48 protein-coding genes and 1 other RNA gene (1 of these 49 running past the window's edge) are annotated in these 57,671 nt (G+C 67.3%); 23 read left to right on the top strand and 26 right to left on the bottom strand.

The window, feature by feature from the left end:
• Positions 1-596, bottom strand: partial view of an aldolase gene (locus tag DRB17_RS13610; RefSeq protein ID WP_206607888.1) — the 5' portion only. Its footprint begins 139 nt before the window's first position; 596 of the gene's 735 nt are visible here — the first part of the coding sequence; its start codon is at positions 594-596; the stop codon falls past the left edge of the window.
• Positions 597-791: 195 nt separating this feature from the next.
• On the opposite strand from DRB17_RS13610, the gene DRB17_RS13605 reads away from it, so the two are divergent.
• From DRB17_RS13605 to DRB17_RS13565, 9 genes are all read left to right on the top strand, one after another.
• Positions 792-1,670, top strand: a complete 879-nt coding sequence (locus DRB17_RS13605; RefSeq protein ID WP_241503839.1) for an outer membrane protein assembly factor BamD — start codon at positions 792-794, stop codon at positions 1,668-1,670.
• A gap of 9 nt (positions 1,671-1,679) precedes the next feature.
• The gene (gene recN, locus DRB17_RS13600) at positions 1,680-3,356 is read left to right on the top strand and encodes a DNA repair protein RecN (protein WP_114582767.1); all 1,677 of its coding nucleotides are present in this window, start codon (positions 1,680-1,682) and stop codon (positions 3,354-3,356) included.
• 2 nt (positions 3,357-3,358) lie between these two features.
• Entirely contained in the window at positions 3,359-5,518 is a 2,160-nt protein-coding gene (ligA, locus tag DRB17_RS13595) for an NAD-dependent DNA ligase LigA (protein WP_114582766.1), read from the top strand.
• 289 nt (positions 5,519-5,807) lie between these two features.
• Positions 5,808-6,455, top strand: a complete 648-nt coding sequence (locus DRB17_RS13590) for an ABC transporter permease (protein ID WP_114582765.1) — start codon at positions 5,808-5,810, stop codon at positions 6,453-6,455.
• 24 nt (positions 6,456-6,479) lie between these two features.
• Positions 6,480-7,610, top strand: a complete 1,131-nt coding sequence (locus DRB17_RS13585; protein ID WP_114582764.1) for an ABC transporter ATP-binding protein — start codon at positions 6,480-6,482, stop codon at positions 7,608-7,610.
• A complete protein-coding gene (locus DRB17_RS13580) occupies positions 7,610-8,338 on the top strand; it encodes an ABC transporter permease (protein ID WP_114582763.1) in 729 nt (242 codons plus the stop codon). The genes DRB17_RS13585 and DRB17_RS13580 overlap by 1 nt, the downstream gene beginning before the upstream one ends.
• Before the next feature lie 70 nt (positions 8,339-8,408).
• Positions 8,409-9,305, top strand: coding sequence for a glycine betaine ABC transporter substrate-binding protein (locus DRB17_RS13575; protein WP_114582762.1), 897 nt, complete (start codon positions 8,409-8,411; stop codon positions 9,303-9,305).
• Between the two features lie 119 nt (positions 9,306-9,424).
• Entirely contained in the window at positions 9,425-10,420 is a 996-nt protein-coding gene (locus tag DRB17_RS13570; protein ID WP_114582761.1) for an amidoligase family protein, read from the top strand.
• Positions 10,417-11,082 (top strand): gamma-glutamyl-gamma-aminobutyrate hydrolase family protein, encoded by a 666-nt coding sequence (locus DRB17_RS13565; RefSeq protein ID WP_114582760.1) that lies wholly within the window; start codon positions 10,417-10,419, stop codon positions 11,080-11,082. The genes DRB17_RS13570 and DRB17_RS13565 overlap by 4 nt, the downstream gene beginning before the upstream one ends.
• Before the next feature lie 25 nt (positions 11,083-11,107).
• Here DRB17_RS13565 and lpxC read toward each other — a convergent pair whose 3' ends face one another.
• The 22 genes from lpxC to DRB17_RS13455 form a co-directional block, all read right to left on the bottom strand.
• The gene (gene lpxC, locus DRB17_RS13560; protein ID WP_114582813.1) at positions 11,108-12,124 is read right to left on the bottom strand and encodes a UDP-3-O-acyl-N-acetylglucosamine deacetylase; all 1,017 of its coding nucleotides are present in this window, start codon (positions 12,122-12,124) and stop codon (positions 11,108-11,110) included.
• 381 nt (positions 12,125-12,505) lie between these two features.
• Entirely contained in the window at positions 12,506-14,245 is a 1,740-nt protein-coding gene (gene ftsZ / locus DRB17_RS13555) for a cell division protein FtsZ (RefSeq protein WP_114582759.1), read from the bottom strand.
• A gap of 112 nt (positions 14,246-14,357) precedes the next feature.
• On the bottom strand, positions 14,358-15,629 hold the full coding sequence (ftsA, locus tag DRB17_RS13550; protein WP_114582758.1) for a cell division protein FtsA: 1,272 nt from the start codon (positions 15,627-15,629) through the stop codon (positions 14,358-14,360).
• 38 nt (positions 15,630-15,667) lie between these two features.
• Positions 15,668-16,537, bottom strand: a complete 870-nt coding sequence (locus tag DRB17_RS13545) for a cell division protein FtsQ/DivIB (RefSeq protein ID WP_114582757.1) — start codon at positions 16,535-16,537, stop codon at positions 15,668-15,670.
• A complete protein-coding gene (locus DRB17_RS13540) occupies positions 16,525-17,445 on the bottom strand; it encodes a D-alanine--D-alanine ligase (protein ID WP_114582756.1) in 921 nt (306 codons plus the stop codon). Before DRB17_RS13540 ends, DRB17_RS13545 begins: the two co-directional genes overlap by 13 nt.
• Positions 17,442-18,392 carry a UDP-N-acetylmuramate dehydrogenase gene (murB, locus tag DRB17_RS13535; RefSeq protein ID WP_421778843.1) on the bottom strand — a complete coding sequence of 317 codons (951 nt, stop codon included), beginning with the start codon at positions 18,390-18,392 and terminating at the stop codon, positions 17,442-17,444. The genes DRB17_RS13540 and murB overlap by 4 nt, the downstream gene beginning before the upstream one ends.
• On the bottom strand, positions 18,392-19,837 hold the full coding sequence (murC, locus tag DRB17_RS13530) for a UDP-N-acetylmuramate--L-alanine ligase (protein ID WP_114582754.1): 1,446 nt from the start codon (positions 19,835-19,837) through the stop codon (positions 18,392-18,394). Before murC ends, murB begins: the two co-directional genes overlap by 1 nt.
• The gene (murG, locus tag DRB17_RS13525; RefSeq protein ID WP_114582753.1) at positions 19,834-21,006 is read right to left on the bottom strand and encodes an undecaprenyldiphospho-muramoylpentapeptide beta-N-acetylglucosaminyltransferase; all 1,173 of its coding nucleotides are present in this window, start codon (positions 21,004-21,006) and stop codon (positions 19,834-19,836) included. The genes murC and murG overlap by 4 nt, the downstream gene beginning before the upstream one ends.
• A complete protein-coding gene (locus tag DRB17_RS13520; protein ID WP_114582752.1) occupies positions 21,003-22,127 on the bottom strand; it encodes an FtsW/RodA/SpoVE family cell cycle protein in 1,125 nt (374 codons plus the stop codon). The genes murG and DRB17_RS13520 overlap by 4 nt, the downstream gene beginning before the upstream one ends.
• Complete coding sequence (gene murD / locus DRB17_RS13515; RefSeq protein WP_114582751.1) at positions 22,124-23,539, bottom strand: UDP-N-acetylmuramoyl-L-alanine--D-glutamate ligase; 1,416 nt, start codon at positions 23,537-23,539, stop codon at positions 22,124-22,126. Before murD ends, DRB17_RS13520 begins: the two co-directional genes overlap by 4 nt.
• A 7-nt stretch (positions 23,540-23,546) precedes the next feature.
• Complete coding sequence (gene mraY / locus DRB17_RS13510) at positions 23,547-24,635, bottom strand: phospho-N-acetylmuramoyl-pentapeptide-transferase (RefSeq protein WP_114582750.1); 1,089 nt, start codon at positions 24,633-24,635, stop codon at positions 23,547-23,549.
• A 10-nt stretch (positions 24,636-24,645) separates the two neighbouring features.
• Positions 24,646-26,073, bottom strand: a complete 1,428-nt coding sequence (locus tag DRB17_RS13505; RefSeq protein WP_114582749.1) for a UDP-N-acetylmuramoylalanyl-D-glutamyl-2,6-diaminopimelate--D-alanyl-D-alanine ligase — start codon at positions 26,071-26,073, stop codon at positions 24,646-24,648.
• Entirely contained in the window at positions 26,070-27,515 is a 1,446-nt protein-coding gene (locus DRB17_RS13500; protein ID WP_241503838.1) for a UDP-N-acetylmuramoyl-L-alanyl-D-glutamate--2,6-diaminopimelate ligase, read from the bottom strand. Before DRB17_RS13500 ends, DRB17_RS13505 begins: the two co-directional genes overlap by 4 nt.
• A gap of 25 nt (positions 27,516-27,540) precedes the next feature.
• On the bottom strand, positions 27,541-29,310 hold the full coding sequence (locus DRB17_RS13495; RefSeq protein WP_114582747.1) for a peptidoglycan D,D-transpeptidase FtsI family protein: 1,770 nt from the start codon (positions 29,308-29,310) through the stop codon (positions 27,541-27,543).
• Positions 29,307-29,720, bottom strand: coding sequence for a cell division protein FtsL (gene ftsL / locus DRB17_RS13490; RefSeq protein ID WP_114582746.1), 414 nt, complete (start codon positions 29,718-29,720; stop codon positions 29,307-29,309). Before ftsL ends, DRB17_RS13495 begins: the two co-directional genes overlap by 4 nt.
• Complete coding sequence (gene rsmH / locus DRB17_RS13485) at positions 29,717-30,721, bottom strand: 16S rRNA (cytosine(1402)-N(4))-methyltransferase RsmH (protein WP_114582745.1); 1,005 nt, start codon at positions 30,719-30,721, stop codon at positions 29,717-29,719. Before rsmH ends, ftsL begins: the two co-directional genes overlap by 4 nt.
• Complete coding sequence (mraZ, locus tag DRB17_RS13480; protein ID WP_114582744.1) at positions 30,721-31,188, bottom strand: division/cell wall cluster transcriptional repressor MraZ; 468 nt, start codon at positions 31,186-31,188, stop codon at positions 30,721-30,723. The genes rsmH and mraZ overlap by 1 nt, the downstream gene beginning before the upstream one ends.
• Before the next feature lie 502 nt (positions 31,189-31,690).
• Positions 31,691-32,107, bottom strand: an RNA gene (gene rnpB / locus DRB17_RS13475) — RNase P RNA component class A.
• Positions 32,108-32,118: 11 nt separating this feature from the next.
• Complete coding sequence (locus tag DRB17_RS13470) at positions 32,119-32,841, bottom strand: N-acetylmuramoyl-L-alanine amidase (RefSeq protein ID WP_114582743.1); 723 nt, start codon at positions 32,839-32,841, stop codon at positions 32,119-32,121.
• A complete protein-coding gene (locus DRB17_RS13465) occupies positions 32,841-33,728 on the bottom strand; it encodes a DMT family transporter (RefSeq protein WP_114582742.1) in 888 nt (295 codons plus the stop codon). Before DRB17_RS13465 ends, DRB17_RS13470 begins: the two co-directional genes overlap by 1 nt.
• A complete protein-coding gene (locus DRB17_RS13460) occupies positions 33,728-35,581 on the bottom strand; it encodes an ATP-binding cassette domain-containing protein (RefSeq protein WP_114582741.1) in 1,854 nt (617 codons plus the stop codon). Before DRB17_RS13460 ends, DRB17_RS13465 begins: the two co-directional genes overlap by 1 nt.
• A 28-nt stretch (positions 35,582-35,609) precedes the next feature.
• Positions 35,610-36,386 carry a molecular chaperone DjiA gene (locus tag DRB17_RS13455; RefSeq protein ID WP_114582740.1) on the bottom strand — a complete coding sequence of 259 codons (777 nt, stop codon included), beginning with the start codon at positions 36,384-36,386 and terminating at the stop codon, positions 35,610-35,612.
• Between the two features lie 367 nt (positions 36,387-36,753).
• Here DRB17_RS13455 and DRB17_RS13450 point away from each other — a divergent pair, with 367 nt between their 5' ends.
• The 6 genes from DRB17_RS13450 to DRB17_RS13425 all read left to right on the top strand — a co-directional run bounded on the left by DRB17_RS13450 (position 36,754) and on the right by DRB17_RS13425 (position 47,333).
• A complete protein-coding gene (locus DRB17_RS13450) occupies positions 36,754-37,236 on the top strand; it encodes a GNAT family N-acetyltransferase (RefSeq protein WP_147274915.1) in 483 nt (160 codons plus the stop codon).
• Positions 37,237-37,327: 91 nt separating this feature from the next.
• Positions 37,328-40,990 carry a hydantoinase B/oxoprolinase family protein gene (locus DRB17_RS13445; RefSeq protein ID WP_114582738.1) on the top strand — a complete coding sequence of 1,221 codons (3,663 nt, stop codon included), beginning with the start codon at positions 37,328-37,330 and terminating at the stop codon, positions 40,988-40,990.
• A 154-nt stretch (positions 40,991-41,144) separates the two neighbouring features.
• Positions 41,145-42,512 (top strand): alanine/glycine:cation symporter family protein, encoded by a 1,368-nt coding sequence (locus DRB17_RS13440; RefSeq protein WP_114582737.1) that lies wholly within the window; start codon positions 41,145-41,147, stop codon positions 42,510-42,512.
• A gap of 131 nt (positions 42,513-42,643) precedes the next feature.
• Entirely contained in the window at positions 42,644-43,852 is a 1,209-nt protein-coding gene (locus DRB17_RS13435; RefSeq protein WP_114582736.1) for a pyridoxal phosphate-dependent aminotransferase, read from the top strand.
• A 263-nt stretch (positions 43,853-44,115) separates the two neighbouring features.
• Positions 44,116-45,033: a ketopantoate reductase family protein gene (locus DRB17_RS13430; protein WP_114582735.1), complete on the top strand. Its 918-nt coding sequence runs from the start codon at positions 44,116-44,118 to the stop codon at positions 45,031-45,033.
• A 251-nt stretch (positions 45,034-45,284) separates the two neighbouring features.
• Positions 45,285-47,333, top strand: coding sequence for an elongation factor G (locus DRB17_RS13425; RefSeq protein WP_114582734.1), 2,049 nt, complete (start codon positions 45,285-45,287; stop codon positions 47,331-47,333).
• Positions 47,334-47,342: 9 nt separating this feature from the next.
• Here the strand turns inward: DRB17_RS13425 and DRB17_RS13420 are convergent, their stop codons facing one another.
• On the bottom strand, positions 47,343-47,804 hold the full coding sequence (locus tag DRB17_RS13420; RefSeq protein ID WP_114582733.1) for a VOC family protein: 462 nt from the start codon (positions 47,802-47,804) through the stop codon (positions 47,343-47,345).
• A 264-nt stretch (positions 47,805-48,068) separates the two neighbouring features.
• Here DRB17_RS13420 and DRB17_RS13415 point away from each other — a divergent pair, with 264 nt between their 5' ends.
• From DRB17_RS13415 to DRB17_RS13380, 8 genes are all read left to right on the top strand, one after another.
• Positions 48,069-48,539, top strand: coding sequence for a Dps family protein (locus DRB17_RS13415; protein WP_114582732.1), 471 nt, complete (start codon positions 48,069-48,071; stop codon positions 48,537-48,539).
• Positions 48,540-48,622: 83 nt separating this feature from the next.
• Positions 48,623-49,396, top strand: a complete 774-nt coding sequence (locus DRB17_RS13410; RefSeq protein ID WP_206607886.1) for a response regulator transcription factor — start codon at positions 48,623-48,625, stop codon at positions 49,394-49,396.
• An 11-nt stretch (positions 49,397-49,407) separates the two neighbouring features.
• Positions 49,408-50,505, top strand: coding sequence for a sensor histidine kinase (locus DRB17_RS13405; RefSeq protein WP_114582730.1), 1,098 nt, complete (start codon positions 49,408-49,410; stop codon positions 50,503-50,505).
• 532 nt (positions 50,506-51,037) lie between these two features.
• Positions 51,038-51,466: a hypothetical protein gene (locus DRB17_RS13395; protein WP_114582729.1), complete on the top strand. Its 429-nt coding sequence runs from the start codon at positions 51,038-51,040 to the stop codon at positions 51,464-51,466.
• 5 nt (positions 51,467-51,471) lie between these two features.
• Complete coding sequence (locus tag DRB17_RS20345; protein WP_161958818.1) at positions 51,472-52,017, top strand: hypothetical protein; 546 nt, start codon at positions 51,472-51,474, stop codon at positions 52,015-52,017.
• An 8-nt stretch (positions 52,018-52,025) separates the two neighbouring features.
• On the top strand, positions 52,026-52,685 hold the full coding sequence (locus DRB17_RS13390; protein ID WP_161958817.1) for an SCO family protein: 660 nt from the start codon (positions 52,026-52,028) through the stop codon (positions 52,683-52,685).
• A 12-nt stretch (positions 52,686-52,697) separates the two neighbouring features.
• Positions 52,698-53,711, top strand: a complete 1,014-nt coding sequence (gene msrP, locus DRB17_RS13385; protein WP_114582727.1) for a protein-methionine-sulfoxide reductase catalytic subunit MsrP — start codon at positions 52,698-52,700, stop codon at positions 53,709-53,711.
• A 204-nt stretch (positions 53,712-53,915) separates the two neighbouring features.
• Positions 53,916-54,779, top strand: a complete 864-nt coding sequence (locus DRB17_RS13380; RefSeq protein WP_147274913.1) for a hypothetical protein — start codon at positions 53,916-53,918, stop codon at positions 54,777-54,779.
• A gap of 8 nt (positions 54,780-54,787) precedes the next feature.
• Here the strand turns inward: DRB17_RS13380 and DRB17_RS13375 are convergent, their stop codons facing one another.
• The gene (locus tag DRB17_RS13375) at positions 54,788-55,780 is read right to left on the bottom strand and encodes a glutathione S-transferase family protein (protein ID WP_114582725.1); all 993 of its coding nucleotides are present in this window, start codon (positions 55,778-55,780) and stop codon (positions 54,788-54,790) included.
• Between the two features lie 52 nt (positions 55,781-55,832).
• Complete coding sequence (locus DRB17_RS13370) at positions 55,833-57,404, bottom strand: gamma-glutamyltransferase family protein (RefSeq protein ID WP_114582724.1); 1,572 nt, start codon at positions 57,402-57,404, stop codon at positions 55,833-55,835.
• Between the last annotated feature and the right edge of the window lie 267 nt (positions 57,405-57,671).

The following is a 57,671-nucleotide window of genomic DNA, read 5'->3' as shown; positions in this document are numbered from 1 at the left end:
GTCTCCGCGAGAATCTGGTGCTGACAGGCGCGCTCCAGGTAGTAAAGGTCGTCGAAAGCCTCGGCGACGGTGGGTCCGACCGCCACGACGCCGTGATTGGCCAGGAAGGCGACGTCGGCGTTCGACAGGGCACTGCCGATGTGCCGGCCTTCGTCGGAATCGAGCGCCAGCCCGCCATACGCCGTTTCGTAGCCGACCCGGCCATAAAAGCGCAGGGCGTTCTGGCTGGCCATCTTCAGGCGCATGTCCTTGCGCAGGCAGAGCGCCGTGGCGTACGGCATGTGCGTGTGCAGCGCGCAGGTGGCGTGCGGGACGAGGCGGTGGATTTCCCGGTGAATGTGGAACGCTGTCGCTTCCACTCCCTCGGGAACGCCGGCGTCTTCGCGGTCCAGCTCGCACAGGGCCAGGGCGTCCGGTGTCATCTCCAGCCAATGCACGCCTTCCGGGTTGATCAGGAATTGGCGCGCGTTGCGGCCTTCGCCGTCCGGCACCACGACGGAGAAGTGGTTGCAGATCCCCTCGTGAAAGCCGAGGTGCGCCGCCTGGCGCAGCGCCGCGGCGAGATCCCGGCGGAGTTCCTGCTCGTTTTCGTGCATCGCCATGCTCCCGTAGGCGTGGTGGGCCGGGCCGCCTGCGGAGTCGTTCCGCCGACGGCGCGGCACATCATATGGCAGGCGCGACCCCGAGGTGGCAATGCCTGCCCATCCCGCTTGAGGGCGGCAGGGGTTGTCTGTAATGTCGCATGGAATTTCAGGTTGCCCAGCAGATGGGGCGGCCTGTCGCCTTGCGCGATGAAACGACAGCGGAAGATGATGACGCCCTCGATCCCCCCGCCGCATGGAAACCGTACCGGTGGCCGGCGCCGCGCCGGCTTCGGAGTCCTCCTCGCCGCCGCGCTTGGCTTGGCCATCGCGGGCTGCAGCAGCAGCGACGAGGACGAGTATATCGAACGCTCGGTCAGCGAGCTCTACAACAACGCGATGGACGAGCTGGCGCAGGAGAACTACGTCGACGCCGCCAAGCTGTTCGACGAAGTGGAGCGCCAGCACCCCTATTCCGTCTGGGCGTCGAAGGCGCAGCTCATGGCGGCCTTCTCCTACTACCAGGACAACAAGTATGACGAGGCGATCAACGCGCTCGACCGCTTCATTGAGCTGCATCCGGGCAACCGCGATGTCGCCTATGCCTATTATCTGAAGGGGCTCAGCTACTACGAGCGCATCTCCGACGTCCGCCGCGACCAGAAGATGACGGTGAACGCGCGCCAATCGCTGGAGGAGGTGGTGCAACGCTTCCCCGACAGCAAGTATGCCCGCGACGCGCGCCTGAAGCTCGACCTCACCACGGATCACCTGGCCGGCAAGGAGATGGCGGTCGGCCGCTTCTACTTGGAGCGCGGCCACTATCTTGCGGCGATCAACCGCTTCCGCACGGTGATCGAGGAGTACCAGACCACCAGCCACACGCCGGAGGCGCTGCATCGCCTTGTCGAGGCCTACCTGGCGCTTGGCATCGAGGATGAGGCCAAGGCCACGGCGGCGGTGCTGGGCCACAACTTTCCGGGCAGCGAGTGGTACATCGACAGCTACGAGCTGCTAACGGGGCGCGACATCCGGCCCGAGGCCGACGAGGATAGCTGGATCGGCCGCGTCTGGAACTCGCTGACCTAAGGGCTGCGCATGCTGCTCAGCCTTGCGATCCGCGATGTCGTCCTGATCGAACGCCTGCAGATCGATTTCACGGCTGGGCTGTGCGCGCTGACCGGCGAGACCGGCGCCGGCAAGTCGATCCTGCTGGACGCGCTGGGGCTGGCGCTCGGCAACAGGGCGGACAGCGGGCTTCTGCGCAAGGGGGCGAAGCAGGCCTCGGTCACGGCATCCTTCGACCTGCCGGGCGGGCATCCGGCCTGGGACATCCTGCAAGAACACGACATCGAGCCGGAGGACGACCAGCTTGTCCTGCGCCGTGTCCTGGGGCAGGACGGGCGAGGGCGGGCCTACGTCAACGACCAGCCGGTCTCGGTAACGCTGCTGCGCCGGCTGAGCGACGCCCTGGTGGAAGTGCAGGGTCAGTTCGAGCAACGTGGCCTTCTCGACTCCGGAACCCATCGCGCCCTTCTGGACGCTTACGGCGGCCTGGGGGAGCAGGTGCGGGCCGTGGGCGAGCGGTATCGCGCCTGGAAGGACGCGATCGACGCCCGACGCGAGGCGGAGGAACAGCTTGAACAAGCGCGCCAGGACGAGTCCTTCCTGCGTCACGCGGTGGAGGAGTTGGATACCCTGGACCCGAAAACGGGCGAGGAGGCGCAGCTTGCAGAGCAGCGCAGCCTGCTGATGAACGCCGAGAAGGTGGTCGCCGCCGTAAATGCCGCCGAGGCCGAGCTGACCGGCGGCGAGAACGGGCGCGGCGCGGAGGACGCCCTGGCGGCCGCCCGGCGCGCCCTCGACCGCGCCGGTGAGCAGTTCGGGGAGCATTTGAGCCCTGTCATGGACGCACTCGACCGGGCGATGGCCGACTGCGAGGACGCGCTGGGCCGGCTCCACTCGCTGACGAGCGAGATCGAACTGGACGCCGGCCAGCAGGAGCAGATCGAGGAGCGCTTCTTCGCACTCAAGGACATGGCGCGAAAGCACGGCGTGGAGCCGGACGAACTGCTTGCCCTGCGCGAGGAGCTTGCCGGCCGGCTGGCGACCATCGACAGCGGCAGCGAGCGGCTGACGGAACTGGCACAAGCGGCCCAGGCCGCGCGCGATGCCTACGTCGCCGCCGCCGAGGAGCTGTCGCGGGCAAGGGCGGAGGCGGCAGAGCGTCTGGACGCGGCGGTGAACGCCGAATTGCCGCCGCTGCGCCTCGACAAGGCCAGGTTCGAGACGCGCCTGGAACGCCTGGACGAGGCTGATTGGGGCGCGAACGGCCTGGAGCGCGCTGTCTTCGAGGTGGCGACGAACCCCGGTTCCTCGCCGGGCCCGCTGGCGAAGATCGCGTCCGGCGGCGAGCTTTCGCGTTTCCTGCTGGCGCTGAAGGTGGTGCTGGCGCAGGTCGGGCCCCGGCGCGCGCTGGTGTTCGACGAGGTCGACAGCGGCATCGGCGGTGCCACCGCGCATGCCGTGGGCGAACGGCTGGCAAAGCTGGCCGATGGCAGGCAGATTCTGGTGGTGACGCACTCGCCGCAAGTGGCCGCGCGTGCCAACCACCATTGGCGAGTCGCCAAGACGGAGCAGGGCGAGGCGGTCGTCACCGACGTGTCCGCGCTGAGCCACGAACAACGGCAGGAGGAGATTGCCCGCATGCTAGCCGGGGCCGAGGTGACGGAGGAGGCGCGCGCCGCCGCCGCCAAGCTGATGGGAGCGGCCTGACCATGGCGGCCCGCGAATCCGAAGAGCGTCCGGCCGGCTGTCCAGACGTTCCGGTCGAGGAACTCGACGACGCCAAGGCCCGGGCGGAGCTGGGGCGCCTGGCGGTGGAGATCGCCCATCACGACCGGCTGTACTACCAGGAAGACGCGCCGGAGATCTCCGACGCCGACTACGACGCCCTGCGCCTGCGCAACGAGCGGATCGAGCGGCGCTTCCCGCACTTGGTCCGCGCCGACAGTCCCTCGCGCAAGGTGGGGGCGGCGCCCGCGGCCGGCTTCGCCAAGGTGCGGCATCGTGTGCCGATGCTGTCGCTGTCGAACGCCTTCGAAGCGGAGGAGGTGTCCGACTTCGTCGCCCGCGTCCGCCGCTTCCTGGGCCTTGGCGACGACGATCCCGTGGAGATCGTGGCCGAACCGAAGATCGACGGGCTGTCCTGCGCGCTGCGCTACGAGAACGGCCGGCTGGTGCAGGCGGCGACGCGCGGCGACGGCACCGAGGGCGAGGACATCACGCGCAATGTGCTGACCATCGAGGACGTGCCCGACCGCCTGCCGGACGGCGACTGGCCGGACACGCTGGAGGTGCGCGGCGAGGTCTACATGGACCGCAAGGCGTTCGCCGAATTGAACGAGCGCCAGCGCGAGGCCGGCAAGCAGCTTTTCGCCAATCCCCGCAACGCCGCCGCGGGTTCGGTGCGCCAGCTTGACCCCCGCGTCACGGCGCGCCGTCCCATACACTTCCTGGCCTATGCCTGGGGCGAGATTTCGGGACCGATCGCGGCCACCATGTGGGACGTGCGCCGGCGCTTCGCCGATTGGGGATTCCGCCTGAACGAGCCGGCGCGGCTGTGCACCAGCGTCGAGGATCTGCTGGCCTACTACCGGCACATGGAGGGGGAGCGGGCGAGCCTGTCCTACGAGATCGACGGGCTGGTCTACAAAGTGAACGACATCGCGCTGCAGGAACGATTGGGCTATGTCTCGCGCGCGCCGCGATGGGCTATTGCGCACAAGTTCCCGCCCGAGCAGGCGCAAACCGTGCTGAACCGGATCACGATCCAGGTGGGGCGCACGGGTGCCTTGACGCCGGTCGCAAACCTGGAGCCGATCTCGGTCGGCGGCGTCGTCGTCTCGCGCGCCACCCTGCATAACCCGGACGAGATCGCCCGCAAGGACGTCCGCGAAGGCGATACCGTGGTCGTCCAGCGTGCGGGCGACGTGATCCCCCAGATTACCGGCGTGGTGAAGGACAAGCGGCCCGAGGGTACCGAGCCCTTTGTCTTTCCCACCGTGTGCCCGTGCGAGCTGGAGACCCCGGTGGCGCATATCGAGGGCGAGGTCGTGCCGCGCTGCACCGGCGAGCTTGCATGCCCCTATCAGCAGGTGGAGCGCCTGAAGCACTTCGTCAGCCGCGAGGCGTTCGATATCGAGGGGCTGGGCAGCAAGCACATCGAGGCGTTCTGGCGCGACGGCTTGTTAAAGACGCCCGCCGACATCTTCCGCCTGCGTGATCACAAGCGTGACCTGCAGAAGCGCGAGGGTTGGGGCGCCCAGTCGGTGAAGAACCTGCTGGATGCCATTGACGAGCGGCGGACCATCGGCCTGGACAGATTCATCTACGCGCTGGGCATCCGCGAGGTGGGAGAGACCACGGCCCGGCTGCTGGCCCGCAACTACGGCACGCTGGACGCCTGGCAGAAGGCGATGAAGCAGGCCGCCGACGAACGGGCGAAGAACCCGGACGAGGCCAAGAAGCCAGAGAACGTCGGCGAATTCTACGCGGACCTCTGCGCCATCCATTCCATCGGCATGAAGATGGCCGATGCCATCTGCGACTTCTTCCACGAGCCGCACAACCTCCACGTCATCGAGGACCTGGAGGCGCAGCTCGAAGAGATCGAACCGTTCGTCGACGCCCGGGCGGGCGATTCCCCGGTCAGTGGCAAGACCGTCGTCTTTACCGGCAGCCTGGAGCGGATGACCCGCAGCGAGGCGAAGGCGCGGGCCGAGTCGCTGGGCGCCAAGGTGGCGGGTTCCGTGTCCAAGAAGACCGATTACGTCGTCGTCGGGGCGGATGCCGGCTCCAAGGCACGCAAGGCGCAGGAACTGGGCGTGACCACGCTGTCCGAGGAGGCGTGGCTGGAGCTGATCGGGCAGGCCTGAGGCGCACAAGTTTGGGGGCTGAGTTCGGGGTGATTCGGCCGATGTTTTGTGCAACCCAGGCGAAGTCTGCGTCTCTAATTGGCCTTCATGCGACCCCGGTAGTCGAAACGTGTACAGCAAGTGTCGAATTTGCGACAGCCTGACGCGGACACGAAACACACGTTAGCTCTCGGCCGTCGGAACCGGCGGCCGAGAGGGGGCGTTCACCTTTAAAGATAACGCAATAAGCGATGCCGCGGCGCGGTGACGTAAGTGGGCCGCAACTCGGACCGGGGAGCAAAAGGGCGACGTGGAGACGATCCAATTCATCTTCGCCAACCTGGACCTGCTCTGGGAACGGACGCTGGAGCATCTGTCGGTGGTTGGCGTCGCCGTCAGCTTCGCGATTGCCACCGGCGTACCCATCGGAATCGTGATCACCCAGAACCGGCGCGTCGCCGACGCCGTGCTCTACGTGGCGGGCATCATCATGACGATCCCGTCGATCGCGTTGTTCGGCGTCATGATCCCGATCCTGTCGGTGGTCGGTCACGGCATCGGCTGGCTGCCAGCGGTGGTGGCGGTGTTCCTGTACTCGCAGCTTCCGATTATTCGTAACACCTACACGGCCATTGACAACGTCGATCCGTCGCTGCGGGAGGCCGCGCGCGGCATGGGGATGACGCCGTTCCAGCGCCTGCGGGACGTGGAAATTCCGCTGGCGGTTCCGGTCATCCTGGCCGGTGTGCGCACGGCGGTCGTCATCAATATCGGCATTACGGCCATCGCTGCTTACATCGGCGCCGGCGGGCTGGGTACCTTCATCTCGCGCGGGATCTCGCAATCCGATCCCCGTCAATTGATCACCGGCGCGCTTGCGGTTTCGATCCTTGCCGTCATTGCCGACTACGGCTTGCTTTGGGTGCAGAACCGCCTGACGCCCGCGGGCCTCAAATAGCGGCTGTTCAGCGGAGCCTGACGAATGATTCGCGTGGAAGACCTGCAGAAGACCTTCCAGACCGAGCGGGGCGAAGTCCGCGCCGTGCAGGATGTCAATTTCGAGGTGCCGGAAGGCGAGCTCTGCATCCTGCTGGGGCCGTCGGGCTGCGGGAAAACCACCACGCTGAAGATGGTGAACCGCCTGATCCCGCGTACCTCGGGCAAGATATACATCAACGAGCGCGACACGGACGAGTACGACATCGTCGAGCTGCGCCGGCATATCGGCTATGTGATCCAGCAGATCGGCCTCTTCCCGAATATGACGGTGGAGGAGAACATCTGCGTGGTGCCGAAAATGCTCGGTTGGTCGAAAAAGCAGCAGCACGAGCGCGCGGCCGATCTCGTCAACATGGTGGCGCTGGATCAAAGCGTCCTCAGCCGCTATCCGAAAGAACTGTCAGGCGGCCAGCAGCAGCGCGTGGGCTTGTGTCGCGGACTGGCCGGCGATCCTCCGGTGCTGTTGATGGACGAGCCCTTCGGCGCCATCGACCCCATCAACCGCGAGATCATTCAGGACGAATTCCTGAAGATGCAAGCGGACCTCAAGAAAACAATCCTCTTCGTCAGCCACGACATCGACGAAGCCGTAAAGATGGGAGACAAGATCGCCATCTTCCGCGACGGAAAGCTGGTGCAGTTCGGCACGCCGGACAACTTGTTGGCCCATCCGGTGAACGACTTCGTCGCCGATTTCGTGGGTGGCGACCGCGAATTGAAGCGCATGCGCCTCATAAAGATCTCCGAGGCGCTGAAGCGTGAGGTGCCCACCGTGTCCGCAACCGACACGCTGGACACTGCCGCGAAGAAGGTGGAGCAGGCGGGCGCCAATCATATCGTGGTCCTCGATGACGACGGCCGGCCGGAAGGTGTCCTGACGCAGGGCGATCTCGACAGCAAGGGCAGTTGCGGGGACAGCGCCCATCCCTTGCGTACCACGGTGCAGTCCATCAAGGACCTGCGCACGGCCGTGTCGCGCATGTTCACCTACAACACAGACTGGTTGGCGGTGGTGGATGATGACGGCAAATTCGTAGGCGAGATCAGCTATCGCAGCATTACCGAGATGCTGCACGCCTCCCGCAAGCGCGGCGAGAAGAAGGGGGCGGCGTAATGGCGCTGCCGGCGACCGGGAGAGTGGGGAGGATTGCCTTCTACGGCGGGCTCTTCGCCCTGGGCGCGCTGGCGCAGGGCAGCGGCCTGCTGCCGGAGATCGCCTACTACTGGCCGGATATCGAGTACCTTGGCCGGGAGCACCTGTTCCTGGTCGGCGTTTCCGCCGGGCTTGCCATTGGTGTCGGGGTGCCGCTCGGCGTATTCCTGACGCGGCCGTTCATGCGCGGGACGGCAGAGAGCGTCATGCAGGTGGTGAACCTGGGGCAGACAATTCCCACATTGGCGGTGCTGGCGCTCTCGATGAGCGTGCTTGGTATCGGCGTGGTGCCGGCGATCTTCGCACTCTGGGTCTATTCGCTCTTGCCGATCGTTCGCAACACCTATGCCGGCATCCTGAACGTCCCGCCCGCCATTCACGAGGCGGCGCGCGGCATGGGAATGACGAACAACCAGATCCTTTGGCGGATCGAGCTGCCGAACGCGCTTTATGTGATGATCGCCGGCATCCGCACGGCCGTCGTCATCAACATCGGCACCGCGCCGCTGGCGTTCCTGATCGGCGGCGGGGGCCTGGGGCAGCTTATTTTCACAGGCATCGATCTTTTCAACACCGGCATGATGCTGGCAGGCGCGATCCCGACCGCGCTGATGGCCGTGGTGGTCGATTTTCTGCTGGGGTTGATAGCGTTCTACTTCATTCCACGCGGGGTGAACCCGCTGAGGTAAGGTATCGCCGGCCGGGCAACGGGCCAGTCGGCGGCTGGCGCATAACAAACTCACTAGGGAGGAACGGACCATGTGGAAACGCAGCATTGCCGCTCTTGCAGTGGCTGCCGTTGGCGCTTTCGGCCTCGCGGCCGGCGCGGCGAAGGCGGAGGTTACCGTCGGCGGCAAGAACTTCACCGAGCAGCTTTTGCTGGCCGAGATGACCGGCATCTATCTCGAGGACCAGGGCTATGACGTCTCCAAGCGCGACGGCATGGGCTCCACCGTGTTGCGCCGCGCGCAGGAGAACGGCCAGGTCGATGTCTACTGGGAGTACGTGGGCACCTCGCTGATCGTCTATAACAAGGTCGAGGGCGGGGCCAGCATGTCCCCAGACAAGGCGTATGCGAAGGTTAAGGAACTGGACGCCGAAAAGGGCCTGGTCTGGCTCGAGCCGTCGAATGCCAACAACACTTACGCCCTGGCGATGCGCGAAAAGCAGGCCAACGATCTGGGCATTGAGTCGATCAGCGACATGATCGAGCGCATCGAGAACGAGGGCGATCTCACGCTGGCCGTGAACAGCGAGTTCGCCGGCCGGCCCGATGGCTTGCCCGGCCTGCAGAAGCATTACGACTTCCGTTGGCCGCGCGAGAACCTGAAGCGTATGCAGAGCGGCCTGATCTATCAGGCGCTGAAGGAAGGTCAGGTGGACATCGGCCTTGTCTTCGCCACCGACGGCCGGATCGCCGCCTTCGACTTCATCACCCTGGACGACAACAAGAACTTCTTCCCGAACTATGCCCTGACGCCGGTCGTGCGGAAGGACACCTTGGAAGAGAACCCGGATCTTCGCGAGCAGCTCAACGCGCTGTCCGCGAAGCTGAACGACCAGGTGATGCGGAAGCTTAACCAGCGCGTCGACGTCGACAAGGAGACCGTCGAGGACGTCGCCCGCAGCTTCCTGGAAAGCGAGGGGCTGATCTAAGCCTTCGACTGCATAACTGATACGCCGTAGGGGCCGCTTTTCGAGCGGCCCCTTTTTTATCCAACTGTCGCGGTTTGACGATTAACTCTGGGGGCGGTCGTCACTATCTCATAGACGTTATGCCCGATCCTGTTCTGCCCCACTTCGCCACGACATCCGATGGCAGTGCGCGTCGGGTGGGTGTGGAGATCGAGTTCGGCGGCCTGGCGTGCGGCGAGGCCGCCGACGTCGTTGCAGCGGTATTCGGCGGTGAGGTACGGGAGATCGACCAGTACCGCTACATCGTCGAGAGCGAGGCGTTCGGCCCCTTCACCGTCGAGTTGGACACCCAATACGTCCATGCCGGGGAGGCGAAGACCCCGCAGCAGCGGGTGAAGCTGGAGTCCGAGCGCCTGGGCGAAGCGCTGGAGGAGGGGCTTCGCACCGCCATCGGCGAGGTCACGCGCTTCTACCTCCCCACCGAGATCGTGTGCCCGCCGATTGCCATCGCCGAGCTGCCGCATCTGGACGAGCTGGCCCGCCGACTGCGCGCGGCCGGCGCCGAAGGCAGCCGCGATTCGCTGATCTATGCATTCGGCCTGCAGTTGAACCCCGACCTGCCGGCCTTCGATGCGGGGACTGTGCTGTCCTATCTGCGCGCCTATCTGGTATCCGCGGACTGGCTGCGGCGGGAGATCGGTATCGACCTGACGCGGCGGGTGCTGCCGTTCATTCAACCTTATCCGCGCGCCTACCTGCGCCATGTCCTGCGGCGCGAATACGAGCCGGATCTGAAGACGCTGATCGGCGATTACCTGTTCTACAATCCCACCCGGAACCGCGATCTCGACATGCTGCCGCTGTTCCTCTGGCTTGCACCACAGCAGGTTCGGGCGAAGGTGGAAGATCCGCGCCTGAAGGCCCGGCCCGCGCTTCACTACCGCCTGCCGGACTGCCGCATCGACGAGCCTGGCTGGACAATCGTCGGCGAGTGGAATCGCTGGGCGGAGACGGTGGAGCGCTTGGCGGCCGACCCGACCCGCCTTCGCGATACCTGCGACGCCTACCTGCGGCATATCGAGCAGGGCTGGCTCGCCGACTGGGCGCAAGAGGCGATGGGCTGGCTGCGCCCATGAGCGAACGACGGCCGCTTGTCGGCATCACGGCGTCCGCGCGCGGCGGACGGGCGATGTGGCTGTTCAACCGCTGTGCCGTCTGGCGGGCAGGCGGACGGGCGATTCGGCTCGTCGCGGGCGACGCGGTCCCGGCGGATCGCCTGGACGCCTTGATCGTCGGCGGCGGGGACGATATCGACGCGCGCCTATATGATCAGGACCTGCACCTCGACGTGCGCATCGATAGCGAGCGGGACGAGCTTGAGCTGCGCTACCTGGAGGCAGCCACGCGCCGGGGTATGCCGATCCTGGGCGTCTGCCGAGGGGTGCAGATGCTGAACGTCTTCCGCGGCGGCACGCTGCATGCCGATATCCATAAGGTCTATCCGAAACTGCCCAGGCGGCGAACGCCGCTACCGCGCCTTCGGGTGGACATCGTTCCGGGCACGCGTCTGCATGAGATCCTGGGGCTTGAGAGGTGCCGTGTGAACGCACTGCACCACCAGTCGGTGGATCGCACGGGGGAGGGGCTGAAGATTGCCGCCACCGATGGCGACGGTATCGTGCAGGGTCTGGATTGCGAGTCGGGGCCGCTTTGCATCGGCGTGCAGTGGCACCCGGAGTTCCTGGTCCTGGACCGGCGGCAGCAGAACCTTTTTCGCGCTGTCGTTCAGGCAGTTTGAAACTGCCGCCGGGTTCGGGAGGCTCTCAGACGGATGCCGCCACGGCGCGGCTGGGAATAGCGGCGCCGCCGCTTTCGACAACGCCCAGATCGGCCTGGCTCATCTCCGTCCAGCTCCAGGCCGAGGGATCGGAAAGCAGTGCCGCAACCAGACGCAGGTTCAGCGCATGGCCGGACTGGGCGCCCTGAAAGCGGCCGATAATCGGCGCACCGGCCAGATAGAGGTCGCCCACGGCGTCCAGGACCTTGTGGCGGACAAACTCGTCATCATAGCGCAGGCCGCCTTCGTTCAGGATTCCGTCCTGCGAGATGACCACCGCGTTGTCGAGCGAACCGCCCCGCGCCAGGCCGGATTCACGCAGCTTGTCGACCTCGTGCAGGAAGCCGAATGTACGGGCCCTGGCAATATCGCGCTTGTAGACGGTGCGCGAAAGCTGCACCGACCAGTCCTGGCGTGCGACGGCGGGACTGTCGAAGTCGATCTCGAAATCGATGCCAAGGCCGCGTGCGGCCGGCAGCAGGCGGGCGGAGCGATGTGTCTCTTCGATAGCGACGGTACGATGGACGCGGATGGCCATGCGCGGCGCGGACAGTTCGGCGATGCCGGCGCATTCGATGAGGAAGACGAACGGGGCGGCGCTGCCGTCCATGATCGGCACTTCCGGGCCATCAAGCTCGACCAGCACGTTATCGATACCTACGCCGGCCAGCGCCGACATCAGGTGCTCGACCGTCGCAACCCGGACCTCGCCGCGCACCAGCGTGGTGCACAAGGGCGTTTCGACGGCGTTTTCCCAGGTGGCCGCAATCTCCGGCGCGCCGGCAAGGTCGCTGCGACGGAATGCAATCCCCGCTCCCGCTTCGCGGGGGTGCAGGGTCATCGATACCTTGGCGCCACTATGCAGCCCGATACCCGAACAGTGAATTGGGTTCTTCAGTGTCTGCTGGCGGAGTGTCAGGCCGCTAGCCTTGCGCGCGGCGCCACTCGCCTGGCGGTGTTCTTCGCTTGCGGTTGTGCGTTGCGCGTTCTGCGTTGCACGCATCAAGATCCCCCGTGTCATTCGGCGTTCCGCCGCCGTCCTGGCGAGTGTTGCCCAGACGCCCGCCAGATGCGCTCGCCCCCTCTGACCTTGGTCCTTTTTCTACGGCTCGTTCTTCTGCAAGCCTTGTCGTGCCCTTGGTTCCGGTTGTGCTCGACACCCGCACCGGTTGGTAAGGGCCTGATTGCATAGTGGCCATTTTACAAGTCGAAAACCACAACGCGAATCGGGCAATTGCCGGGTCAAAATGTAGTCGCGCCTCCCGGTCGGCTCAAATCACTCTTTGTTACGGATTATTTCAAAAAAGAATCAGAAGAATCAGGGCATTGGTGGCCGGCCGTGAAGCCGGCCGGCCACCAATGTTACGGCACCCGCGTGACGGGCCTAATTCGCCTGACGTCGCAGGAAAGCTGGGATGTCGAGTTGGTCCTCCTCCATCCCACGACTATCGTAGCCGTCGGCCGGATCCAGGCCGGTCAGCCGCTGTTGCGCGGTGGGCTCGCGCCGGGCCGTGGGCTGCTGGGGCTGCGGCTTCGCCTCCGGCGCGGGGCGTTCCGCGGCAGGGCGTGACAGACGCGGCTCTTCCGCGCGGCGCGGAGCTTCCTGCGGCTTCTCCCGCTCTCCCTGGATGCCGCGCGCGGCTCCCGTCACGCGCGCGAACAGGCTGCTGGCGCGACCACGGGCGCCCGGCGCTTTTGCGCGGCTTTCGGTCTGCTGGCCGCCGCTGGCGTTGGAGACGGCCGCCGCCTGGAAGGGGTCGGGCCGCTGCTCGCTCCCCGGCGCCGTGCCGGCAACCGCTTCCGGCTTGCGTGGCGCGGTGACGGGCGAGGGTGCGATGAAGGCGTCCTCGCGCTCTTCCGCGGCCGGCTGGGACTCCGGTGCCGCTTCCTGTGCCGGGGCCGGTGCGGACGCGGCCGACGCCGTGCCAACCGTTGCGCCGCCCATTTCCTGCGCCACCCCGTCAGTGCCGGTTGCGGCCATTGTGGTTTCCGCCATCTCCCTCATGCCGTGGGACGCGGCCCCGACCGCCACCGAGGCCGGCGTCGGCTCGGGCTGATGCGCGGTCTCGGCCGCGGGCTGCGCCGCCTCGGGTTGCTGGCGCGTCTTCTCGCCACGCACCAGCGACAACGTTACCGGCTTCGGCTTGCGGGCCTCCTCGGCGTCGATGCCGGTGGAGACCACGGAGATCCGCATGACGCCTTCCAGCGTCGGATCGAAGGTGGAGCCGAAGATGATGTTGGCGTCCTGATCGACCTCATCGCGGATGCGATTGGCGGCCTCGTCGACCTCGAACAGCGTCAGGTCAAGCCCACCGGTGATGTTGATCAGCACGCCGCGCGCGCCCTTCATCGAGACATCGTCCAGCAGCGGGTTGGAGATCGCCGCCTCGGCCGCGGCGATGGCCCGGTTCTCGCCCGACGCCTCGCCGGTGCCCATCATCGCCTTGCCCATCTCCGTCATCACCGAGCGGATGTCGGCGAAGTCCAGGTTGATGAGGCCCGGCTTGACGACCAGGTCGGTCACCCCGCGCACGCCGGAATAAAGCACCTCGTCGGCCATCCGGAAGGCATCGGCGAAGGTGGTTTTCTCGTTGGCCACGCGGAACAGGTTCTGGTTGGGGATGATGATGAGGGTATCGACCTCGTTCTCAAGCTCGTTGATACCCTGCTCGGCCACCTTCATCCGGTGCACGCCCTCGAAGTGGAAGGGCTTGGTCACCACGGCGACGGTCAGGATGCCCTTCTCGCGCGCCGCGCGGGCGATCACCGGGGCCGCGCCGGTGCCGGTCGCGCCGCCCATGCCGGCGGCGATGAACAGCATGTCGCTGTTGGTCGTCAACTCGCTGATCTCGTCGATGGTCTCTTCCGCCGCCGCGCGGCCCACGTCGGGGCGGGAGCCGCCGCCCAGGCCGCGCGTCAGTTCGCGGCCGAGCTGCAGGCGGTTCTCGCAGACGGACTGCTGAAGCGCCTGGGCGTCGGTGTTGCACACCAGAAACTCGACGCCTTCCAGGTTGGACTGGATCATGTTGCTGACGGCATTGCCGCCGGCGCCGCCCACACCAACGACGGTGATGCGCGGCTGGAGCTGCTCCTCTGTCTCCGGAGCGTGCAGGTTCAAGGTCATATCAGCCTCCGTTGGCCCTTGCGCTGTTGCCGTGGGCCGGTCGTCGCCGGCCTCCTCGATGGTCCCATGCGGCCGGGAAGTCCGGTCGCTCGTTCGCTCTGTCCCGGTCGTCTCAGAAGTGTTCACGGATCCAATGACCGAGCCGCCCGATGACGTTGCCCGGCTCCCTCGTTTCCGGCCGCGGTGGGCGCGGCGCGGCCGTCTCAGCCTCGGCTGCATAGGTGAGGAGCCCGGCGCAGGTCGCGTACGCCGGGCCGTTGGTGGCTTCGGCCAGACCGCCGATATGGACGGGCTTGCCGACGCGCACCTGCTTGTCCAGCACCAGGGCGGCGAGCTCGCGCATCCCCGGAAGCTGGCTGGCACCGCCGGTCAGGACGACGCGCCTGCCGGCGATCCTGTCGGCGCCGCTCGCCTCCATGCGCGAGCGCACCAGTTCGAATGTCTCCTCCAAACGCGGTTGGATGATTCCCGTCAGCAGCGAGCGCGAGACCTGCTGCGTCACGCCCTCGCTCTCCTCGCCGACGCGGGGCACCTCGATGGTGCCGCGCTCGTCCGCCTCGCTGGCGCGGGCGTGGCCGTAGAGCGTCTTCATGCGCTCGGCGTCCGCGCGCGATGTGGAGAGGCCGCGGGCGATGTCGTTGGTGACGTGCTGGCCGCCGACGGGCACGACATCGGTGTAGAGAACCTGCCCCTCGGCGAAGACGGCGATGGAGGTCGTGCCGCCGCCCATGTCCACCACTGTCACGCCAAGTTCCGTCTCGTCCTCGACCAGCGCCGCCAGGCCGGCGGCATAGGGCGAGACGACGACGGCGCCGATGTCCAGATGGCAGCGCTCGACACAGTGCAGCAGGTTGCGCATCGGGCCGGCGGCGGCCGTGACCACATGCATGTTCACGCCCAGCCGATCGCCGTACATGCCGCGCGGATCCCGGATGCCGCGCGTGCCGTCGATGGCATAGCCGGTGGCAATGGAGTGCACGATCTCGCGCCCGGGGCCGGCGTGGCCGTTCAGCGCCTCGGTGACCCGGTGCGGCTCCAGCGCCCGGCGCAGGTCCGCATCGTCCACGGCGTGACCGGCGATGGAAACCTCGATGCCCAGCGCGGCGGACAGTGGCTGGCCGCCCGAAAGGCTGACGATGACCTGATCGATGGTCTCCTCGGCCATGCGTTCGGCGGCGTCGACGGCGTTGCGGATCGCCATTTCCGCCGCGTCCATATCGACCACCGCGCCGGATTTCACGCCCTTGCTGGCCTGCTGGCCAATACCCACGACGCGGGGACGGCCGTCATCGTCGGGCCGGGCGATGAAACAGCACACCTTGCTCGACCCGATGTCGAGCGCGGCCAGGATGCCGGGCTTGCTGCTGGCGAGAACGCGTCTCATGGCGATTGTTCGGACCCCCCTTTGCCCTGTTCCCGGCCTCAGGCGCTTTCGCCCCGGCCGGGCGTGTCCTCGGACGGTTTCGCACCGGGTGCCATCCGCACCACCATGCGGTCCGGCAGGCGCAGGTCGATCACCCGCACGTCGCGCTGGAGCACGCGGTGGCGCCGCTCCAGGCGGGCAAGCTGCGACCAGGCGCCCGTGATATTCTCTTCCGGCAACTGGACATCGACGCCGTTCTTCAGGCGGATATTCCAGCGCCGCTCGCCGACCCGCACGGCGGCTTCGACCCGCGGCGCCATTTCCGGCTCGGCGCGCAGGGCCGCCAGCAGGCGCCGTGTGTGTTCCGGGGCGCCCGGGCCGACGACCAGCGGAAGGTGCGAGAAGCGGCCCGGCTCGGCCCCACGGATCGCCATGCCGTCACGGCCGATCACTTGCAGACGCCCACGCAGTTGCCAGATCGCCATCGGCTCCCGCTCGGCCAGGCGCACATAGACGATGTCCGGCAGCCGGCGCTCGACAACGGCGGAGCCGACCCAGGGCAGGGCCTCCAGGCGATCCCGCGCGTCCGCCGCGTCCAGCGCCAGGATCGGCGTGCCGCGCCCGACGCCCAGCGCGGCCAGCACGTCGGCGCGGCCGGTGCGGTTGCGTCCCTCGACCAGTACGTCGCCGACCGCAAGGCCGAGGTCGGCGGTGGCCGAATGCACACCGTGCAGCAGGCGCTCGCCCTGCCGGCCGAGCCAGCCGCTTTGCAGCGCCCATAGCCCGGCGCCCGTGACGACGCCCAGCGCCAGCACCGGCACGCCGACACGCCACGCCCAGCGACGGAGCAGCGCGCGTTTCTGCTGTCGGCGGCGTGGGTTCGCCCTTGCCGCCCTGGCGGACCGCAGGATGGGGATCAGCCGTTGCATGCCGCCTCCTGCACCATCCACTCGACCAGTTCGCCGAAGTCGATGCCGGCATGGTTTGCCTGCTCAGGCACCAGCGACAGGTCGGTCATGCCCGGCTGGGTGTTGACCTCCAGCAAGTAGAGCACGCCCGGTTCGCCGCCGGTGTCGTCATAGCGGAAGTCGGCCCGGCTGACGCCGCGGCAGCCCAGCGCGCGGTGCGCCTTGACGGATAGGCGCATCGCCTCGTCATAGATCTGCGGGTCGACGCGGGCGGGGATGATGTGGTCGGTGACGCCGCCGGTGTACTTGTGCTTGTAGTCGTAGAAGCCGCCCTTGGGCGCGATCTCGGTCACGGCCAGCGCGCGGTCCTCCATCACTGCGACGGTTAGTTCGCGTCCCGGGACGAAGCGCTCGACCATGACCTCGTCGCCGAACGGCCAGTCCTCCTCGGCGAAGGGCAGGGTGTTTGCGCCTTCCTCCACGATGCACACGCCGACCGAGCTGCCCTCGGCCACCGGCTTGACCACGTAGGGCCGGGGCATCGGATCGCCCGTCGCCAGAATCGCCTCGCGGGTCATCACCATGCCCTCGACGGTGCGGATGCCGGCCTGGGCGAAGACCTTCTTCGCCATCGCCTTGTCCATCGCCAGCGCCGAGGCCAGCAGGCCCGAATGCGTGTACTTGATACCCATCAGGTCGAGCACGCCCTGCACCGTGCCGTCCTCGCCGAACCGGCCGTGCAGCGCGTTGAACACCACGTCCGGCGGCGGCGTCAGTTCCTTCACCAGCTCGCCCACGTCGCGGCCCACGTCGATCAGCTGGACGTCGAAGCCGCGCTCGTAGAGCGCCGCCGCGCAGGCCTTGCCGGACTTCAACGAGACATCCCGCTCCGCCGAGGCGCCGCCGTAGAGGACCGCGACACGGGTCATGCCGCACCTCCCTCGGCCGGAACGTGCCCGGTCGGAATGCCGATGCGGCGGATTTCCCATTCAAGCGCGATGCCCGAGGTCTCCCGCACGCGCCGGCGCACTTCCTCGCCAAGCGCCTCGATGTCGGCGGCCGTCGCCTCGCCGGTGTTGATCAGGAAGTTGCAGTGCTTCTCCGACACCTGAGCGCCGCCGACGCGCAGGCCCCGGCAGCCGGCCGCGTCGATGAGCTGCCAGGCCTTTTCGCCTGGCGGGTTCTTGAAGGTGGAGCCGCCAGTGCGGGTCTTGATCGGCTGGCTGTCGCCGCGCTGGCGCTGCACCTCGGCGATACGCGCGGCGATGGCCTCCGGCGCGTCCCGCTCGCCCCGCAGGCGGGCACCCAGGAAGATCCAGTCCGCTCCCAGGTCGCAGTGGCGGTAGCTGTAGCCCAGCTCGTCCACCGTGAAGCTTTGCGGCGTGCCGTCCAGGCGGACTGCGTCCGCGCGCAGCAGGACATCCTTGATCTCGCGGCCATAGGCGCCGGCGTTCATCCGCAGCGCCCCGCCGATGGTGCCGGGCACGCCGCTCAGGAACTCCAGTCCGCCGATGCCGGCAAGCTGCGCGGTCTTGGCGACGTTCAGGTCCAGGGCGCCGGCACCGGCCTCGACCGCCTCGTCGTCCGGCTCGATATCGACAAAGCCGCGGGTCAGGCGGATTACCACGCCCGGCACGCCGCCGTCGCGCACCAGCAGGTTGGATGCGACGCCCAGGACGGTGACCGGCACATCCGCCGGCTTCTCTTTCAGGAAAGTGATCAGGTCGTCCCGGTCGGCCGGGCGGAACAGCACCTCGGCCGGGCCGCCGACGCGGAACCAGGTTACCTTCGCCAGGTCGGCGTTCGCCGTCAGTCGCCCGCGCACCGGCGGCAGGCGGTCGATCAGCGGGGTGTCGTTCACGCGCTCGGCCGCCATCATCGGCCCGCCTCCTTGGCCGCCGGGGCGGGATCGCCGCCGCTGAGCCGCCGCAACTCGTCCGGCAGGGACTGCGCCCAGTTGGTGATGCTGCCCGCGCCCAGGCAGATGACGAAGTCGTCGGGCCGCGCGGTGTCGTGCACGATGGCGGCCAGATCCTCCGGCTTGTCCAGCGGCGTGACATGGCGATGGCCCCTGGCGCGCAGGCCCGCGACCAGGGCATCGCGGTTGACGCCTTCGATCGGCGGCTCGCCGGCGGGGTAGACATCTGCCACGATCACCTCGTCGGCGTCGTTGAAGCAGCTACAGAAGTCCTCGAACAGGCTGTACAGGCGCGAGTAGCGGTGCGGTTGCACCACGGCGATCACGCGCCCCTTGCAACCGGCCCGCGCCGCGCCGAGCACCGCGGAGATCTCCACCGGGTGATGGCCATAGTCGTCGACGATGGTGACGCCGCCCACCTCGCCGGTACGGGTGAAGCGGCGCTTGACGCCGGTGAAGCCGGTCAGGGCGTCGCGAAGCTGTGCCTCGCTCATGCCCATCTCGGTGGCGACCGCGATGGCGGCAAGCGCGTTCATGACGTTGTGCTGGCCCAGCATCGGCAGGTGCAGGTCGGCGATGCGCCGGACACTGCCGTCGAAGCGATCGGTGATCTCCACAGTGAAGCGCGAGCCGTCGGGCGCCTGCCGGATGTCGCGTGCGCGGACGTCAGCCTGCGGGCTAACACCGTAGGTGATCATGCGCCGGTCGATGATGCGCCCGATAAGAGCCTGCACCGAGGGATGGTCGATGCACAGCACCGCGAAGCCGTAGAAGGGAATGTTCTCGACGAAGTCCTCGAACGCCTGATGCAGCCCCTCGACGGAGCCGTAGAAGTCCAGGTGCTCGGGGTCGATGTTGGTGACGACGGCAATGGTCGCCGGCAGCTTGACGAAGGTGCCGTCGCTCTCGTCCGCCTCCACCACCATCCATTCGCCCGCGCCCAGGCGTGCGTTCGTGCCATAGGCGTTGATGATGCCGCCGTTGATCACCGTCGGGTCGAAGCCGGCGCCGTCCAGCAACGAGGCGACCATCGAGGTGGTCGTCGTCTTGCCGTGCGTGCCGCCGACGGCAACCGACCACTTCAGGCGCATCAGCTCGCCCAGCATCTCCGCCCGCCGGACGACGGGGACGAAACGCTCGCGCGCGGCCAGCACCTCGGGATTGTCTTTCTTCACCGCCGAGGACACGACGACGACCTGCGCCGCGTCCACGTTCTCCGCCCGGTGGCCGATCTCGACGCCGATACCAAGGTCCCGCAGGCGGCGCACGTTGGCGTTTTCGGCGATGTCGCTGCCCTGCACCTGATAGCCCAGGTTGTGCAGGATCTCGGCGATGCCGGACATGCCGATGCCGCCGATGCCGACGAAGTGTATGAGGCCGATGTCGAGCGGCAGCGCCCTCATGCGGCGGCCTCCTTTCCGTTGCGATTGCCGTTGGCGTGGCCGTGGCCCTTTTCGTCGCCGTTGGTGCGATGGACGCCGGTGACGAGGTCGGCCAGGCGCGCGGCCGAGTCCGGCTGGCCGAAGGCGCGCGCGGCGTTGGCGGCGCCCGTCAGCGTGGCGGTGTCGGAGAGCACCTCGTTCAGCCGCTCGGCCAGGGCCTCGGGAGTCAGCGTGCTTTGCGGCATCACCCAGCCGCCCCCACCCTTGGCGAAAGCCTGGGCGTTCGCCGTCTGGTGGTCGTCGGCGGCGAAGGGATAGGGCACCAGGATCGCCGGACGGCCCGCTGTCGACAGCTCCGTCACCGTGGACGCGCCGGAGCGGCAGATGACGAGATGCGCCGACTTCAGCCGGTCGGGCAGGTCCTCGAAGAAGGATTGCAGCTCCACCTGCACGTGCGTGCCCTGGTAGGCCTGACGCACCGCCTCAAGGTCGGTGCCGCGGACCTGCTGGCTGATCATGAGGCGCCGGCGCAGGGGCTCCGGCAGCAGGGCGACGGCCCGGGGAACCAGATCGTTGAATACGCGCGCGCCCTGGCTGCCGCCGGTGACCAGCAAGCGCAGGTGGCCGTGCGCGTTCGCCACGGCGTAGGGCTTGCGGCCCAGGGCGGCGATCTGGCCGCGCACCGGGTTGCCGGTCAGCACCGCCTTGTCGCGGTCGGCCTCGCGCAGGCCGCGCACCTCGGGGAACGAGGTCGCGACGATGTCCGCCTTGGATGCGAGAAGGCGATTGGTGCGGCCGAGGACGGCGTTCTGCTCGTGGAGGATTACCCGCAGATGGCGGTGCGCCGCCGCCATCACCGTGGGCAGCGCCGCATAGCCGCCGAAGCCGACGACCGCCTCCGGCTGCAAGCGTTTCAAGAGCCTACGGGCCTGCAAGTAGCCGATGCCGAGGCTCAGCAGGCTTTTCACCTTCGCCATGATATCGCCGCCCGCGAAGCCGGCGGCGGCGATGCGGTAGGTCTCGACCTGATCCGACAGCTCGGGGCCGAAGCCGCCGCCGCGCTTGTCCGTGATCAACACCGGCCGGTAACCGCGTTGCAGCAGCTCCGCCGCCAGTGCCTGGGCCGGGAACATGTGCCCGCCGGTGCCGCCGGCGGCCAGGACGATCCGCTTGGTCCGCGCCGCGCTCATAGCTCGTCTCCCGTCGACACGCGCCGCCGCGTCAGTCCCAGCAGCATCCCCATGCCGAGCGCCAGCGCCAGCAGCGACGAGCCGCCATAGCTGATGAAGGGCAGCGTCATGCCCTTCGTCGGCATCAGATGCAGCGTGGAAGCCATGTTGATCGCCGCCTGCATGCCGAACTGCGCCAGGAGGCCGGTGCCGGCCAGCAGGACAAAGAGGTTCTCCTCGTTCAGAAGCCGGCTGAACCCGCGCAGCACGACGAAGGCGAAGAGGGCGACGATCATCAGGCAGACGATGGCGCCGAACTCCTCGCCCGCGACGGCGAAGATGAAGTCGGAATGCGCGTCGGGCAGTGTTGCCTTGACCGTGCCCTCGCCGGGACCGCGCCCCAGCAGGCCGCCGTTCTGAAATGCCTCCAGCGCGCGGTTTACCTGATAACGGTCGCCAGCGGCCGGGTCCAGGAAGGTGTCGATCCGGTCGGTGACGTGCGGCAGCAGGAAGTAGGCGCCGACAAGCCCGGTGATGCCCGCCGCGCCCAGCCCCAGGACCCAGACCATCGGCAGCCCGGCGACGAAGAACTGGATGCCCCAGACGGCAGTGACGACGAAGCTTTGCCCCACGTCCGGCTGCATCAACAGCACGGTCACGGTAATTGCCAGCAGCGCCATCGCGATCGCGTTGCCAGGCACGCCCTCGTCCCGACGCTGCGCCGCGAACATCCAGGCGGCGGTGACCGCGAGGCAGGGTTTCACGAACTCCGAGGGCTGTACCGACAGGCCTGCGATGTTGAGCCAGCGCGAGGCGCCGTTGATCTCCACGCCGACGACCAGCGTTGCGGCCAGCAGCAGCAGGCCGCCCAGGTAGCCAAGCACGGCAAGACGCCGGATCGATAGCGGCGAAAGCAGCGAAATCGCAATGATCGCCGCCCCGCCCAGTGGCAGGAACGCAAGCTGGCGCTGTGCCAGGTAGAAGCCGTCGAGGCCGATGCGCTCCCCGGCGGCGGGGGAGGCGGCCAGGATGAGGATGGCGCCGAAGCCCATCAGCAGCGCCAGCGCCAGCAACGACCAGCGATCCACTGTCCACCACCAGCGGCCCAGGATGGAGGTGTCGGTGCGTGCGACGGCGATCATGACGAACCTCCCGCCGTTCCGGCAGCGGGCTCGATCTCGTCACGCAGTGTCGCGACAATGCGGCGGAAGGCGTCGCCGCGTTCCTCGAAGTCGGCGAACTGGTCGAAGGATGCGCAGGCGGGAGAGAGCAGGACCGTCGCGCCCTCCTCACCGTCCGCGCGGGCATGCTCGGCGGCCTTGCGGACGGCGGTTTCCAGATCGCCGCAGACCGTGGCGGGCAGCTTGTCTTCCAGGCTGGCGGCAAAGTCCTCCGCCGCTTCGCCGATCAGGAATGCGTGGCGGACATTGCCGTAGTAAGCCTCCGTCCCGGCCAGTCCGCCTTCCTTGGCCCGGCCACCGGCGATCCAGTAAATCGGCTTGTAGCAGGCCAATGCGCGGGCGGCCGCCTCGGCGTTCGTGGCCTTTGAATCGTTTACAAAGGCAACGCCGCCGATCTGCGCCACATGCTCTTGCCGGTGCGCGAGACCGGGGAAGGAGCGCAGGCAGGCCGCGATTACCGGGGCGTCAACGCCGATGCGCCGGCAGGCGGCATAGGCCGCCGCGGCGTTCTGCCAGTTGTGCCGGCCGGGCAGGGTGGCGACCTCCCGCAGGTCGATGGCGGGGACGGCCTGGCCGTCCATGTCGTCGATCAGGACGCCGTCCTCGATGCCGACGCCGCCGGCGACCCGGCCCAGGCAGGACACCGGCACGACGACCTGCGCGCCCGTCGCCTTCAGGTGGTCGTGAATCCGCCGGCTGTGCTCGTCGTCTACACCGACGATGGCCGAGCGGGGATCGGATTGACGGCGGAAGATGTTGCACTTGGCGGCGACATAGCCATCCAGATCGCCATGACGGTCCAGATGGTCGGGCGAGACGTTCAGCAGCACCGCCACGTCGAAGGTGATGGAGAGCGTGCGCTCAAGCTGATAGCTCGACATCTCCAGCACGTAGTAGTGGCCGGGCTCCACCGGCGAGAATTCCAGCACCGGCTTGCCGATATTGCCGCCGAGCTGCGCCTCGCGTCCGGACAGCGCCAGGATGTGGCCGATCAGCGAGGTCGTCGTGGACTTGCCGTTGGTGCCGGTGATGCCGATGAAGCTGGCGTCGGGCATCGCCCGGCCCAGCAACTCGATGTCGCCAATGATCTCGCAGCCCGCCTCGCGCGCCTTCGCCGCGATGGGATGCGGTTGCGGCCGCTCGTGCGGGATGCCGGGGGAGAGGATCAGGCTCACCGGCTCGCGCCAGTCGATATTGTTGAGGTCGACCAGCGGGATGCCCTCGGCGCGGGCCTCGGCGCGGCGGTCCTCGTTGTCGTCCCAGGCCCAAACCTCGGCCTCGCTCGCCATCAGCGCCTTCGCCGCACTCTTGCCCGAGCGGCCAAGTCCCAGTACCGCGACGACCAGTCCGTTCATGAAGCTAAGCGGAATCATCTCGCCCTCACCTCAGCTTCAGCGTGGACAGGCCGATCAGCGCCAGGATCGCGGCGATGATCCAGAAACGGACGACGATGGTCTCTTCGCGCCAGCCCTTCTTCTCGAAGTGATGGTGCAGCGGCGCCATGCGGAAGACGCGCTTGCCCGTCAGCTTGAACGAGAGGACCTGGACAATGACGGAAACCGTCTCCAGCACGAACAGGCCGCCGATGATAGCCAAAACCAGCTCGTGCTTGGTGATGACGGCGACGCCGCCCAGCGCGCCGCCGCACGACAGCGAGCCGGTATCGCCCATGAACACCATCGCCGGCGGCGCGTTGAACCACAGGAAGCCCAGGCTGGCGCCGACCAGCCCGGCGCAGATCACCGCAAGCTCGCCGGTGCCCTGCACGTAGTGGATCTGCAGGTACTCCGAGAACACCGTGTTGCCGACCAGATAGGCGATCAGCGCGAAGCAGCCGGCGGCGATCATGACCGGCACGATAGCCAGCCCATCCAGCCCGTCGGTCAGGTTCACGGCGTTCGAGCTGCCGACGATGACGAAGACCGCAACGGCCAGGAAGGCCCAGCCGATGTCGATCAGCAGGTCCTTGAACACCGGCACGGCAAGCGCCGTCTCCAGTTCCGGCGACGTCAGGTGAATGACCCAGAATGCGGCCACCAGCGAGATCAGGATCTCGACGCCCAGGCGCAGGCGGCTGGGCACGCCGTGATGGCTGCGGCGGGTCAGCTTCAGGTAGTCGTCGGCGAAGCCCACGGCGCCGAAGCCCAGGGTGATGAACATCACCACCCAGACGAAACCGTTCGTCAGGTCTGCCCACAACAGCGTCGAGATCGACAGGGCCAGCAGGATCAGCACGCCGCCCATCGTCGGCGTGCCCTTCTTGCTCAGCAGATGTCCCTCCGGCCCGTCCTCGCGGATCGGCTGGCCCTCGCGCTGCTTCTTGCGCAGCCAGGCGATGACCGGCGGTCCCAGCACGAAAGAGATGAGCAGCGCGGTCATCACCGCCGCGCCCGAACGAAACGTCAGGTAGCGGAACAGGTTGAAGAAAATGAACTCGTCAGATAGCGGGGTCAGGAGGTTGTGCAGCATCGCCTTCCCCCTATTCCCCGTTCGCGGCCTTGGGCAGGTCGTCCCGGTCCATCGCCAGGAGGGCCTGCACGATCCGCCCCGTTTTCACCCCGGCGGAGCCCTTGACCAGCACCGTGTCGCCGGCCCGCACCGCTTCCGTCACGGCCGGCGCAAGCTCCGCCGCCGTCGCCGCGTGGCCGCCGCGGATGCCGAGTGGAAGAACGGCATCCAACGCGGCCATCTCTTCGCCGCAGGTGAAGATCAGGTCAACGCCCGCTTCGTTCAGCGGGTACAGCAGCTCGCTGTGACAGGTAGCCGAATCCGCGCCAAGCTCCAGCATGTCGCCCAGGACGGCGATCAGCCGGCCGCCATCCTGCCGGCCCTGTCCGAGCACCGAGATCGACGCGCGCATCGAGGCGGGGTTCGCGTTGTAGCTGTCGTCGATCACCTCGACCGTACCGTCGGGCAGGCGTATGTCGTGCCGCTCGCCCCGGCCGGCCACGGGCCGCAGGTGCGCCATCTCGCCCGCCGCCTTGCCGACATCGGCGCCCAGCGCCGCCACCGCCGCCAGGACGGCGATGGAGTTGGTGACCCAGTGCGCGCCCGGCAGGGACAGGCAATAATCGTAAGTCTCCCCCTTGATCTCGGCGGTGACGGCGCTGCAGCGGGCATGCAGGGAGAAATCCAGAAGCCGCGCGTCGGCCTCCACGTCGTCGCCGAAGCCGACGATCCGCGCCACGCCGGCATTGAGCGCCATCTCGGCCAGGCGATTGAAATAGGGGTTGTCGCGCGGCAGCACCGCGGCGCCGCCGGGCGTCACGCCCTGGAAGATCTCGGCCTTGGCCTTGGCGATATCGTCGAGCGAGCCGAAGAACGCGGTGTGCGCGGCGGCGATCGTGGTGATCACCGCGACGTCCGGGCGGACCATACGGGCCAGGGGCGTGATTTCGCCGGGGTGGTTCATGCCCAGTTCGAACACCGCGTAGTCCGCGTCCGCCGGCAGCCGGGCGAGAGAGAGCGGTACACCCCAGTGGTTGTTGAGGCTGCCGACGGATGCGTGGGTCTTGCCCTGCACGGCGAGGCATTGGCGCAGGACTTCCTTGGTACCGGTCTTGCCGACGCTGCCGGTGACGGCGACGACGCGGGCCCGGCTACGCGCGCGGGCGGCGCGGCCCAGCGCCTCCAGCGCGGCCTGCGTATCCTCCACCAGCAGCGCCGGCGGGTTTTCGGGCGTGCCTTCGGGCAGCCGCTCCGCTACCACGGCCGCCGCGCCGGCGGCGAGGGCATCGGGAATAAAGCGATGGCCGTCGTGGTTCGGGCCTTTCAGGGCGACGAAAAGGTCGCCCTTGTGCAGCGTGCGGGTATCGATGGACACGCCGTCCGCCGCCCAGGGGACCGTGTTCCGTCCTCCCGTGGCCGCGGCGGCGGCATCGGATGTCCATACGCGTTGCTCGGTCATGCGTCACCACCTGCCTTGATTTGTGCGATGGCCGCGCGGGCGCGCTCGGCATCGTCGAATGGCAGGATGGTCTCGCCCACAATTTGGCCGGTTTCGTGGCCTTTTCCGGCAATCAAGAGGACGTCCCCGGCGGCGAGGTCGGCGATCGCGCCATCGATGGCGGCCCCCCGATCGCCGACCTCCACCGCCCCCGGCGACGACTCGAGAATCTCTCGGCGGATGGCAGCAGGGTCTTCGCTGCGTGGATTGTCGTCGGTCACGATTGCCTTGTCGGCTAGCCGCGCGGCAGTTCCGCCCATGACCGGCCGCTTGCCCCGGTCGCGGTCGCCGCCGCAGCCGAAGACGACGATCAGCCGTCCCGCGACGTGCGGGCGTAGGGCTTCCAGCACGGTCTGCAGGGCGTCCGGCGTATGGGCGTAGTCGACGAAGACCTGGGCGCCCACCGGCGTCTCGGCGACGCGTTGCAGGCGCCCAGGCGCCCCCTCGAGTGATTCCAGGCCGGCGATGGCGGCCTCGCGGTCCATACCGCTTGCCAGCACGAGCCCCAGCGCGGCCAGGGCGTTCATTGCCTGGAACCGGCCGACCAGCGGCAGGCGCACGCGGTAGGTCGCGCCGAAAACGGAAAGCGTCAGGCGCTGGCCGGTCAGCTCCGGCTCGCGCTTCGCCAGCTGGATGTCGCTGCCGTCATGCTCGCCATACTGCCAGGCGGTAATGCCGCGTGCGCCGCAGGTTTCCGCAAGCGTCGCGGACTCCGGCGCGTCGGCGTTCAGGACGGCGGTGCCGCCGGTTTCCAGAAGGTCGGCGAAGAGGCGGCGCTTGGCTCCCAGATAGCTCGCCATGTCGCCGTGGTAGTCCAGGTGGTCCAGCGACAGGTTGGTGAACGCCGCCGCGCGCACCTTCAGGCCATCCAGCCGGTACTGGTGCAGGCCGTGGCTTGATGCCTCGATTGCCAGGCGGTCGTAGCCCTGTTCCGCCAGTTGCGCGAGGCAGCGGTGCAGCGCGACCGGGTCCGGCGTGGTCAGCTTACCGGGATTGTCCGCCACCTCGGGCACCAGCCCCATCGTGCCCAGGCTGGCCGCTTTCTCGCCTGTCCCGGCCCAGAGCTGGCGGCAGAACGCGGCGACCGAGGTCTTACCGTTGGTGCCGGTGACGGCGGCGATGAAGGCCGGCTGCGCGCCGTGGAAGTGCGCGGCCATCAGGCTCAGCGCGCGGCGCGGGTTGTCGTCGGTGACCAGCGCGGCCGCGCTGGTGCCTTCGGGAAGCCGGGTGCCGGTGGGTGCCAGAACGGCGGCCGCGCCGCGCTTGAGGGCGTCGGGGATGAAGTCGCGGCCGTCGGCACGCGTGCCGGGGATGGCGGCGAACAGGACACCCTCGCTCACCTGCCGGCTGTCGGCGGTGATGCCGCGAATCTCGATGTCCCGCGCCGTCTCCAGCGTTGTCATGCGTGCCGTCGTTCCTTCGACCAGTTCAGCGAGCCGCAACCCTTACGTCCTTCTTCACCGCGCCGACCTTGACCAGCAGCGGATGCTCCTCCTTTTCGGGCACCACGACGTTGTCGCGGGGCTCCACGCCCAGCAGCGGGCCGGCGCGGGAAATCACCTCGCGCACCACGGGAGCCGCGACCCAGCCGCCGGTGGCGAAACCGAAGGTCCCCTTGTGACCCTTCGGCTCGTCCACCATGGCGAAGACCACATAGCGCGGATCGTCCATCGGGAACGCGCCCACGAACGAGGCGATGCGGGCGTCGCGCGCGTAGCGCCCGCCGCGCAGCTTGTCCGCCGTGCCGGTCTTGCCGCCCACCAGGTAGCCCTCGGCATCGGCCTTGCCGCCGGTGCCGTACTCCACCGTCAGCCGCATGAGCTGGCGCATCCGCCCCGAGGTGGATGCCGAGAACACGCGCTTGCCGCTGGCCTCGGCTTCGGCCTCGTCGCGGGTCAGCAGCGTCGGCTGGTGCAGCACGCCGCCATTGACGGTCGCGGCGACGGCGGAGGTGAGCTGCACCGGATTGACGGCAAGGCCGTGACCATAGGAGATCGTCATCGTGTTGATTTCGCGCCACGGCGAGGGGAGCATCGGCGTGCCGACCTCGGGCAGCTCGACGCTGGCCGGCGTCGTCAGGCCCAGGGCGGCGAGCGTGTTCTGCTGCACCTCCGTGCCCGCCTCCATGGCCATGTGGACGGTGCCGATGTTGCTGGAATACATGAAGATTTCCGGCACCGTCAGCTTGCCGTCCTTGGGCTTGTAGTCGCGGATGGTAAAGCGCGCCGCCCGGATCGGCTTGGAGACGTCGAAGCGGTCTCCGATCCGCACCGCCCCGCTTTCGAGGACCGAAGCCGTGGTGAAGATCTTGAAGACCGAGCCCATCTCGTAGAGGCCCAACGTCGCGCGGTTGAAGCGCGCCTCCGAGTCGGCCGCCCCCGGATTGGCGGGGTTGAAGCTGGGCAGGGAGGCCATCGCCACAAGCTCGCCGGTGCGTGCGTCCATCACCACGCCGGCGGCGCCGATGGCGCGGAACTCGGCCATCGCCTTCGACAGCTCCTCGGTGAGGATGTGCTGCACGCGCAGGTCCAGCGACAGGCGCAGCGAGCGATGCTGGCCGGCCAGCACCTCGTCGAAGGACTGCTCGATCCCGGCCAGGCCCTTGTTGTCGATGTCGGTAAAGCCGACGACATGCGCGGTCAGATCGCCCTGCGGGTAGAAGCGCCGCTCCTCCTCGCGGAAGTACAGGCCCGGAATGCCCAGGCGGTTCACGCGGTATTGCTGACGCGGGCTGAGGCCGCGCTTCAGCCAGATGAACGCGCGGTCGCTGGACAGCCGCGCCGCCAGTTCACCCGGCGAGACGTCCGGCAGGACGCGGCTCAGTCGTTCCGCCGCGTCCTTCGGATGCGCCACCTCGCGAGGGTTGGCGTAGAGCGAAGGCACCGGCAGGGTCGTCGCCAGGATATTGCCGTTGCGGTCGACGATGTCGGCGCGCTGCGCCGCATGCGGCGCGCCGTCGGGATGGCGCGCGGCGACGTGCGAGGGCGCGCCGCTCAGCGCCGCCAGATCTAGGATGCGCAGGCCGATCACCGCGAAGACGAAGGCGAAAACGACACCCGCCACCAGAAGGCGCGTGCGGCCGGTCTCCAGCGCCTCCTTGCGGTGACCGTCCATACACAGGAAACGGCGCCGTGCCGCGGCGCGGCGGTCGATGTCCTGCGGCTGGCAGGGACGGCAGGCCCGGACTTGCTCCGTCATGGCCGGTCTCCCGTGCTGGCGAGCGTGGCGCCGCTGGCGATTTGCGGTTGTAGCGACCAGGGCCGGCGCCGGGGAACCGGCACGCCGTCAAGACTTGGCCACTCCCCGTCGGCGCGGGCGTTCTCGGGCTCGGTAATGCGCGGCGGAAGCTGCTGGACGTGGGCCACCTGCTTCGGCTGCAACGGCTGCAGGTCCAGGTGCTCCTTGGCCAGACGCGACAGGCGCGCGGGCCGGTTCAGGTAGCTCCACTCCGCTTCCAGGACGTGCAGCGCCTCACGGTTTTCCTGGATGTTGCTCTGGACAACGCCGAGTTCTTCCTCCAGGCGCTGCACCTCGTACTTCACCTGATAGAGCCCGACCGCCACGGCGGCGGCGACGATCAGCCAAATCACGAGACTCACCCGAATCATGCCCGACCTCCTGTCGCATGCGCCCATGCCGGGGCATCGGTCCGCTCCGCCGCGCGCAGGCGGGCCGAGCGGGCGCGAGGGTTGTTCGCCACCTCGTCCGCGTCCGGCTTGCGGGCCTGGCGGTGGAGCACCCGGAAGGTGGGCGCGGGCTGCCCGCCGGCTTCCGGCAGCGGGCTGTGGCGCGAGGCGCGCGGCACGTCGCCGCTGCGCGTACGCAGGAACTGCTTGACGGCGCGGTCCTCCAGCGAGTGGAAGGCGACGACGGCCAGCCGGCCGCCCGGTTTCAGCGCGCGCTCGGCCGCGCGAAGTCCGCGCTCGATCTCGCCGATCTCGTCGTTCACGTAGATGCGCAGCGCCTGGAAGGTGCGGGTCGCTGGGTCGATGTCCTGGGTTTTCGACTTGCCCCGGCCGACCGCGCCACGAACCACCTCGGCCAGCGCCCCGGTGCGGGTGATCGGTTCTTTGGCGCGGGCCTCGACGATGGCGTGGGCCACCCGGCGCGCCTTCTTCTCCTCGCCGAAGTCGCGGATGATGCCGGCAAGCTCGCGCTCGTCCAGGTCGTTGACGACATCGGCGGCGGTGGGACCGTCGCGGCCCATGCGCATATCGAGCGGGCTGTCGAAGCGGAAGGAGAAGCCGCGCTCCGCCTCGTCGAGCTGCGGCGAGGAAACGCCGAGGTCGAAGGCGATCCCGTCGACGGGCAGGGCATCGTGTGCCGCCAGGGTGCTGTCGAGATCGCCGAAGCGGCCTTCCACCACCTGCAGGCGGCCGGCGTGGCGCCGCGCCATCCCGGCGCCGCGCGCGACGGCCGCAGGATCGCGGTCGATGCCCCATACGCGGCAGTCGGCGGCGTTCAGGATGGCCTCGCTGTAGCCGCCCACGCCGAAGGTGGCGTCGACGTAGATGCCGCCGTCGCGTGGGGCCAGTGCTTCCAGCACCTGTTCCAGCATCACCGGAACGTGGCCGCCTGGCTGCGTGGGGTTATGGCTGGCGGCGGTCATCAGGCCTCCTCCTTGCCGCCGGCCTTCAGCGGCAGGGTCAGCTTGCGCTCGCGGGCCCGCTGGCGGGCAGCCTCCTTCTCGCGGGCCAGCGCGTCGGGCTCCCAGATCTGGAACATCCGGCCCTTGCCGACGAAGGCCGCGCGCTCGCCGATGCCGGCATGCTCCATGAACTCGCCGGGCAGCATGATACGCCCGCCGTCGTCGAAGCCCAGCTGCTGGGAGTCGGCGAAGATCGTCGTTGCCAGGTCCTCGTGGTCCTCGGAGAAGAGATCGAACTCGCCCATGCGCTCGCCCAGTTGCTCCATCAGCTCCATGCCGCAGGCCTCGAGCGCGGGGGCGCGGTAGGACGGGAAAACGACGACGCCGTTGAACGACTGGCCGTCCACGGCCTTGCGGAAGGCAGCCGGCACCGAGACGCGCCCCTTGCGGTCGACCTTGTTCTCGAATGTGCCGATGAAGACTGCCACCGGACTGTCCCCCGACCGGGTGTGTCCCTGTTATCCCGTGCCGCCCACCTGGTTTCCGTTGGGCTTCCCTGCCTTGGCATGGGATATCATGGGATAGCATGGGGTTCTATGGGTGTCAATGCCGGGAACAAGTAAAAAACGGGTTAAGATCAAGACGTTTGTTGTCAATCTTCGGATCATCCCTGTGTCGATTTCGTCACTTGCCAGCCACGGTATTTTATCTCCGTCGCCGGGTCACAGTTCATGCATTGGATTAACTGTGTTCTCTTAACGTTCTCGGTCATGAACGCTGTACGGGTGGGCGGCAGGGGCCGCCGACCGCAAGCGCGGCTCTTTCCCGCATTCCCGGACAGGGAAAGTCATGCCGTTGCGTGAAAAACCGGGAATGTGCCGCCCTTGTCCCGGTTTGGAATGCACCGAACCTTTAGTTCAGACTCGTCCACTTGCCAACGTAAAGGCCGGCCGAATACTTGAAAACTTACGTGAGACGGGGAGAAGATAAAGAGCCAGACGGCCTGTAAGCCGGGTTCTGTACCCGCCTTTGCGGGCGGGCGATGGCCATTCCTCTGGGACGTCCGTTACCGGACGCCTCGCGCGACCGACCCGGGCGGCGGCGCGGAAGCCCGCTTGCCGGCGTAACCGCCGGCGTGCCGCCCCTACATGGTCTTGCTCCCGGTGGGGTTTACCGTGCCGTCCCCGTCGCCGGGGCCGCGGTGCGCTCTTACCGCACCCTTTCACCCTTACCCTGGCCGCGAGCCGCCCAGGCGAGAACGCTTGGGCGCGGCCGGGCGGTTTGCTTTCTGTGGCACTTTCCCTGGGGTCGCCCCCGCCGGGCGTTACCCGGCACCGTGCTTCCGTGGAGCCCGGACTTTCCTCCCCCGGTCCATCGAGGACCGGGAGCGGCCATCCGGCCGTCTGGCTGACTTCTATTTAGGAACTGGCACCCGTTCGCTCAAGCGCTCGCTGCAGGCCAAGCAGGCGGGCGGCGGTGGAGCGGTCGGCCTCGCCACCCACCGCCTCGGGCTGGAAATGGCGCTGGAAGGCGGTAATCACGGCGCGCGTCTCGTCGTCCATTCGGCCGCTGCGCGCCAGGCAATAGCCGACGCGGGCGAAGGCCGCCTGGAACCATGCGATGGGCGGCGTATCCACGGGGGTCTCGACCGGGTCCGGCCAGATGCCGAGCCCGGCGTCCGCCAGCCGCCGCCAGTCGAACAGCTCGCCGGGGTCCTGCTTGCGCGCCGGTGCGACGTCGCTGTGGCCCAGGACGCGATGGGATGGGATGGGATGGCGCTTCACGATGCCGCCGGCAAGCTCGATCAGCGCGGCCATCTGTGCCTCGGGGAAGGGGCGGTAGCCGAACTCGTGGCCCGGATTCACCAGCTCGATGCCGATGGAGCGGGAATTGATGTCGTGTTCGCCCTTCCAGCAACTCACGCCGGCATGCCAGGCCCGGCGTTCCTCCTCGACAAGCTGGAAGACGCGGCCGTCCTCCTCGATCAGGTAATGCGCGCTGACCTTCGCCTCCGGATCGCACAGCCGCGCCAGCGCCGCGTCGCCGGTCTCCATGCCGGTGTAGTGGAGCAGCAGGATATCCACCGGAACCCCTTCGGGGCGCGGTTCGTGGTTGGGGGAGGGGGCGTCCTCGACCTCCATCAGTATCTCTCGATCTTCGGCCCCGCCAGCCGGGGCCGGCGGATCACGATGATGCCGACGCCCACGATGGTCATCGCCCCGCCGACGATCAGGGCGGCGGTCAGGACTTCATCCAGGAACAGAACGCCCGACAGGACCCCGAAGAACGGCACCAGCAGCGTGAACGGCATGGCCACGTTCACGTCGTAGCGCTTCAACATCGCATACCACGTGCCATAGCCAAGCGCGACCACCAGCACGGCCTGATAGGCGACGATCAACAGGGTGCGCCAATCCGCCGCTTGCCAAGCCGCCCACTGCCCGTCCTCCAGGACAAAGGATGCCGCGGCGAGCTGCGGTGTTGCGAAAAGCGCCATCCAGGCATTGATCTGCGTGCCGTCCACCTCGCCCAGGCGCTTGACCAGGATGTTGGCGACGGACCAGACCATCGCCGCGCCGATGACCAGCGCCAGCGAGAGATAGCTGCCCTCCAGCCTCGGTTCGCCCGCGATGACGGCCACGCCGGCGAAGGCGATCGCCATGCCAAGCGCCCGGCGCCAGCCCAGCCGCTCCCCGAACGCCAGCGCGGCGAGCAGGGCGGCGAAGGGGACCTGAAGCTGGATGGAGATGGCGGCCGTCGCCGCGTCGATGTCCTTCAGGCCGGTGAACATCATGGAGAAGTGAAGCAGTCCCAGCACGACCGACAGCAGGCCGATGGCGGGCAGCTTCCCACGCGGGATGCCGGCGAAGGGCAGCAGTATGACGGTAACCAGGGCGAAGCGCATCGCCACCAGCATGATCGGCGGAATCTCCAGGAGTCCCAGCTTGGTCACGGCGAAATTGCCGCCCCAGACGACAGTGACGGCGACGAAAAGCAGGAGGTGCAGCGGTTTGACCGAAAACTGCATCAGGGCCGTCCGCCGGCCGCCTGGATGCTTTCCCGCCGTTCCTCCAACTCAAGCCAGCGTGTCTCGGCCTTGTCCAGGGCCTCCTGCGCGCGTTTCAGCGCCTCGCTGGCTTCTTCGAACTTCCCCGGGTCGCGCCGATAGAAATCGGGGTCGCTCATCTGCGATTGCAACTGCTCGATCTTTGCCTGCAGCCGCTCGATCTTCTCCGGCAACTCGTCGAGGTCGCGCTGTTCCTTGTACGACAGTTTCTCGGGCCGGCCGCGCGGCTTCTCCGCCTTGGCGGACTTCGCCTTCTTCTCCGCCTTCGTCTTGCCGCCCAGGCGTGTGGGGCCTGCGGTGCCACGCCGTTGGCTGAGGCTGTCGCTATAGCCGCCGGGGAACTCCTCGACCAGACCGTCGCCCTCCATGACCACGACCGAGGTCACCGTCTTGTCCAGGAAATCGCGGTCGTGGCTGACGAGCAGAAGCGTGCCGTCGTAGTCGCCCAGGACCTCGATCAGCAGGTCCAGGGTATCCATGTCCAGGTCGTTGGTCGGTTCGTCCAGGATGATCAGGTTGCTGGGCTGGGAGAACAGCTTGGCCAGCAGCAAGCGGTTGGTTTCGCCGCCGGAAAGCGCGTGCACTGGCTGGCGCGCCTGGCCCTCGCTGAACAGGAACTCCTTCAGGTAGGTGACGACGTGGCGCTGCCGGTCGCCGACCATGACGGAATCGCCGCCGCCAGGGCACAGCGTTTCCCAAAGCGTCTTCTCGGGGTCCAGCTTCTGGCGGCGCTGGTCGAAGTAGATCGGCTTCAGCCGCGTGCCGTGCTGCACGCTGCCCTTGTCGGGCTCCAGCTCCTTCGTCAGCAGGCGGATCAACGTGGTCTTGCCGGCCCCATTCGGGCCGATGACGCCGATGCGGTCGCCCTTGCGGATGCGGGTGGAAAAATCTTTCACCACGCGCAGCGTGCTGCCGTCATCGCGCGTGAAACCCTTGGCGATGTCCTTGGCCTCGATAACGGTCTTGCCGCTGCCCTCGGCCTCGGCCACCGTCAGGTTCAGCTCGCCGGTGCGTGCATCCAGCAGCTTCGCGCGGCTCTCGCGCAGGTCCTGAAGCCGCCGCAACCGGCCTTGATTGCGCTTGCGCCGGGCGGTGAAGCCATAGGTCAGCCAGTGTTCCTCGCGCTTGATGCGCCGCGTCAGCTTGTGGAATTGACGCTCCTCCTCGGCCGCCGTCTCCTCGGCCCATTCGTCGAAGTGGGCGTAGTTCCGGTCCATCCGGCGCATCGTGCCGCGGTCCAGCCAGAAGGTGATTCGGCTCACCTCGCGCAGGAAGGCGCGGTCGTGGCTGATCACCAGCAACGCCCCGTCGAAGCGCTTCAATTCGCCTTCCAGCCACTCGATGGTCGGCAGGTCCAGATGGTTCGTCGGCTCGTCCAGCAGCAGCACGTCGCACTCGGCCACCAGCGTTCGGGCCAACGCGGCGCGGCGGCCCTCACCGCCCGAGAGCGTGCCCAGGCGCCGCGAGCCGTCCACGTCCAGGCGCACCAGCGCGGCGTCGACGCGGTGCCGCTCGTCCGCCGCGCTTTCGGGCAGTCCGCCGGCAACGAAGTCGGCCACCGTCTGCTCTGGCGGCAGGTGAGGCTGCTGCGGCAGATAGGCGACGCGCGCGCCCGGCTGCAGGAAGCGCTCGCCCGCGTCCAGGTCGATTTCACCGGCCAGCGCGCGCAGTAATGTGGACTTGCCGCTGCCGTTGCGGCCGACGAGGCACGCACGCTCCCCGCGCGCCAGGGTCATGGTCACGTCCTCGGCCAGCACCTGATGGCCCAGGGCAAGAGTCGCGTCCTTCAACTGAATGAGCGGTGGCGGCGCCATGACTCTCCGAAAACCTGCGTGCGGCGGATCAGCTCAGCCCGCGCTGCTTGCGGATCTGCTCGTAAGCGCCGTTGATGGTGGCCAGCTTCTCGTTGGCCATTTCGATGAACTCTTGCGGCATGCCTTGCGAGACCAGCCGGTCGGGATGGTTCTCCCGTACGAGCTGCCGGTAGGCGCTTTTCACATCGGCATCGCTGGAATCGCGGGAGACGCCCAGAATCTCGTAGGGATCCGAGCCGGCCGCGCCCATGTTGTTGGCCTTGATGCGCTCCCATGCCGACTGATCCAGGCCGAAGATGAAGGCGACCTGCTCCAGGTACTGCAACTCTGCCTCGCGCACCTCGCCGTCGGCGCGGGCGATGTGGAACAGCCCGTCCAGAAGCTCCTCCAGCACGGCCGGGTTGTTGCGGAACATGCGGCCGATCTGCCGGGCATAGGGCTCGAAGCCGCGGGCATCGCGCCGGGCCTGGTTGAACACCCGGCCGACGTTCTTCATCTCGTCCGGCGGAACGTGGAAGACCTGCCGGAACGCCTGGATCTCGTCGCGCGTGACGGTGCCATCGGCCTTCGCCATCTTCGCGCCAAGCACGATGACGCCGATGGTGAAGGCGATCTTGCGCGTGTTGTCGTCGGCGCCCTCGTCGGCCTCGCTCTCGCCGATCGGCTCGGTTCGGTCCTCAAGTTCGCGGGTGGAGTCGCGCATGCGGTCGACCGCGTGCCCGGCCAGCCCGCCAAGAAGCGCGCCCAGCGGCCCGCCCAATGCGAAGCCCGCCGCGCCGCCGAGGATTTTGCCCCAGATCGTCATATCATTCCGTTGCCCGCGCCGCCTCGGCGCGGCGCTTTCCACAGTTCCAGAACGCTTATTTCATGCGCCACCGCCATGAGCAAGAGATGGCTGGTATGCACAAAGGGTTAACGCTGCACTCTCTTGTGCGCTGCACAATGAGTGCTACATGATACTCTCGCAAGACCGATTCGGGCATCCAAGCCCGTAGGCGCGTCGATGGGGACGGACGTGCGTGAGGGGCGGTCACGGCTACGGCCAGGAAAGGACCGCGCCATGCCCTATATCCGCAAACTCTTGCCGACGGATCTGCCGCGCGTGAAAAGCCATTTCGCGCGTCTGGACGCCGATGACCGTTACCTGCGTTTCGGCCACGGCATGTCGAGCGATGCGGTGGCAAGATATCTCGACAGTATCGACTGGATGGACTCCGATCCTGCTGGGCCAGATGGACGGCGGGGAGCTGCGCGGCCTGGCGGAGGTCGTGCCGCTGACTGCCGGCTTCGCGCGACTGGGTGAGCTGGCGCTCACGGTGGAGCGTCCCTGGCGGGGCCGCGGGCTTGGCACCGACCTGTGCCGCCGGTCGCTGATTCTCGCCTGCAACCGCAACATTCGGGAAGTCGCGATGATCTGCCTTGCCGAGAACGTGCCGATGCAGCGCATCGCCGCCCGCCTGGACGGCCGCGTCCTGCACCGCAATGGCGACGTCGAAAGCCGCGTGCAGCTTCCCCGGCCGAGTCCGTGGTCGCTGATGCAGGAAGTTGTCATGGCAAGCGGCGAAACCATCGGCAGTCTGAGCGATCAGTGGGCGGCCGGCGGGGCGGAAACTTCGGAAAATCCGCCACCGCCCCGCCGTCGCCCGGCGGCGTAAGCGGGCGGGCGTTGACGCCTTCCCGAAAGATTGCTCTGTATCGCCGTCCAGCCCGAACGGGCAGGGCGATCATACGGGGAGAGCGAAGCGCATGACCACTCGCAGCGAGCGCGCGGGCACACAGCCGGGCCGGGAAAGCGGGCGCCAGGGCGGCGCCGAAGCATGGCAGTTCTGGGTCGACCGTGGCGGCACGTTCACCGACGTGGTGGCGCGTCGGCCCGATGGCGCGCTGGTGACGCACAAGCTGCTCTCCGACAACCCGGAACAGTACGCCGACGCGGCGCTGCAGGGCGTGCGCGACCTGCTGAAGATCGGCACCGGCGAGGACATCCCCGCCGAGCTGATCGATTCGGTGAAGATGGGCACGACCGTGGCGACGAACGCCCTGCTGGAGCGCAAGGGCGAGCGAACGGTTTTCGTCACCACCAGGGGGTTCCGCGACGCGCTGCGCATCGCCTACCAGAATCGCCCCAACATCTTCGCCCGACGCATCGATCTGCCGGAACTGCTCTACGACACCGTGATCGAGGTGGAGGAGCGGGTCACCGCCGAGGGCGAAGTGCTTGCATCCCCAAACGCGGAAGCGGTGCGCGCCGAACTGCAACGGGTCTACGACGACGGCATCCGCGCCGTCGCCATCGCCTTCGTCCACGGCTACCGCTATCCCGAGCACGAGGAGCAGGTGGCCGGGATCGCGCGCGACATCGGCTTCACGCAGGTCTCGACCTCGCATGTGGTCAGCCCGCTGATGAAGCTGGTCAGCCGCGGCGACACGACGGTTGTGGACGCCTATCTCTCGCCGATCCTGCGGCGCTATGTCGACCGGGTGGCGGGGGAGCTTGGCGACGTGCGGCTGATGTTCATGCAATCGAACGGCGGGCTGGTGGACGCGCGGCTGTTCCAGGGCAAGGACGCCATTCTCTCCGGCCCGGCCGGCGGCATCGTCGGCGCCGCGCGCACGGCGCAGATGGGCGGATTCGAGCGCATCATCTCCTTCGACATGGGTGGCACCTCCACCGATGTCGCGCACTACGACGGCGCGTTCGAGCGCACCTTCGAGACCCAGGTGGCCGGCGTGCGTATGCGCGCGCCGATGATGCAGATCCACACGGTGGCCGCGGGCGGCGGCTCGATCCTGCACTTCGACGGTTCGCGCTACCGCGTCGGGCCGGACAGCGGCGGGGCCAATCCGGGGCCGGCATGCTATCGCCGGGGCGGTCCGCTGACGGTGACCGACGCCAACCTGATGCTGGGCCGCATCCAGCCGGCTTTCTTCCCCAAGGTGTTCGGCCCGAACGCCGACGAGGCGCTGGACGCCGATGTCGTACACGAGAAGTTCACCGGGCTGTCGCGGGAAATCCATGACGCCACCGGCGACACCCGCAGCGCCGAGGAGGTCGCCGACGGCTTCCGCAAGATCGCGGTCGAGAACATGGCGAATGCCATCAAGAAGATCTCGATCCAGCGCGGCTACGACGTCACCGGCTACACGCTGAACTGCTTCGGCGGCGCAGGCGGGCAGCACGCCTGCGACATCGCCGATACGCTGGGCATGACCAAAATCTTCCTGCACCCCTTCGCCGGCGTGCTTTCTGCCTACGGCATGGGGCTTGCGGACCTGCGCACCATCCGCGAGCAGGCCATCGAGAAGCGCCTGGAGGCCGGGATGCTGGACGAGGTCGCGGCCACGCTCGACCGTCTGGCCGAGGACGGCCGCAAGGAGATGGCCGACCAGGGCGTGCGCGAGGAACAGACCGAGACGCTGCGCAAGGTCCACCTGCGCTATGAGGGCACGGACGCGCCGCTGATCGTCGATTTCGGCAGCCGCGAGGAGATCGTCGCCGGCTTCGAGGCGGCGCACCGGCAGCGCTTCGGCTTCGTCATGGCCGAGAAGCCGCACATCGTCGAGGCGGTCTCCGTCGAGGTCATCGGCAAGACCGATCAGGCCGAGGACCCCTATATCGAGGCCGACGCCCGCGTGGAGCCGCTGCGCCCGCTGGAGACGGTGCGCATGTATGCCGGCGGCGAATGGCGGGACACGCCGGTCTACGACCGCGCCGACCTGCTGCCCGGCGACACGGTGGACGCGCCTGCCATTATCATCGAGCAGAACTCCACGACAACGGTCGAGCCCGGCTGGCGCGCGGAGCTGACCAACCGCAACCATCTCGTCATGACCCGCGTCGAGGCGAAGCGGCGCGAGCACGCGGTGGGCACCGAGGTCGATCCCGTCATGCTTGAGGTATTCAACAACCTCTTCATGTCGGTGGCGGAGCAGATGGGCTCCACCCTGGAGAACACCGCCTACTCGGTGAACATCAAGGAACGCCTGGATTTCTCCTGCGCCGTCTTCGACCCCGAGGGGAACCTCGTCGCCAACGCCCCGCACATGCCCGTCCATCTCGGCTCCATGGGCGAGAGCGTCCGCACCGTGATCCGCGAGAACGCGGGCAAGCTGGCCAAGGGCGACGTCTACATGCTGAACGCGCCCTACAACGGCGGCACGCACCTGCCGGACATCACCGTCGTGACGCCGGTGTTCGACGAGGCGGGGCAGCGCATCCTGTTCTACGTCGCCAGCCGTGGCCACCACGCCGATGTCGGCGGCATCACGCCCGGCTCGATGCCGCCGGACTCCAGGACGGTGGACGAAGAGGGCGTGCTGATCGACAACTTCAAGCTGGTCGACCGGGGCGAGTTCCGGGAAGAGGCCCTGCGCGACCTCTTGGGCAGCGGCCCCTATCCGGTGCGCAATCCCACGCAGAACATCGCCGACCTGCAGGCCCAGATCGCCGCGAACGAGAAGGGCGTGCAGGAGATCGAGCGCATGGTCGCGCACTTCGGCCTTGACGTCGTGCATGCCTACATGGGCCACGTGCAGGACAACGCCGAGGAACAGGTGCGCCGCGTTCTCGACGTGCTGAAGGATGGCAGCTTCACCTATCCGATGGACAACGGCGCCGAGGTCGCGGTCGACATCACCATCGACAAGGCGTCGCGCACGGCGCGGATCGACTTTTCCCGCACCAGCGCACAGCGGCCGGACAACTTCAACGCGCCCTCCGCCGTGTGCCGGGCGGCCGTGCTCTATGTCTTCCGCACGCTGGTGGAGGACGAGATCCCGATGAACGAGGGCTGCCTGAAGCCGCTGGAGATCGTGATTCCCGAGGGCTCGATGCTGAACCCGGTCTATCCGGGCGCGGTCGTGGCCGGCAACGTGGAGACCAGCCAGGTCATCACCGATACCCTTTATGGCGCGCTGGGGGTGATGGCGGCCGCGCAGGGCACGATGAACAACTTCACCTTCGGCAACGACCGCTATCAGTATTACGAGACCATCTGCGGCGGCTCGGGCGCCGGGCCGGACTTCGACGGCCAGGACGCCATCCACACGCATATGACGAACTCGCGCCTCACCGACCCGGAGGTGCTGGAGTGGCGCTTCCCGGTGCTGCTGGAGGACTTCCACATCCGCCGCGGCTCGGGCGGCAAGGGCCGGCACAGGGGCGGCGACGGCACCGTGCGCCGGCTGCAATTCCGCGAACAAATGACGGCGGCCATCCTCTCCAACCACCGCAAGGTCCCGCCCTTCGGCCTGGACGGCGGCGAGCCCGGCGAGTGCGGCCGCAACTGGGTGGAACGCACCGACGGCACCCGCCAGGATCTCTCCGGCACCGACCGCACCGAAATGGCGCCGGGCGACGTTTTCGTCATCGAGACGCCGAGTGGGGGTGGGTTTGGGCGGAAGGGCTGAATCCATCCCCCAGCCGTTCCGCCGGCGCCGTATGAGGCTTGTCGAAACTAAAATTTTCTGATGTAAGCTCTTCCGGGACTGCAACGGGGGCGCGCTGTGATTTGGTATGGCGCGCCGCCCCGCATCAACCGCGTTCAGGGGAGGAACAACGGGCATGGACGCCATCCGCGCACTGGTTTCCGACATCAACGGGATCGTTTGGGGCGTGCCGATGCTGGTGCTGATTCTCGGCACCGGGCTTTACCTGATGGTGCGGCTGCGATTCATGCCGCTGATAAGTGTCGGCGCGTCGTTCCGCCTGATGTGGCAGGGGCGGCGGTCGGGCCCCGACGAGTTGGGCGAGATCAGTCCCTTCGCGGCGCTGATGACCGCGCTGGCCGCGACGGTTGGCACCGGCAACATCGCGGGTGTTGCCACCGCCATCGCGCTTGGCGGGCCGGGCGCGCTGTTCTGGATGTGGTGCACGGCGTTGGTGGGCCTGGCGACCAAGTATTCCGAGGTGCTGCTGTCCGTCCATTACCGAGAGGTCGACGAAAAAGGCGATCATGTTGGCGGGCCGATGTACGCCATCAAGAACGGCCTGGGCCGCAACTGGATGTGGCTGGGCGCGGCGTTCGCCATCTTCGGCGGGCTCGCCGGTTTCGGTATTGGCAACACGGTGCAGTCGAACGCCGTCGCCGATGTGCTGGAAACCTCGTTCGGCATTCCCGAGTGGGTGTCCGGCGTCATCGTGATGGTGCTGGTCGGCCTCGTCGTGCTGGGCGGCATCAAGCGCATCGGGCGGGTGGCCGAGGCGCTGGTGCCTACGATGTGCGTGGCCTACGTCGTGTTCGCGCTCGTTGTGCTGGCCATCAACATCGCCGAGATTCCCGCGGCCATCGGGCTCGTCTTCGCGCAGGCCTTCACCCCGACGGCGGCGACCGGCGGTTTCGCCGGCGCGGCCGTGTGGGCGGCGATCCAGTTCGGCGTCGCGCGCGGCGTGTTCTCCAACGAGGCGGGGCTGGGCACCGCCGGCATCGCGCAAGCGGCGGGCACGACGACGAACCCGGTGCGCTCGGGCCTGATCGGCATGACCGGCACTTTCATCGATACCATCATCGTCTGCACGATGACGGGTCTGGCGATCATCACCTCGGGTGCCTGGATGACCGGGGAGAGCGGGGCCAACCTGACCTCGGCCGCATTCGAGATGACGATTCCCGGCGTCGGCGGCTATCTGGTGGCGGTCTCGCTGGCCGTCTTCGCCTTCACCACCATCCTCGGCTGGGCCTACTATTGCGAGAAGTGCTGGCAGTACCTGGTGGGCGCGAAGTCGGAGATTCCCTTCCGGATCCTGTGGACGCTCGTCGTGCCAGCCGGCGCCATCGCGGAACTCGATTTCGTCTGGCTGCTGGCGGATACGCTGAACGCCTTCATGGCGGTGCCGAACCTGATCGCGCTGCTGCTGCTCAGCCCGATGATCGTGCGCCTGACCGGCAGCCACATGACCGAGGCGGTCGGCAGTCGCGCGCCGGCGGAGTAGCACGCCGGCGGAGGAGCGTGGGCGAAGATTTCCCGGCGGGAGGTCGCAGGTGTATGGACACTCCCGCCGGGCTTCAATATCGTTCGGCGTCACGATCCAGATGTCTTGCGCTATCCTAGGGAAACCGTCTCATGTCGATCCTTGCCTCCCGGCTTGAGCGTATCAAGCCGTCGCCGACCATCGCCGTGACCACCAAGGCCAAGGAGCTGCGCGCTGCCGGCAAGGACGTGATCGGCCTGGGCGCGGGCGAGCCGGACTTCGATACCCCCGACAACATCAAGGCGGCGGCCAAGGCGGCCATCGACCGGGGCGAGACGAAGTACACGGCCGTGGACGGTACGCCGGAGCTGAAAGAGGCGGTTGTCGCGAAGTTCAAGCGCGACAACGGCCTGGACTACGCGCCGGAGAACATCACCGTCGGCACCGGCGGCAAGCAGGTGCTGTTCAACGCCATCATGGCCACCGTGGAAGAGGGCGACGAGGTCATCATCCCCGCGCCCTTCTGGGTCAGCTATCCCGACATCGTCCTGCTGGCCGGTGGCGAGCCCGTGGCCGTGCCGTGCAGCCAGAATAACGGCTTCAAGCTGCGCGCGGAGGATCTCGATAAGGCGATCACCAAGAAGACCAAGTGGGTGATCCTGAACAGTCCGTCGAACCCCAGCGGCGCCGCCTATTCGCGCGAGGACATGAAGGCCATCACCGACGTGCTGAAGAAGCACGAGCACGTCTGGGTGCTGACCGACGACATGTACGAGCATCTGGTTTACGACGATTTCCAGTTCTGCACACCGGCGCAGGTGGAGCCTTCGCTGTTCGACCGCACGCTCACGATGAACGGCGTGTCCAAGGCCTATTCCATGACGGGCTGGCGCATCGGTTTCGCGGGCGGGCCGGTGGAACTGATCAAGGCGATCGCCAAGATCCAGTCGCAGTCCACCAGCAATCCCAGCTCGATCAGCCAGGCGGCGGCGGTGGAGGCCCTGAACGGGCCGCAGGACTTCATCGCCTCCAACAACGAAGTGTTCAAGAAGCGCCGGGATATGGTGGTCGATGCTCTGAACAAGGCGCCGGGCCTGGACTGCGCCCGGCCGGAGGGGGCGTTCTACGTCTACCCCTCCTGCGCCGGCGTCATCGGCAAGGTCACGCCGCGGGGCGACACGATCAAGTCCGATACGGATTTCGTGAAGTATCTGCTGGAGGACGCGCTCGTTGCCTGCGTACAGGGGGAGGCGTTCGGCCTGTCGCCGCACATGCGCATCTCCTACGCCACCTCGACCGAGGCGCTGGAGCAGGCGTGCGAGCGCATCCACAAGGCCTGCGAGGCGCTTCGGGACGCTTGAGGGGTGGGTCCAAGGCGCCCCGGCAGCCGCGGAGCTTGTGGGAAACCTCCTCACCCTGTCCCTCTCCCCCGACGCGGGGGAGAGGGAACGACAATCGTTGCTGGCCTTCGAACTCGGGTCGTTCAGGCGGTGAGCAGCTGTATTGTCGCGTTTGTCGTCCCTTCTCCCCCAGTGTCGGGGGAGAAGGACAGGATGAGGGGGCGGCCGCTGGCGGAGCCGAGGGGATGACGCGACAAGAAAGACCAGAGACGAGGTGAACGGGGATGAAACTCCTGATCATGGGTGCCGGCGGGGTCGGCGGGTATTTCGGGGCGCGCTTCGCCGAGGCAGGTCATGACGTCACCTTCGTCGCGCGCGGCCGTCACAAGGATGCCATCGAGACGAACGGCCTGCGCGTGACGTCACAGCGCGGCGACGCCCTGATCCGGCCGGCCAGCGTTACGGACGATCCGGCGACGGCGGGCGTCTGCGATTTCGTCTTCGTCTGCACCAAGCTGGGCGACCTGGAGGCCGCGGTGCGTGCCGTCCGGCCGGCCGTCGGGCCGGATACCGGTGTTGTCGCCTTCCAGAATGGCGTCGATAAGGAGCGCATCCTGCGCGAGATCCTGGGCGATGGCCCGGTTCTTGGCGGCGTTGCCCACATCGCGGCGACCATCGGCGAGCCCGGCGTCATCGAGCACACCGGGGTGATGGCTTCCCTGACCTATGGCGAGCTTGGCGGCCGCAAGAGCGAACGCCTGCAAATACTCGACGCGGCGGCGCAGGCGGCGCCTGGCTTCGATGCCGTGTGCTCGGACGATATCGAACTGGCGATCTGGACCAAGTTCGTCTTCCTGGCGCCCTTTGCGGGTATCACCTGCTATCACCGCCAGCCCATCGGGCCGATCCGCGAGGATGCCGCCAAGCGCGCGCAATTCCAGGCGCTGATCGAGGAGGCGGTGGCCGTGGGTCGCGCGGAGGGCGTCGCCTTTCCGGCGGATCGCGCCGCCGAAACGCTCAGCTTCAGCGACGGCCTGCCGCACGAGATGAAATCGTCGATGCTGCACGACCTGGAACGCGGCAACCGCTTGGAGCTTGACTGGCTCACCGGCGCGGTGGTGCGCCTGGGCCGCCAGCATGGCATCGCCACCCCCGAAAGCGAGCGGGTCTACGCCGCGCTGGCGCAGCACAAGGATGGCTAGCTAGCCATCCGGCGCCTGTTCCAGGCGCTGCGATCGAATCCTCGAAATCTGCTGCTTCGGCCGCCTCGGCATGTCGGGAGGCGCGCCGGAATCTGTCCCGCCGCGACATAGCGGTCTGGGCAAGCAACCTTTTCCTGTTGCGCCGATGGGCGCGGGTCTGGAAACATTTTCTCCGAAGTCCAATACCCGGAGGAGCCAACCCGCCGGCACGCGCCGCCGCCGTTTCCATCGACCCACAGGGAGATAACGCCATGACCGATGCCCCGGCTGCACCACCACGCTGCGCCGTCCTCGTCGGCAACTATACGAGCGGCAAGACCAGTCTTCTCGAAGCCATGCTGCACACGGCCGGCGCCATCGACCGCCAGGGGACGGTCGCGCAGAAGAACACCGTCGGCGACAGCAGCCGCGAAGCCCGCGAGCGGCAGATGTCGGTGGAGCCCAACGTGGCCGAAGCCACCTTTCTGGGCGACGCCTGGTCGCTGATTGACTGCCCGGGCTCGGTCGAGTTGATGCAGGACGCGCGCACATGCCTGATGGCGGCGGATGTCGCCGTCGTCGTCGCCGAGCCCGAGCCGGACAAGGCCGTGACGTTGGCGCCGCTGTTCAAGTTCCTCGACGATTATCAGATCCCGCACATGCTGTTCGTCAACAAGATGGACAAGGCCGGCACCTCGGCGCGGGAGATGATGGCGGCGTTGCAGGCGGTCTCCTCGCGCCCGCTGATGCTTCGGCAGGTGCCTATCCGTGACGGGGAGGCAGTCACGGGCTATGTCGATCTCGTCAGCGAGCGGGCCTATCGCTATCAGGACGGCAAGCCCTCGGAACTGATCAAGATGCCGGACACCATCCGCGACCGCGAGGGCGAGGCGCGGCAGGAAATGCTGGAATCCCTGGCCGATTTCGACGACGAGCTGCTGGAAAAGCTGCTGGAAGACGTGATTCCCGCGCCCGACGAGATCTATGGACAGCTTACCAAGGATCTTGAGCAGGATCTGATCGTGCCCGTGCTGCTGGGCTCGGCCGACAAGGACAACGGCGTCACCCGGCTGTGGAAGGCGCTGCGCCACGAGACGCCGGGGCCCGAGCGCACGGCGGCGCGGCTGGGCGTCCTCGATGCCGCCGGAGAGGCGGGGAAGGACCTTGCCGCCACTGTCGCCAAGACCTTCCATCAGGCACATACCGGCAAGCTCAGCCTCGCGCGCGTCTGGCGGGGCAGCATCAAGGACGGCATGACCATCGCCGGCCACCGGCTGTCGGGCATCTATCACCTGATGGGCAGCGACCAGCGGAAGGTGGGCGAGGCCAAGGCGGGCGAACTGGTCGCCCTTGCACGCATCGACGACCTGCAGACCGGCGACCTGATCACGGGCAAGGGCAAGGTCGAAGCGCCGGATATCGTCTGGCCGCAACCGGCCGAGCCCGTCTACGCCTTCGCCGTACAGCCCGAGAAGCGCGAGGACGAGGTCAAGTTGACCACGGCCATTCACAAGCTGATGGAAGAGGATCCCTCGCTACAGCTTGCCCATGACGAGGCAACCGGGCAGATGCAGCTATGGGGTCAGGGCGAGATTCATCTGCAACTGGCCGTCGAGCGGCTGAAGAGCAAGTACAATGTCGCCGTCACCACGCAGCGCCCGATGACGGCATACAAGGAGACGATCCGCAAGCCCACCAAGTATCACGCCCGATTCAAGCGCCAGACCGGTGGCCACGGCCAGTTCGCCGATATACATGTGGAGATCAAGCCGAAGGAGCGCGGTGCGGGCTTCGAGTTCACGAACTCCGTTGTCGGTGGCGCGGTGCCGAAGCAGTTCATCCCGGCCGTCGAGCACGGCGTGAAGGAGGCGTTGCAGCGCGGCCCGCTCGGCTTTCCGGTGGTCGACCTGTCGGTCAATCTCTACGACGGCCAGCATCACTCGGTGGATTCCAGCGACCAGGCCTTCAAGACGGCTGGCCGCATTGCTATGACCGAGTCCCTGCCGGACTGCGAGCCGGTGCTGTTGGAGCCGGTATACCAGGTGACGATCTCGGTGCCGCAGGACTACACGAACAAGGTCCATGGGTTGGTTTCGGGCCGGCGCGGGCAGATCCTTGGGTTCGAGGCCAAGCCCGGCTGGCAGGGCTGGGACGAGTTGAAGGCGTTCATGCCGGGGTCCGAACTGCCCGACCTGATCGTCGAGCTGCGCTCGCTCACCCTCGGGGTCGGTTTCTTCGAGAAGACCTTCGACCATCTGAACGAGTTGTCCGGCAAGTTGGCCGACCGGGTCATCCAGGAACGCCAGGACGCGGCGCAATAAGGCGGGATATCAAGACATACCGGGATCCTCGGGGGTGAGCGCCGGGTCGCGGCTCACCAACTCGACCACGTTGCCCTCTGGGTCTTCCATAAAAAGGGAACGCCAGCCCGCCCAGGCGAAGACTTGCTGGCGCGCCTTCACGCCTCGGGCAGCCAGCACCTCCTGGGCGGCGTCGAGGCCATCCGCATCGACCGTCAATGCGATGTGATGCAGCGTGCTGGTTCTGACGTCAGGCTCGGTCCGGGTGTCGCGAAGGTCATCCAGCGGCTGCGCCTGCGCATCGAAAAGGGCGAGGACGGCGGTGTGGCCAGCATGGCTCTCGCCCAGATCGAAGAACACCAGCCCGTCGCCGAACCTGCGCAGGACGCGAAGTTCCAGGGCATCGCGGTAGAAGGCTTCCATCGCCTGCATGTCGCGCGCGCGGATCGCGATTTCGCCCAGCGCCCGAACCTGTATCGCGCGTTCAGTCATCGCCGCCCTTGTCTCCTGTTTCCATGCAACGGTGTTTGAACAGCCAACGTTTTCATCACGCCTTGCAAGCCTATGTCTTTGGGTGTGATGCCGAAAGCCGGCATGTCACATTCATAGCCTTGCAAAGGTGCCGCGCGGACCCTATATCATCAGCTAGTTAGAATTATTCTAAAGAAGGGCGACCAAGGGAATCATCCCGTGCCGCCCGGAAGATCCGAAACGCAGGAACCCAGACCGAACTGACAAGGAAGGAGGGCGACCGACATGAGCCAGGTGAATACGGGACTAAGCGCCGAGGACCGCAAGAAACTCGCCGACGGGCTGTCGCGCGTGCTGGCCGACAGCTATACCCTCTATCTCAAGACGCACAACTATCACTGGAATGTCGAAGGCCCGAACTTCCAGGCGCTGCATAACCTGTTCGAGGATCAGTACAAGGACCTGGCCGAGGCGGTCGACGAGATCGCCGAGCGCATCCGTACTCTGGGCCACCGGGCGCCGGCCAGCTACACCGAGTTCGGAAAGCTGGCCGCCGTGCGCGAGGACACCGGCCATCCGGACTGGCAGCAGATGGTTCGCCAGCTTGCCGAGGACCAGGAGACGGTGGTCGGCACCTGCCGTCAGGTGATAAAGCTCGCCCACGAGGCCGATGACCCCGTGACCGACCACATCATGGCGGACCGCATGCAGGTCCACGAAAAGAACGCCTGGATGCTCCGCGCGCATCTGAGCTGATAGCGCAGCATCGCTGATGGTTCGCAAAGGCCCGACCGTTTCCACGGTCGGGCTTTTTTGTACTTGCGGATAGTGAGTGCGCCTTGCAGCGTTGGCGTGATGCTGACCTGGAGGCACTTGCAGCGATTGCCATGCCGTCGCCGAAAGCCAACGGTCTGGTCCTCGTTATCGAGGACGACCGCAACATCTGCTCGCTGGTCGAGACCTATCTGCGCAAGGCGGGCTTCGAGACGCTGAGTGCGCACGACGGGCGCAGCGGGCTGGACCTGGCGCGCCGGTACAAGCCTGGGTTCGTCATCCTGGATCTGCTGTTGCCGGAGATGGACGGCTGGGATGTCTGCCGAGAACTACGACGGTTCTCCGAGGTGCCGCTGCTTATCCTGACGGCGCAGAAGGATGAGGTGGATCGGGTCGCCGGTTTCACGCTGGGCGCCGACGACTACGTCGTGAAGCCCTTTTCCCCGCGTGAGCTGGTGGAGCGGGTGCGGGCGATCCTGCGCCGCGCGTCGCCCAGAGAGGCGGCGGATGCTGGCACTGTCCTGCGCCACGAGGGGCTTGAGTTGGACGCCGAGCGATACCGGCTGACCCGCGATGGCAAGCCGGTGGCGTTGACGCCGTCGGAGTTCAGCATCCTCAAGACACTGATGAGCCGGCCGGGCCGCGTCTTCACGCGCGAGGAATTGCTGGACCGCCTGCACGCCGACGGCGCCGCCGTCGTCGACCGGGTGATCGATGTGCATGTCGGCAAGCTGCGCCAGAAGATCGAGCGCGACCCGGCGAAGCCTGCGTTTATCCGAACCGTACGCGGCGTCGGCTACAGCTTCGCCGAGCGTGAGGCGGAGCCGGGGGAGGCGTGACCTTGCGCAGGATGCTGCTGTTCAAGCTGCTGGCCGTGAACCTGCCGATCCTGGTGGCGGCGATGGCGGTGGTGTGGCTCGCCATCGACTACCTGGCCGCCGACTATTTCTCGGCGCTGATGGAGCAGTACGACATTTCGCCCAGCGACACGCACGAGATGTTCGTGGACGCCGTTCACCGCTATCTCATCCAGGCCAGCGTCGTGGCCATCGCCGTTGCGGTACTGCTGTCGTTCCTGCTGACCCGGAAGGTGCTGCGTCCGCTTTCCGCCATGCAGCGGGCGACCCAACGCCTTGCGAGCGGCGATTACGCGGCCCGCGCGCCGGTGGAGACCCGGGATGAGCTTGGCGACCTGGCGCAGGCGTTCAACCGCATGGCGGCCGGGCTGGAGCAGGGGGAGCGGTTGCGCCGGTCCATGGTGGCCGACATCGCGCACGAGTTGCGCACGCCGCTTACCAACGTCCGTGGCTACCTGGAAGGCCTGGCCGATGGCGTGGTGGAGCCCACGAAGCCGACGTTCGACATGCTGCAAACCGAAATTCTGCGTCTCGTGCGGCTGGTGGACGACCTGCATCAACTGACAATGGCCGATGCCGCCTGCGTTGAACTTCACGATGAGCCTGTGGACCTGATGGCCCTGGTGTATGAAGTAGTGGAATTTGAACGAGGCGACCTGGAACGCGACGGCGTGTGGCTGCAGATCGATCCGCCGCGCGAACCCGAATTCGCAAGCCTTCGTGCCGACCGGGACAAGCTGCGGCAAGTCCTGCGCAACCTGATCCAGAATGCCCGCCGTTACGCCGGAGGCGGCGGCAAGGTACGGATCTCGGTCGAGCGGCAGGGCAAGGGCGTGAGATTGGTGGTCGCCAATACCGGACGGGGCATTGCCGAGGCCGACCTGCCCCACATATTCGAGCGCTTTTACCGGGCCGACAAATCCCGCTCGCGCGAGAGCGGCGGCGCGGGAATCGGGCTGGCGATCGTGAAGGGCCTGGTCGAGGCACACGGCGGACAGGTGGGCGCCGACAGCCGGCCGGGATGGACGCGGATCTGGATCGATCTTCCCTGGCAGCCAAGCTCAACCAGCCCACCTTTATCGTATCTTTAAAAAGCGATTATCAAATCGTTGCATCGAGGCTGTACATTCACTCCGCCGTATATGGGCGCGCGGGCATTCGGCGCGCCGCTACGGACCGTCCGGCGGGGCTGCCGGGACAACAATAGGAGGCTCTCCATGACCACACGACGCACCCGAATCCTTTCCTCCCTGGCTGCGGTCGGCACGGCGGCCGCGCTGGCTGGCGCCGGAACGCCCGCGCTGGCGGATGCGCAGGCGCCGGCCAGCCCGACGGGCGTGCAGCTTGCTGCCTGCAACCCATGCAACCCTTGTAATCCCTGTGCCTCGGCGAATCCGTGCAATCCTTGCGCGGCAGCCAATCCGTGCAACCCTTGCGCGGCCGCAAACCCGTGCAATCCCTGCGCGGCGGCCAACCCGTGCAACCCGTGCGCGGCGACAAATCCCTGCAATCCGTGCAACCCCTGCGCGGCAGACTAGGGGCAAGCGCGAGGGGGTGGGCGCGCCATTTGTCGGCGCGCCCGCCCGTCTCCCTTATTGACGGGCCGGGCCGGAGGAAACGGACATGAAGCACGGCATCGCAAGAGTCCTGCTCGCCTTTTCATTGGCTGCCGGTATCGCGGTCCCGGCGTCGGCCGCGGAACGCGTTCAGGTGACTGGCGAGGTCATCGATAGCTGGTGCTATCTCACGCAGATCATGTATGCGCAGGGCACCGCCCACCACCAGTGCGCCCTGTGGTGCGCGGCCGGCGGCGTGCCCGTCGCCATTCGCAGCGGCGAGGAAGAGGTCTATTTCATCCTCAAGATGGGCGAGGGCGAGACGAACGTCGCCGATCCGCGCGTCATGGAGATCCAGACGCACAATATCACGGTGGACGGCGACCTCTACGAGCGCGACGGCATGAAATACCTCGTAGTCGACACTGTGGTGGCGGATGAAGGCATCGTGAACGAGACTCACGAGACCTTCGGCGTCCAGCCGTTCGGGGAGTGACAGGCATGCGGACAGCGATATTCGGTGCGTTGGCGGCAGCGGCATGTTTGCTGGCCGGACCCGCGCAGGCGGCACAGAGCTGGGGCCTGATCGGCGAGGAGGAGGCCCGCTTCGAAGCGAAGGTTGTGGACGTGCTCTGCGAATTGACCGGCAACTGCCCGGACGATTGCGGCGACGGCGATCGCCAGCTTGGCCTGCTGAAGGATGACGGCACCCTCATAATGCCGCTGAAAAACATGGTCAGCTTCGCGGGCGCGGCGGAGGAACTGCTGCCCTACTGCGGCAAGCGTGTCGTGGCCGACGGCCTGTTCGCGGAAAACCGCGGGCACCGGATTTTCGCGCTTCAGTTCGTGCGCGAGGCGCCCGACGGCGAATGGCGGCGTGCCAACCGCTTCCAGAAGGTCTGGGCGGAGGAGAACGGCGTCGAGCCGGACAGCCAGGAGGCCAAGCAGTGGTTCCGCAACGACCCGCGCATCCAGGAGCTGATCCAGCGCGACGGCAAGCTGGGCCTGGGGCCGGAAGCCGACAAGGCGTACTTTTCGAAGGAATGACGGCGGGGATGAATCGGTTCGTCGGGGCGCTCGCCTTGGTCCTGGGGCTGGTGGCCGTAGCCATTGGTGTGGCCTCGGCGCACGAGGATCATCGCCACGACGCCGAGGCGCCCGCCGATCCGACATGGCAGCCGGGTGGCGAGGGGCCGGCGGCCGTGCCGTTCGACCTGGACATCGGCGGTTCGTTCGAGTTGGTGGACCACACCGGGCGCACGGTGACCGAGAAGGATTTCCTGGGTCGGGTGACGCTGGTGTTCTTCGGCTACGCCCGCTGCGAGGGCATCTGCCCGCTGGGCCTGCGCCGCATGAGCGAAGCGGTGGACTTGCTGGGCGAACCGGGCCGGCAGGTTCAGCCGGTGCTGATCACCATCGACCCGGACGAGACGCCTGCGGTGCTGGCCAAACGGGTTGCTGAGATCCACCCCCGGCTGGTGGGACTGACGGGAACGCCGGCCCAGCTCGATGCGGCGGCGAAGGCATACCAGGTGGAATCCGAACGTGTCGGACATGCGATAGACGGCTCGCCGGTTTTCCAGCATGGTTCGTACATCTATCTTATGGGTCCGAAGGGCACGTTGCAGAGCGTTCTGCCGCCGGTGTTGCCGGCCGCTGCCATGGCGGAGGTTATCCGCCGGCACCTGGCCACCGGCGGGGCGGACGCTGAATAAGGAGTTTCGAAAATGTATATTCGACGCTGGCGGGGCTGGGAACTGCCCGAGAGCGCGGCGACAGACGAGGAAGCCTTCCGCAATCGCCGCCGCTTCCTGAAAACGGCTGCCGCAGGCTCCATCGTGGCGGCGACGGCGGGGCTGCCGTTCGAAACCCGCGCCCAGGTCGGCGCGCCGGAGGGCGACCCCACCGTCGATCTCTACCCGGTTTCGCGGAACGACGCCTATGCGCCACAGCGGGCGATCAGCGGCGAGGAACTGGTCGCCACCTACAACAACTATTACGAGTTCGGCTCGTCCAAGACGATCTGGAAGAAGGCGCAGGATCTGCCGATCCGGCCCTGGACCGTGAAGATCGACGGTCTCGTCGAGGAGCCGCGCGAGATCGACTTCGACGAGCTGATAAAGCAGATGCCGCTGGAAGAGCGGGTCTACCGCCACCGCTGCGTGGAGGCGTGGTCGATCGTGGTGCCGTGGTCCGGCTTCCCCTTGAAGGCGCTGGTCGATTTCGCCCGGCCGCTGTCCAAGGCGAAGTACGTGAAGATGGTCACCTTCGAGGATTCGGATGTGGCCTCGGGCCAGCGCGCGCCGTGGTATCCCTGGCCGTACGTCGAGGGCCTGACCATGGCGGAGGCGACGAACGAGCTGGCGTTCATGGCGACCGGCATGTACGGCAAGCCGATCACCAAGCAGAACGGCGCGCCGCTGCGTCTTGCCGTGCCGTGGAAGTACGGCTTCAAGTCGGTGAAGGGCATCGTCCACATCTCGTTCGTGGAGGAGATGCCGAAGACCTTCTGGTGGGAAATCCAGGCACGCGAGTATGGCTTCTGGGCGAACGTCAACCCCAAGGTCAGCCATCCGCGCTGGAGCCAGGCGAACGAGAAGTTCCTGAAGTCGATGGACGACATCGGCACTTTCTCCAGCCCCGAGCGTATCCCGACACAGCTTTACAACGGCTACGCCGAGCAGGTTGCGCACCTCTACAAGGGCCTGGAAGACGAATACGGCGACCGGCTTTTCCGCTAGAACCCGCTCACGGCCCTCTCAGTCCGGATTTAGCATTCATGGAGCAGCCTGCTTGGGTGCATCCCTGACCCGCCGGCCATAAAGGCGCCACGGTGACATGCCCATCATGTCCGTGATTGCTACGCAAGTGGCGGATGTGAAGGGCGCCCGCCAGTCGCCTGACGAGTGGGAGGCTGCGTGCCCTCTTGGTTCCGGGAGGCTGGATTGGGTTCTAGGCTGCGGCTCGAGGAATTGTACGACAAGCCGGACTGCGGCGCCTATTACCGGGCGATGCGCGAGGTCGGATACGGCACGCCCCGGCATCTAATGCCCATCGCGCGGGCCGCGCTGGCGGAGGTCGTGCGGCTGCGCGGCGAGGTGGCGCCGGTCGTGCTGGAGTTCGGCTGCGGCTACGGCATCGGTTCGGCGATGCTGCGCCACGATGTCACGCTGGACGAAGTCCTGCGCCGGTACGCCAGTCCGGAGATGCAGGGTCTATCGACGCTGGAACTTGCAGACAATGACTGGGACTGGTTCGCGGCCAGACGGCGACCCGGCCCGCATCCCCATGTCGCCGGGCTGGACAAAGCCGGCTATGCGTTGGCCTATGGCCACGCGACCGGCATTTTCGATGAGATCTTTCGGGAGGACCTACAGCAGGAATCGCCGTCGCGGCCTCTCGCCCGGCGGTTGTCGCGCTGCGCCATGATCATCGAGGTGGGGGCGAGCGCGCATCTCCTGCCCAACGCGCTGGACCGCATCCTGGCCTGCGTGGGGCAGCCAGCGCCGTGGTTCGTCATGTCGCCGGTGCAAGGTGGCGACTTCGGGATCGCCATCGAGAGGCTGGAAGCCGCCGGCCTTCGGGTCGAGCGCCTGCCGATACCGCCGTTCGTTCACCGGCGGTTCCTCGATGACGGCGAGCGCGCCCGGACCCTGGAAAGTCTCCGCGCCCGCGGCCTTGACCCGAGCCGCACGGAAAGCAGTGACAGCCTGCATGCCCAGATATACATCGCCCGCCAGCCGGGCGAATGCACGCCGTTCGGGGACTGGGCGCACAAGGCGGCCGACAGCGTCCCGGTCGGCGCCTGAGCGGACGGTTACGCGCTTCGGGCGATTGCCTGCAGGCCGCCCGGTCCGCCGAGGCGGGCGCGGTCGTGGGGTGCATCGAAGTCGATGTCCGGCCCCTTCGGGACCACCTGCGTCGGGTTCACCTTGGCGTGGCTGACGTAGTAGTGCTTCTTGATGTGGTCGAAGCGCACGGTCTGCTTCACGCCGGGAAGCTGATAGATCTCCCGCGTCAGGCCCCACAGGTTGGGGTAGTCCACGATCCGCCGCTTGTTGCACTTGAAGTGCCCGACATAAACGGGGTCGAAGCGCACCAGCGTGGTGAACAGCCGGATGTCGGCCTCGGTCAGGAGGTCGCCGGCGAGGTAGCGCTGACGGCCCAGTCGTTCCTCCAGCCAGTCGAGCGTGTCGAACAGCGCGTCGAAGGCCTCCTCGTAGGCGGCTTGTGTGGTGGCGAAGCCGGCCTTGTAAACGCCGTTGTTGACGGTGTGATAGACCCGCTCGTTCACCGCCTCGATCTCCTTGCGCAGATCGGCGGGGTAGAGGTCCAGTTCTGGATGCCGGGCAAAGGCGTTGAACTCGGTATTCAGCATCCGGATCAGTTCGGCGGACTCGTTGTTCACGATGGTGCCCTGTTGGCGGTCCCACAGGGTCGGCACCGTGACGCGGCCGGTGTAATCCGGCTTCGCCCTGGTATAGACCTCGTGCAGGAAATTGGCGCCATTCACAGTGTCGGGATGCTCCGCATCGAACGCCCAGCCGTTCTCGGCCATGTACCAGTGGACAGGGTCGTAGCTTATGACGTCCTCAAGCCCCTTCAGCGCGCGGACGATCAGCGTACGGTGCGCCCATGGACAGGCATAGCAGACGTACAGGTGGTAACGCCCCGGTTCGGCCTTGAAGCCGCTGGAGCCGTCGGCGGTCACCCAATCGCGGAAAGCGCTTTCCTGCCGCACGAAGCGGCCGCCGTGTTTCTTGGTATCGTACCACTGGTCGTGCCAGACCCCGTAGATCAGAAGTCCCATGAATCCGTCTCCGTGCTTTGCAGGGCGACGTGCCCCTTGTCTTGTCGTCTGTCTAAACCGTCGCGGCGGCGCCGCCCCGTCGAGGGTCGCCGGCCGCGGAAAGCCCGCCGTCCGCATCGCGCCGCGCCACATGGACGCCGCCGAAGAACATGTTGCGTTCGGGCCAGCATTTAAGATGCTCTGCCTCCTGTGCCAACGCATCCACGGCGGCTTGCGGGAAGCCGGGCTCGACGCTGACCAGGTCCCGCTCGACGTGAATGCGCGGCGCCGCCACGGCGTCCTCGGCGCTCATGCCGTGGTCCACCAGGTTTACCACCACCTGCTGGATCGCCGTGCGGATCCGGTTGGACCCGCCGGAGCCCAGGGCAACCACCCCCTGCGCAGGAAGGTCGATCAGCGTCGGCGCCATCATCGAGGCGATCCGCTGTCCGGGCTGCCAACAGTGGAAACCGGCGGGGTTCAGATCCTCTTCCCCCAGCATGTTGTTCAGGTGGACGCCGGTGCCGGGCAGCACGCGTCCGCAGCCTTCGCCGTTCGACAGGCTGACCGCGGCGGCATTGCCGGCGTCGTCCACCACGCTGATGTGCGTCGTGCCGCGCGCGGTCGAGGCGCGCCCCATGAGGCGCTCGGCGTAGAGCTTCATCAAATCGGGGTCCAGCAGCCGCGCCGCCGGGTCCTGCGTCTCGTCCGTCTTGTGGATCCGGGCCTCCACGCGGGCGCTGTTGGTCAACGCCATGCTGCGGGCCAGCACGCGCACCCAGTCCTCCGCCTCGGCCCGCTCGGCCGGCAGGGTGTCGAGCAGGCCCAGCGCGAAGGCGGTCAGCAGACCGCCTGAGGACGGCGGCGGGTTGGTGAGGATCCGGGCGTCGCGGTAGGGACGTTCCAGCGGCTGGCGGCGGACGACACGGTATTCGCCAAGGTCCGCCTCGCCGATCTGGCCGCCGTGGTCCGCCGAGAAGGCGGCAAGCTGCCGTGCGAACTCGCCTTCGTAGAAGGGTGCCGCCCCGCCCTCGGCAATCGCCTCCAGGGTTTCCGCAAGCTCCGACTGGACGAGCGTGTCCCCGGCCGTGAGCGGTGCGCCGTCACGCCCCTGGAACAGGCCGGCGAGGGTTTCGCTTGAGGTCAGGATCGGCGTGAGCACGCCGCCGGCGTAGGCATCGAAGGGGCGAAGCGTCACGCCCCTGCGCGCAAGCGCCACCGCCGGCGCGACGATCCGCTCCAGCGATAGCACGGCCAGGTCCTCGTGCGCGGCGCACAGGCCGGCGATGGCCCCCGGCACCGCCATTGCGCCAAGGCCGATGTGGAACTCCTGCGTGGCCGGGCCGAAGTCGCAATCGACAGGGAAGAACTCGATCTCCTCGGGTTCGCGGCGGCGGCGCGGCGTGTCCACGAAGAAGTCGTACAGCACGGCCTCGCCACCCGCGCGCTGCGCCATCAGGAAGCCCCCGCCGCCGAGGGAGGCCAGCAGCGGTTCGGCCACACAGGCCGCGCACATGGCAGCCAGCGCGCCGTCGAAGGCGTTGCCGCCGTCCGCCAATACCCGCGCCGCGGCCTCCACGGTGGCGGGATGGCCAGCGGCAATGGCGGCGCTGACGGGCGGCGTCCTGGCCGGTTCAGGAGTCATCCCGCGCTCCCTTCGCTTCCTTGCGGCCCCCTCACCCTGTCCCTCTCCCCGCAAGCGGGGCGAGGGGACGATAAACGCGCCAGCACAGCTTACTCGGTAGGCTCGCGGGGACCCATCGATTATCGTTCCCTCTCCCCCGCGTCGGGGGAGAGGGTCAGGGTGAGCAACTGTCTTTCATCATGCCGCTTTTGGCTGCCAGGGCGTGTTGTCGCGAAGCATGGCGTTGAGGATGGTGATCATCTTGCGCATGACGGCGACAATGGCGAC

The organism is Ferruginivarius sediminum (assembly GCF_003344765.1).
GTDB lineage: Bacteria > Pseudomonadota > Alphaproteobacteria > Kiloniellales > Rhodovibrionaceae > Ferruginivarius > Ferruginivarius sediminum.
The sequence above is the reverse complement of the archived record's forward strand: the minus strand, read 5'-3'. Positions and strand labels throughout refer to the sequence as shown.

Coding starts and splice junctions, on each gene's coding strand:
- DRB17_RS13470 (WP_114582743.1), bottom strand. CDS start 32,841: ATGGAGGTCGAGGACGCCCCCTCCCCCAACCACGAACCGCGCCCCGAA.
- DRB17_RS13420 (WP_114582733.1), bottom strand. CDS start 47,804: ATGACTGAACGCGCGATACAGGTTCGGGCGCTGGGCGAAATCGCGATC.
- ftsZ (WP_114582759.1), bottom strand. CDS start 14,245: ATGACCTTGAACCTGCACGCTCCGGAGACAGAGGAGCAGCTCCAGCCG.
- DRB17_RS13395 (WP_114582729.1), top strand. CDS start 51,038: ATGAAGCACGGCATCGCAAGAGTCCTGCTCGCCTTTTCATTGGCTGCC.
- DRB17_RS13585 (WP_114582764.1), top strand. CDS start 6,480: ATGATTCGCGTGGAAGACCTGCAGAAGACCTTCCAGACCGAGCGGGGC.
- DRB17_RS13430 (WP_114582735.1), top strand. CDS start 44,116: ATGAAACTCCTGATCATGGGTGCCGGCGGGGTCGGCGGGTATTTCGGG.
- rsmH (WP_114582745.1), bottom strand. CDS start 30,721: ATGACCGCCGCCAGCCATAACCCCACGCAGCCAGGCGGCCACGTTCCG.
- DRB17_RS13520 (WP_114582752.1), bottom strand. CDS start 22,127: ATGATCGCCGTCGCACGCACCGACACCTCCATCCTGGGCCGCTGGTGG.
- DRB17_RS13375 (WP_114582725.1), bottom strand. CDS start 55,780: ATGGGACTTCTGATCTACGGGGTCTGGCACGACCAGTGGTACGATACC.
- DRB17_RS13545 (WP_114582757.1), bottom strand. CDS start 16,537: ATGCAACGGCTGATCCCCATCCTGCGGTCCGCCAGGGCGGCAAGGGCG.
- murG (WP_114582753.1), bottom strand. CDS start 21,006: ATGAGCGCGGCGCGGACCAAGCGGATCGTCCTGGCCGCCGGCGGCACC.
- DRB17_RS13390 (WP_161958817.1), top strand. CDS start 52,026: ATGAATCGGTTCGTCGGGGCGCTCGCCTTGGTCCTGGGGCTGGTGGCC.
- DRB17_RS13425 (WP_114582734.1), top strand. CDS start 45,285: ATGACCGATGCCCCGGCTGCACCACCACGCTGCGCCGTCCTCGTCGGC.
- DRB17_RS13465 (WP_114582742.1), bottom strand. CDS start 33,728: ATGCAGTTTTCGGTCAAACCGCTGCACCTCCTGCTTTTCGTCGCCGTC.
- msrP (WP_114582727.1), top strand. CDS start 52,698: ATGTATATTCGACGCTGGCGGGGCTGGGAACTGCCCGAGAGCGCGGCG.
- ftsA (WP_114582758.1), bottom strand. CDS start 15,629: ATGAGACGCGTTCTCGCCAGCAGCAAGCCCGGCATCCTGGCCGCGCTC.
- DRB17_RS13415 (WP_114582732.1), top strand. CDS start 48,069: ATGAGCCAGGTGAATACGGGACTAAGCGCCGAGGACCGCAAGAAACTC.
- DRB17_RS13505 (WP_114582749.1), bottom strand. CDS start 26,073: ATGACCGAGCAACGCGTATGGACATCCGATGCCGCCGCCGCGGCCACG.
- DRB17_RS13570 (WP_114582761.1), top strand. CDS start 9,425: ATGCCCGATCCTGTTCTGCCCCACTTCGCCACGACATCCGATGGCAGT.
- DRB17_RS13605 (WP_241503839.1), top strand. CDS start 792: ATGAAACGACAGCGGAAGATGATGACGCCCTCGATCCCCCCGCCGCAT.
- DRB17_RS13460 (WP_114582741.1), bottom strand. CDS start 35,581: ATGGCGCCGCCACCGCTCATTCAGTTGAAGGACGCGACTCTTGCCCTG.
- DRB17_RS13540 (WP_114582756.1), bottom strand. CDS start 17,445: ATGACCCGTGTCGCGGTCCTCTACGGCGGCGCCTCGGCGGAGCGGGAT.
- DRB17_RS13495 (WP_114582747.1), bottom strand. CDS start 29,310: ATGACGGAGCAAGTCCGGGCCTGCCGTCCCTGCCAGCCGCAGGACATC.
- ftsL (WP_114582746.1), bottom strand. CDS start 29,720: ATGATTCGGGTGAGTCTCGTGATTTGGCTGATCGTCGCCGCCGCCGTG.
- DRB17_RS20345 (WP_161958818.1), top strand. CDS start 51,472: ATGCGGACAGCGATATTCGGTGCGTTGGCGGCAGCGGCATGTTTGCTG.
- DRB17_RS13500 (WP_241503838.1), bottom strand. CDS start 27,515: ATGACAACGCTGGAGACGGCGCGGGACATCGAGATTCGCGGCATCACC.
- DRB17_RS13455 (WP_114582740.1), bottom strand. CDS start 36,386: ATGACGATCTGGGGCAAAATCCTCGGCGGCGCGGCGGGCTTCGCATTG.
- recN (WP_114582767.1), top strand. CDS start 1,680: ATGCTGCTCAGCCTTGCGATCCGCGATGTCGTCCTGATCGAACGCCTG.
- DRB17_RS13565 (WP_114582760.1), top strand. CDS start 10,417: ATGAGCGAACGACGGCCGCTTGTCGGCATCACGGCGTCCGCGCGCGGC.
- lpxC (WP_114582813.1), bottom strand. CDS start 12,124: ATGCGTGCAACGCAGAACGCGCAACGCACAACCGCAAGCGAAGAACAC.
- DRB17_RS13370 (WP_114582724.1), bottom strand. CDS start 57,404: ATGACTCCTGAACCGGCCAGGACGCCGCCCGTCAGCGCCGCCATTGCC.
- murB (WP_421778843.1), bottom strand. CDS start 18,392: ATGGCGGCCGAGCGCGTGAACGACACCCCGCTGATCGACCGCCTGCCG.
- DRB17_RS13440 (WP_114582737.1), top strand. CDS start 41,145: ATGGACGCCATCCGCGCACTGGTTTCCGACATCAACGGGATCGTTTGG.
- DRB17_RS13435 (WP_114582736.1), top strand. CDS start 42,644: ATGTCGATCCTTGCCTCCCGGCTTGAGCGTATCAAGCCGTCGCCGACC.
- DRB17_RS13405 (WP_114582730.1), top strand. CDS start 49,408: ATGCTGCTGTTCAAGCTGCTGGCCGTGAACCTGCCGATCCTGGTGGCG.
- DRB17_RS13575 (WP_114582762.1), top strand. CDS start 8,409: ATGTGGAAACGCAGCATTGCCGCTCTTGCAGTGGCTGCCGTTGGCGCT.
- murC (WP_114582754.1), bottom strand. CDS start 19,837: ATGAGGGCGCTGCCGCTCGACATCGGCCTCATACACTTCGTCGGCATC.
- mraY (WP_114582750.1), bottom strand. CDS start 24,635: ATGCTGCACAACCTCCTGACCCCGCTATCTGACGAGTTCATTTTCTTC.
- DRB17_RS13450 (WP_147274915.1), top strand. CDS start 36,754: ATGCGGTGGCAAGATATCTCGACAGTATCGACTGGATGGACTCCGATC.
- DRB17_RS13580 (WP_114582763.1), top strand. CDS start 7,610: ATGGCGCTGCCGGCGACCGGGAGAGTGGGGAGGATTGCCTTCTACGGC.
- ligA (WP_114582766.1), top strand. CDS start 3,359: ATGGCGGCCCGCGAATCCGAAGAGCGTCCGGCCGGCTGTCCAGACGTT.
- DRB17_RS13445 (WP_114582738.1), top strand. CDS start 37,328: ATGACCACTCGCAGCGAGCGCGCGGGCACACAGCCGGGCCGGGAAAGC.
- murD (WP_114582751.1), bottom strand. CDS start 23,539: ATGATTCCGCTTAGCTTCATGAACGGACTGGTCGTCGCGGTACTGGGA.